This window comes from Tenacibaculum sp. M1.3A, assembly GCF_057732375.1.
This window is the reverse complement of record NZ_JBYJEF010000001.1, coordinates 1-57,671: the sequence shown is the minus strand read 5'-3', so window position 1 is coordinate 57,671 and position 57,671 is coordinate 1. Positions and strand designations below refer to the sequence as shown.

Below are 57,671 nucleotides of genomic sequence, written 5' to 3'. Positions count from 1 at the left end.
TAATAAGCGTTTTCAGCATTTAAGTAATCGTATACTTTTTGAGTTTGTTCATCTTTAACATCCGCATTTTTTTGCGCATCTGTTAAACGCATCCAAAAGTAATCATCTGTACGTATGTCTCCATGTTTTTCTAAAGTTGTTGCTTTCTTTTCAGCAACTGGAGCTATAATATCTTTCTTCATTTCTTGTTTTTTGCAGGAAGCAAAAATAAGACTAAAAGCTATAGCGGATAGCATTAATTTTTTCATTTTTATTTAGTTTAGTTAATTTCTTTGTGAAAATACTATTTTTGCTATAAATAAATTATAAAATAAAGAATAGATGTTTGGAGATATTTCGGGAATGATGGGTAAATTAAAAGATGCTCAAAAAAAAGTAGAAGAAACTAAAAAACGTTTAAACACGGTTTTAATTGATGAAGCCGCTGCCTACGAAAACTTAAAAATTACAGTAACTGCTAATAGCGAAATAAAATCAATTTCTATTAACGAATCTCTATTAGAAGATAAAGAAGAATTAGAAGACTATTTAATTTTAACATTAAACAAAGCTTTAAAAAGAGCGCGAGATATTAACGAACACGAACTAGCAATTGCGGCCAAAGACGGAATGCCAAATATTCCTGGAATGGATATGTTTAAATAAATAACATGTATTTACAGTTAGAAGAATATATGTTGCCTTGTTTAAACAAAAAACTCTTTGGAGTTGATTGTTTAGGTTGTGGTATACAACGTGCTTTAAGTTTATTAATTCATGGCGAATTTATTGCCGCTTTTAAAATGTATCCTGCTATTTATACATTGTTATTATTTGCTGGGTTTATTATTATAAATTTCTTTTACAAAGTAAAAAGTGCACAAAAAATAATTAGTATATTGGCTGTTATTAACGTGCTTATTATTGTGATAAGTTACTTTGTAAAAATGAATCAACTAATTTAAATTTTATTAAAAAAACTATGGAAAAACAAAAATTACCAAATTCAACTGGTGTTTTAGTATTAGGAATTCTTTCAATACTAACATGTTGTTGTTATGGTTTTATCGGATTAATTTTAGGTATCGTTGCTTTAGTTTTAGCTAAAAAAGCTACTTCTTTACACAACAACAATCCTGAAGATTATGACGGAATTAAAAATGTTAAAATGGGTAAGATTTTGGCTATCGTAGGTATTATTTTAAGCGCGATATATCTTATTCTGATAATAGGTATGGTTGCTTACTTTGGTTTAGAAACAATACAGAATCCGGAATTATTTAGAGAGTCATTAGAAAACATGCAATAATAGTTACTTTATTCATAAAAAAAGCGACCAAATTGGTCGCTTTTTTTATATCATTCCTTTTGCTTTAAACTCTAAATACTTGTTAATTACGTTTACCGATAATTGTTGTGGTTTGGTTAAAATAACATGTATGCTATTCCGTTCTAATTCTTTTACAATTAGTCTTTTTTCGTACGTATATTTCTCGGCTATTGTTTTATGATAAATGCTTTGCAAATCTTCTGAGTTTTCTGTTACCAAACTATCTAATTCTGTATTCTCAAAGAAAACCGTAACTAATAAATGTTTTTTAGCGATTGCTTTTAGATATGGTAACTGTCTTTTTAAGGCTGAAATATGCTCGAAATTTGTATATAAAACAAGTAAACTTCGTTGATTAATTTTTCTTTTAATCGTTGAATATAATAAAGCAAAATTAGCATCTGTAAAGTCGGTTGTAATATTATATAACTCCTCGTTAATGACCGATAAATTTGTTTTTTTATTACTCGCTGCTATAATTTTTTCTACATTTTTAGAAAACGTTAGCATTCCTGCTTTATCATTTTTTAATAATGCTATATTAGAAAAAGCCAACGCCGAATTTATAGCATAATCTAATAAACTTAATCCTTCAAAAGGCATTTTCATAACACGCCCTAAATCGATGATAGAATAAATAGGTTGCGATTTTTCATCTTGATATTGGTTTACCATCAAGGCGCCTCTTTTAGCAGTTGCTTTCCAATTTACATTTCGCACATCATCACCCGGAATATAATTTTTAATTTGCTCAAATTCCATTGTTTGCCCGATACGTCGGATTTTTTTCATTCCGAATTCCGTTAAGTTATTGTGCATCGCCAAAAACTCGTATTTCTTCATCTGAATATAAGACGGATACACTTTTACTTCCTTATCATCTGAAAAAGTATATCTTCTAGAAAATAGTTGCAAGGTTGATGCAACGAAAACATGTACATTTCCGAATTTATAAGCGCCTCTTTCTACTGGGCGAACACTATACGTAAAGGTTGATTTTTCTGCGGATTGCAACGTTGTTTTGTAATCGAAATCTCTTTTTTGAAACTGCGTTGGTAATTCATCAATCACATTAATAAAAACCTGAAACGGATAGTTATTTTCTAAGGTAATTGCGATTTCATTTTCATCAGAATTTGATAATTTATCTGAAACTACGCGCTTTGATGAAAATCCGTTTTTAAATCGATATAAAATAACTAAATCGATACTCATTGTTATTAAAAACAACCATACCAATATCCATGTTACATTGTAAATAACAGGAAACCAAAACGACAGTAAAAATAATGCCGAAAGTACGCTTATATAACTAAAAAAGCGACTGTGAATGTATATGGATTTAAAGAATTTAATCACTATCTCGGAACTTCTACAGATTGAACAATCATCTCAATAACCTTATCCGTTGTCATCCCTTCCATTTCACGTTCGGGAGTTAACATAACTCGATGACGCAATACCGGGTAAATACTCTTTTTTACATCTTCAGGAATCACAAAATCACGTCCGTTAATTGCTGCAAAAGCTTTCGAAGCCATTAAAACAGCAATACTTGCTCTTGGTGAACCTCCTAAATACAAGTGTGCGTTATTACGCGTATTTGAAATTAATTGCGCAATGTATTTTATAATTTTTTCTTCTACCAACACCTCAAAAACCTTGCTTCTGTATTCTAATAAATTAGCTTCTGTTAAAACAGCTTCAATTTTAGATTGTGGTAATGCTCCTTTTCTGTCGTTATGAGCCGTAATAATTTTAATTTCTTCTTCTAAATTCGGATATCCAACGTTAATTTTGAATAAAAAACGATCTAATTGTGCTTCTGGCAACGCGTATGTTCCCTCCTGCTCTATCGGATTTTGAGTTGCTAAAACCATAAATGGCGGGTTCATTTTATACTGAGTTCCATCCATCGTAATTTGCTTTTCTTCCATCACTTCAAACAAGGCTGCTTGCGTTTTTGCAGGTGCTCTGTTTATTTCATCAATTAAAACAATATTAGAGAAAATTGGACCTTTTTTAAATTCGAAATTTGATGTTTTCATATTTAAAATAGAAGTTCCTAAAACATCCGAAGGCATTAAATCGGGCGTAAACTGAATTCTACTAAAATCGGTCGCTATTGTTTTTGCTAACAATTTTGCAGTTACCGTTTTTGCTACTCCTGGTACACCTTCAATCAATACATGTCCGTCAGCTAATAGCGAAACCAATAACAATTCAATAAAATCTTCTTGCCCAACAATTACTTTTGCTAACTGCTCTTTTATTTTACTAACTGCTTCTTTTAGTTTTGATAAATCTATTCTGCTTGAAAATAGTTCGTTTTCTTCTGTTGGAGTATTTTGTGTATTCATGCTTTTATTTTTTTGAAGGAGAAAAGTATTTTGCCTTTACTCATTTTATTCTTTTATAATATTGTTATTTCATTAATTTAGATGTTTCTCAAGAAAATCAAGAGGATTATAAAAATACGTATCTAAATCTTCTTTTGTGTAAGAAACCAAAGTATAAGAAGAAAACAATCTTTCAGGTTTTAAGTTATTATGTTTTAGTCTAAAAGGCTGTATTTTTAAAATTTCTAAATGGAAATGATCAAATTGCCATCCATACTTATTGAGTTCGTTTCTATTCATAAACCTAGCTATTTTAGTCTCTGTATTTACAGAATCAAATAAATTCACATCTATACCTGCTATGTGTTCATAAACTGTCCAAAATTTATGATCTCCTTCATGTTCAATTATTAATTGTGCATATGGTCCATCTTGACGTTTACTAATTACAATTCCTTCAAATATTGGGTATATTGGTTCATTTTGATAATTATTTGTAGGTCTCTTTATATCTATTCCCGTGTGTAGATGAGCCGGTATCTCTGGTCTTCCTTTTCTTAGCAATCCGAATTTACCAATCGATGTTAATTTTAATGAACTAATAGAGTTTCTTTCTAAAGTATTAATAGGCAAACTATATCCTAATCCTAAATTAAAGGAAAGTATAAGTACTAAGAACACTGTTTTTATCATTTTTAATTCGTTTATTCTTTAGTTTTCTATAATAAAAGCATGTAAGATAAAATCTTCTCTTAACAGAACTTCTTATTAGTCTTTTTTAATTCCTACTCTAAATCAAACATCTTGCTTTTTCTGTTAAACAAACTAAAATAACCGCTATTAATTCTTTTTTATTTTACTTCTATTATCACCTATGCAAGAAAAGAGAAAATCTCACTAACAGTTGCTTTTCGAAGCTATCTTCAATAAAAAATTACATGACAGTAATATAACTTCCTGCAAATGTAATTTATTTATAAGTTTTATAATTACAATATTTCTTGTAAAACGGCATAATAATTGATAAAGTGTTGGGAAATAAAAATTTTATGAAAACTATATTTCTTAGCCTATTAATAACGCTACTATCATTAACATCATGTGTTACACCTTTAAAAATATCTCAACTAGCACCTAATTCAGGTAAAACAACGTGGAAATTTGGTAAAGAGACAGTTGATCAAACAAAAAACAACATTAAGACCTCTATAACTTTTATAAAAAGTGTTTCTAAAGACCTTGTATTTGATATCGAAATATTCAATAATTCTAATGATACTATATTATTAGCTCCAGAAGAGTTATACTATAAAATAATAAATAAAGATAGTATAGAAACTGAACATAAAATATATGCCATAAATCCAGAACAAATATTACTAAATTTAGATAAAAAATTATCTAAAGAAAATGCCAATATTGCTGATGAAATGATTCTTAACTTAGTAGAAAACACAACTGATCTAATTTACACTTTAGCTGATAAGAATTATAACCCTGAGAGAGATACCAGTAATCTAAACACCCACAACGTAAACGAATCTAGGCTACAATCACTAAACAATAAAAGAGATTTTTGGGAATTTCAAACCTTAAGAAAAACCTCCATTCCTCCTAAAAATTCAATTGGTGGAAGAATATTTTTTAAACGTAATACAAATGCTATTATTTATCAAATACATTTACCTGTTAATGGAAATGATTTTAAATTTGATTTTAGACAAAATTTAATTACCCCTTAATAATTCTTATTAAACATAATAAGAATACAACTATCAGAACTAGAAGTAATTTCCGTAAAGTTTGATCACTTTGCGGAAATTACTTCTAGTTCTAGTTCTGGTTCTGGTTCTGGTTCTGGTTCTGGTTCTGGTTCTGGTTCTGGTTCTGGTTCATATATCTAAGTTAATTTAAAATCATACTTATAACACAAGTATGATATTCCTACTATAATTAAAGATGTATTGTGGTTTATTTTTAATTTTTGATAATTCCTAAATTGATATTATTAGTTTTTTTATGCTTTAAACTCTTCAATAGCTTTATTTAAAGCAATCAATTCATCTTGTGTAATTTTTTCTTTTGATTCTATTGTCGCTATTTTTTTAAACAACTTATTTACTTCTTCTGTAGGATTACCACTTCTGCTTGCTAATTTTTCATAAAAAGAAGCATCAATTTTTAAAGTTGATAATCGGTGTGTAATTCTTATATATTCTAAAAAGTAATTTATTTTATGTATAGCTATATTTTTATGATCTGATTTTTCATAATACATATTCGCAATAGTCCGTGTAAATGCTAAAGTTTGATTTTTTAAAGGCGTAATTACAGGTATAAATCGCTGATTTCTTTTCCCTTTAAAAATAACAAAAAACAATACACCTATTAACGCTATGTAATAAGCCCATTTAAGATGCTTCGAGCTTAAAATGTAGTGCATTGGTGAACTTATACCACTTTTTCCTGTTTTATAATACGCATCCCAAAGAATTGTACTACCGCTACTAGAACCAGCATTTTGTCCTCTTGAAATATTATTGCTAATAACATTCAAATACGATAATACACTTGCTACATAGGTATAATTAGTATCTAAAAGCATGTTGTAATTAGTAAATGCCTGCGGAAATGTATGCAAGTAAAAAGTACCTTTTCCGAATTTGGTTTTAATAAAATTTGGTTTACGACTTACAACAGAATCTTTTTCATTTCTGATTAATAACTCGCCTAAAACAGTTGTTTTTAATGTATCTATTTTAGAAAAATACGCTTTCGAGAAATCTCGATCGAAATGATATTCTTTCTTATTTAAACTTTTATTTACGAGTTTTTGGTATGCTTTTTCTTCAAAAGCTGTAGTACTTAATTGTTTTGTTTTAACATTTAATGTATCAATATGAATACCGTTGGTCGCTATAAAAACATCGTTCCCTTTTTCTACAAAGTTTAGTAATTCATTAAACTCTTCTTTTCCAAAATTTAGCTTTCCATCAACAAAAAAATAAGTTCCTTTATTGGTGGAATCTTTTAAAAATAAATAGGGAGATTGATATACGTCTCTTACTTTTTTATCAGCAAATAATGCTGGCATTTGTTTATGCAACACATAGGTTCCGTACGGAATTTTATGTTTTGCGTCATAACTCGGAAACCAATTAATTTCTTTTGGTTTTATCGACTCGATATATACAATACCAAGCAATATAAATACCAATAAACCAATATATACTTTTAGTTTTTTATCCAACTTATTAAATTTTAGCAATCACTTTTTTAAAGTTCGTTTCTGCTTTTAAGAACTTTTCTTTATCAATTAAAAACTCGCCATACCAAACATAATCGTATAAATGAGTTAGTGTTTCAAACTCTTTATACAAGCTTTTATTTGTGGCTAATTCTTTTATATAATCTTCATTTGTTTTTTCTTGTTGCCAAGAAATCAACTCTTTTTCTGATAATTTTTTCAGCAACAATAAATAGTAGTAACGCGTCGCTAATTTAAAATTCCCATTGGTTATTGCTGTTTTAATTAACGCCGGTAAATCCTTTTCTTTTATTAACGATTCTTCATCTGATAAGTTTACAATAGATTGTGCTTTTTTACCATCAATAATATTGCGTGCATTTACCTTTAAGAAGAATTTAATGATTAAAAACAATACTAAACCTGCAATTACATAAGGTAAAACGCTTAAAATCCATTTTAAAAACCCCATAGCTGGCGAAATATCATCAAAAAGGTAAGACAATACTTTTTTGATTGTTCGCTTAAACCAACTCCATGCTTTTTCTAAAATAGTAGGTTCGCGTTTTTCTACTATATATATAAAAGCATCTTGCTTTTTATAAGCTTCAATTTTTTTATTGTCGAATTTTTTCAATTCGATAAATTCAGTGTCGAATTGAACTGTTTTCTCTTCAGATATTTGTGAAAACATCTGAAGAGAAAACAGTAAAAATAGTATGTTAAAGAGAAGTTGTTTCAAAATATTATTGACCTAAACTATCAATTGTTTCAATGGTTCCTGTTAAATTTTTCTGTTCGTTAATATCAAAATATAAAAACACGTTGGTTATTAAAGTGATAGAGTAAAACATTAATTGCCCTACGATAGAAATTAAATTTAGTAACAAATAAATAGGATCACTAAACAAGCCAAATATAGCTGCTGGATCTTCGTTACTCATTCCTATTCCCATCTGTATAATTTGATATATAGCTGCCGGTATTTGAAAAATATAACCTAAAACTCCTACTAAAAGTGCGACTACAAAAACAACTCCGAAAGTTTCCCAAAAATGTCCGCTTACAAAACTAAAACATTTACCGATTGTATCAGTTGCTGATTCATTCTGAAAAACTAAAATCGACGCTCCTAAAGATAAGACCGTCCAAGTATAAAACATCGGAAAAACACATAACATTACACTAATAAAAAGTATAATTCCTGATAAGAAACCAAACCCCATAAAAGACCAAAAACGTTCTTTGGTATTGCGTGAAATTTCTTCTTGATCTACAGCTCCGTTATTATCAATATATGATTTTATATAGTGCATACCTGCTAAATTGATAAATACAAATGCTACTAAATATGCAACCATCATTATTAAAATAGCAGCAAACATTCCTATAGCTCCACTTGCATCCTCAGACATTAATGACGACATAGACATCATATAATATATCATTGCTGCTACCGCTATTAAAATAGGAATTGCAGCTGTTTTTAATATCGTTAAAAAGAATTGTTTTCCTTCTAATCGTATAAACTTAAAAGCATCAGTAATAATGGCTCCTAAATCTCGTTCTTTTTTAAATTGTATGTATTCTTTATTCATAAGTTGGTTGATTGATAATTGATTTTTTATGTAGTTGAATTGGGTATATTACGTAATAAAATATAATACTTGCTAAGGATGCTAAAATAATAGTGATTGCTAACCAATCTGGCATTTCGGTATGGCGCGTTACAAAACCTTCTAAAAACCCAGCGATGATAAAAAACGGAATGGTACTTACCATAATTTTTAATCCGTCTTTCATACTTCGTTTAAAAGATTCTAATCGAGAATAGGTTTCGGGAAATAACAATCCGTTTCCTAAAACCAAGCCAGCACAACCAGCAATTACAATTACTGATATTTCTATGGTACCGTGAATCCAAATTGTACGAGACGATTCCCATAACAATCCTTTATCGTAAAAGAAATACAAAAACGAACCTAACATAATACCGTTTTGCATCATTATATATAAAGTTCCTACCGAAAACAGCATTCCTAAAACAAAAGCAAACATGGCTACTTTTATATTATTGATGGTAATACCAATAAACATATCTACTTCGTTGGCTTTTTTATACACCGCCATCGGATCGCCTTTTTCAATATTCTCTAACGTCATGTTTACATAACTGTCACCTAAAATAAGGCGAACAAAATCAACATCGTTAGCTGAAGAAAAAGCACCAACCAAACTAAAAAAAGCAAATACACCAAAAGCTATAAATAACTGTTTTTGATGTTTATAAAATGATAAGGGAAACTCTGTTTTAAAAAAACTGATGAACCTATTTTTACTTTCTTTTTTAGTTTTATAAATTTTTTGATGCGCTACAGATCCTATCGAATTTAAATACACCACTGTATTTCCGTTCGGGTAAAAGGTTTTGGCGTAACTTAAATCGTCAGTTAGCTCAACATATAAGTCAGATAATTTATCTGGAGAAAGACTTGTTTTCTTGTACAAAGCGTCTTCAAACAATTGCCACTTTTCTTTATTTTTTTTTACAAAGGCAGCTTCTCTCATTCAGAAAAAAAATTATAGCAAATTTTATGAGAAACGTCTCTAATCATAGAATATTTTTATCTTCGCTAAACTAAAAAAAGTTGAAAGAACAATCAATAAAAAATTGAAAAACTAATTCATGGATAATTTTCAAATAGAAACTGCTCAAAATATTTCAATAAATCAAAATGTAGCGCATATTACTACACGAATTGGTTCTTACTTAATAGACGCTTTATTTATTGCAGGTTATTACATTATCCTGTTTTTTATAATGGCAATGTTAAATATGGCGCCTAGTATGAAATACATGAGCATATATATGTTGTTAGGATTACCTGCTTTTTTTTACAGTTTACTTTTTGAAGTTTTAATGAACGGACAAACACCTGGTAAATATTTTAATAGCACCAGAGTTGTAAAGATAGACGGATCTAAACCAACATTTGGTAGTTATTTAATACGCTGGTTATTACGCATTGTAGATTTTACTTTAGCTGGTGGATCGGTTGCTGTCTTAACCATTCTTTTAAACGGAAAAGGGCAGCGTTTGGGTGATTTAGCAGCATCAACTACTGTTATTTCTGAAAAAAAAAGAATTACATTAAAAGATACCATCGCCAATGATATTGACGATAATTACACGCCTGTTTACTCTCAGGTTACTTTACTTACCGATAGCGATATTCACACCATTAAAAAAGTATATAACGACGCTAAAAAGAAAAGAAACCATCAAGTAATTATGAAATTACACATAAAGGTTAAAGAGTTAACGAGTATTACTACCGACCAAAATCCGATGGATTTTATAGACACCGTTATTAAAGATTATCATTATTTCGCGCAGCAGTAAATAGCGTTTTACTATTAGATAAAAGTATTCAACTTTACTTCTTTTACTGTTAAGTCGAGCGCAGTCGAGATTCTATTTATTAAGGACCTGAAAATTCTCGAATGCGCTCGAACAGATAATTCATTGGTTCTTCAGCCTTAAAAAACACTTTGTTATTTCACTATATACGAATCAGTTAAAAACATGTTGATTTTTTGGTTGATAAAAAGACAATGGCAAGTCATTTTTAAGTTGATTAATAAACTATTTTCGCCTTCTTTATCAATCTATAAATTCAGGATTTCTTCAGCGCATGAAAAACGAAAAAAACTGGTTACAATATTATAAAAATAGCTTATCTGATAGTGAAAACCTAGCTATTGATATTTCTAAAATCAAGAACTTATTTAACCAACAATCTTCAGATTTAAGCAATGCGCTCATCAATACGAAACAAGCAAATGAATTATTAGATGTAGAAGAACGACGTATTAATCGTTTAAAAGGAGTCACCAAAAAAGACAGTAACAAGTGGTATAAAGTTGAAGAAACTAAAATACTTATTTCTCCTTTTCATTTAGAATATCAAACGGATAGCACTACATATAAACAACGCCCAATACATCCATTTTGGATTGTTGCTGTTGTAAATCGTTCAGGACAATTATCGGCTCCTAAAGAATTGTTCCCTTTAATTGTTCGTAATTATTTAACGCCGGTTGCCGATGTTAAAAATGATTTTATTTTTTCTGAAATAGACACTATTTTAGATGCCAAAGATCTTGAAGCTCCCGAAACTGAATATGAAGAAGAAGTTGTTTCGTGGGGCGAATACTGGGATTATATAAGTGATATATTTTCGGCAATTACCAACAGTAATTTAAATAACTATCAAGCAGAAGGGTATACTACACAATATCAACTTACTTATTTTGCTATCAGTTCTAAAATCTCCACAGCAAAAAGTATTCTTTTCTTGTATGAAAACTTGTTAAAAAACGAAGAAGAATTACCAATTTTATCAAAAATAATAGACCCAACTGCAAAAAACAGAATAGAAGCTGTTACCGATACTGGTTTTTTAAATTACAACCATTTGCATTTAGGTCAAATGTCTAACGAGTTCCCGTTATCTGTAAGTCAACGTAAAACATTGCTCTCTTATTTAACCGCCGAAGAAAATGCAGTTACTGCGGTAAACGGACCTCCAGGAACCGGAAAAACAACACTTTTACAAAGTTTAGTAGCTACCGAATTTGTAAAAGCGGCAATTGCAGGGCAAGATGCTCCTGTAATTTTAGCTTGCTCTAACAACAACCAAGCTGTTACCAATATTATTGATAGTTTTGTTAATTCTGAAAGCTCGATGGAAGAATTAGCAGCACGTTGGATACCTGATTTTAATGGGTACGCAACCTATTTACCTTCTAACTCTAAAAGTGAAAAAGCCTTAAAAAATATCAATTTCTTAAAAGGAAATATGTTTGGTAATGAAGGTACTTTGTGTAATTTAGAAGATGAAAAATACTTAAACGAAGCTGAATATTACTTTTTAACAAACTATTGCAATTATTTTAATGTAGAAACAAATTCGTTAGAAGATGTTTGCGACGCATTACAAAACGAAATTATTACAATTGAAGATACATTAATTGACGGAGTTCAGTTTTCTGCCGATTATATAACTTCCATCAATTACATTAATAACATTCTTTTAAATGAAGCCGATTACATTCAAAAAGATGCTTTTAAAATAGGAAGTCTTAAAGAATGGCGGACTATACTTACCAATTTAAAGTCAGCCACAAAACAAGCTGATTTTATTGACCAAATAAAAAAATATTTTAAAACTGATATTGCTAAAAACAGTCAGGAACATATTTTTAAAATCACTGAAGATACCATTGCTAGTAACGACAAAACAATTGCTTTTATTAAAGAATGCATCGCTAATTTAAATTTAGCGCTACAAGCAAATTTAAAATTAAAAAATTGGAAAGCAGAAAACAAAATTAAAGGATTTCCTTTTGTTTCAGAAGAACAAATGTGGACCAATGAATATGAAAAAATAAGTTCTAAAGACAACTCTCAGCGTTTTTTTTATGATGAGATTGATATGGAATTACGTCATAAAGCTTTTTTATTAGCAGTTCATTATTGGGAAGCTCGTTGGTTATTAGCCACAAAAGATGCTTTTGAAAACAACACCGAAAAAGGAACAGGAGAAAACGCTATTAAGAACAAATGGAAGCGCAGAGCAATGTTAACACCTTGTTTTGTGGCTACTTTTTATATGGCGCCGAGTCATTTTTTATACAGTCAATTTCAAGGAGAAGATGAAAACGGCAAACCTATTTTCGAGTATCTTCCTTTATACAATTTTTTAGATCTTTTAATTATTGATGAAGCTGGTCAGGTAACTCCCGAAGTTAGTATTCCTGTATTTTCATTGGCTCAAAAAGCTTTTGTAATAGGTGATTTAAAACAAATTGAACCTATTTGGTCCATTCCCAAAAAAATTGATGTTGGTAATTTAACAAGTTTAAATATGCTCCAAAATGAAAATGATACAGATTATTTAACAAAAATGGGATTTTTAGCATCGAGCGGTAGTATTATGAAAATGGCGCAAAATGCTTGTGAGTTCGAAACACCTTTAGCTACTGAAAAAGAACAAGGATTAGTACTATTAGAACACCGAAGATGTAACGATGAAATTATTAGTTTTTGCAACGAACTTGCTTATAACGGTATTTTAAAACCCATGAAGGGAAAAGCGAAAGATACACAAGTTTTTCCATCAATGATGGCATATCATGTAGAAGGTTTTAGCGAACGTAAATTTAACAGCCGTTGCAATATAAACGAAGTAAAAGCCATTATAACCTGGCTGCAACAAAATAAAGAAAAGATACAAGAAGCCTATAATATTGAAACAATCGAAAGTGTTTTAGGTATCATTACGCCATTTGCGAGTCAAAAAGGTGAATTATCAAAAGCATTAACCAAAGCTGGGTTTAAGGTAAACAACATTAAACTAGGTACCGTACATGCTTTACAAGGCGCTGAACGGAACATTATATTATTCAGCTCGGTATATTCTAACGAAGATGAAGGCACCATGTTTTTCGAAAAAGATAACAAACCAAACATGCTAAATGTAGCCGTTTCTAGAGCTAAAGAAAGCTTTATTCTGTTTGGTGATACTCGAATTTTTGATGAGACAAAAAACACTCCATCAGGTATTCTAAAAAAGCATTTAAATATTTACGAAACGGTTAGTTAAAATAATCATTAGAAGCTATTTCCCGCTTTCCGTACTCGCTCTCTACGAGGAGCTCAAACAAATACTACAATCGGGGCTAAGCCTATTTATTAAGTTTTGCCTTTAGCTATAAAATCTATTTTATCCTTTAGAAAACAAGAACACAAAAAAAGAGGAACGATTAAAATCGTTCCTCTTTTATATTTTAAAATTTATGGATTTAATTTTTAAACCCAGAAATTGTTTTCTTAATAATATCGATACACTCCATTAATTGTGCTTCCGTCATTACTAAAGGTGGCGCAAAACGAATAATATTACCATGTGTAGGTTTTGCTAATAAACCGTTATCACGTAATTTCATACAAATATCCCAAGCAGTAGAGCTTTCTTCAGTATCGTTAATTAAAACAGCATTTAACAACCCTTTTCCTCTTACCGATTTTACTAAATCATTACCTTTTGCGAACTCAGACAATTCTGTTCTAAAAATTTCACCTAAAGTATATGCTTTTTCTGCTAAATTTTCTTCCTGAACAACTTCTAAAGCTGCAATTGCAACAGCTGCTGCAACTGGGTTACCTCCAAAAGTAGAACCATGGTTTCCTGGCTTAATAACATTCATAATGTTATCATTTGCTAATACAGCAGAAACTGGATAAGCTCCTCCTGAAAGTGCTTTTCCTAAAATTAAAATATCCGCTTTTATTTCTGGTTCACCAGAACAGTTTTTATCTGCACATGAACAATTACCACAAGTAGCCAATAAACGACCTGTTCTTGCAATTCCTGTTTGTACTTCGTCAGCAATAAAAAGCACATTATGCTTAACACATAATTCCTTTGCCGCTGCTAAATATCCTTCGGTTGGCACATATACACCAGCTTCACCTTGAATTGGCTCTACTAAGAAACCTGCAATATTTTTATCACTTTCTAAAACCTCTTCTAAAGCTTTTAAGTTATCATATTCTATTTTAATAAATCCATCTGTATAAGGTCCAAAGTTCTTACGTGCTACAGGATCATTAGAAAAAGAAATAATAGTTGTTGTACGCCCATGAAAGTTATTTTCACAAACTACTATTTGTGCATCATTTTCATTAATACCTTTTACTTCATATGCCCACTTTCTACATAATTTCAAAGCAGTTTCTACCGCTTCGGCACCTGTATTCATTGGCAATAATTTATCGAAACCAAAAAGTTCGGTAGCAAATTTTTCGTACTTACCTAACATGTCGTTATAAAATGCACGAGAAGTTAAGGTTAATGTTTTTGCTTGTTCTACCATTGCTCCAACAATTTTTGGATGACAATGCCCTTGATTTACTGCAGAATATGCAGATAAGAAGTCGTAATACTTTTTACCTTCAACATCCCACACATGCACACCTTCACCTTTACTAAGTACTACTGGTAACGGATGGTAGTTATGCGCTCCGTATTTACTCTCTAATTCAATCGCTTGTTGCGAAGTTAATTGGTCTAAAACAGCCATATTAAAATAATTTTTAATTCATAAAAAACTATTCCTGTTCTACCTTTATTCTTTCAATAGTATAATTTTATAACCTTATATTTATAAACTTTGAAAAAGCAGCGTGGGAAAGAAATCATCCCTAAAAAACAAAACTATTAAATTTTAGTGACTTTATATGAATCAAAGTGTCTTAAATGAGTTAAAGTTAATTTGAGATGAATCACTCAGAAAAATAAAATAACTTTAAATTTGTATCATATTTAAAACACAGAACATGAAAAAAATTTTAACAATTTTAGTAGTTGCAGTACTATTTATTAGCTGTAAATCTACCTCAGTCGTAAATACTAAGTTAGACGGAAAAACTGAGCGAATGCTTAAAGGAGATTGGATAATGACTTCAGTTAACTTTCCTGGTTCAGACTATTTAAAAGTAAATTCATTTAATATAGAAGATTCTAAATGTTTTATTGGTAGTAATTGGAGCTTTGTTTCTAATAACAATAAAGGTCAAATGAGTCTTAATAACCCAGCAACTTCTTGTACCGAATTTAATTCTCCAATAACGTGGTATATTAATAAAACTGGTGAATTTGTTTTAAAAATAATAAATGATAACAAGGCCAAAAAGGTTAACAGCGGTTTTGTATTAAGTATTAATAATGTAACAGAAACAAGTTTTGAGCTAGTTGATAAAGTTAACGTTGCTAGTGAAATTAAAAACATTACCTATTCATTTCAAAGAAAATAATTTAAAAAACATATTATGAAAAAAACAATTATATACAGTTTATTCGCATTAGTTATAACTAGTAGTGTAATTACGTCTTGTAACTCAGTTAAAAACGCCAACAACACACAAAAAGGTGCTGTTATTGGTACTACTGCAGGAGCTCTTTTAGGTGCTGTTCTTGGTAACAATGTAGGAAACGGAAAAAACTCTGAATTAGGTGCCGTATTAGGTGGAGTTATTGGTGGAGTTGCAGGTGGTGTTATCGGTAATAAAATGGATAAACAAGCCCGTGAAATTGAAGAAGCATTACCTGGTGCAGAAGTAGAAAGAGTTGGTGAAGGAATTATGTTAACTTTAGGTGAAAACGCTGTTAGATTTAACACCAATCAATCTACTTTAACAACATCAGCTAAAGCGAACCTAAATAAATTAGTTCCTGTTTTTAACAACTATAAAAATACAAACATTGTTATTTATGGTTATACAGATATTACTGGTAAAGCAGAATATAATCAAGCACTTTCTGCTAGAAGAGCTAGTTCTGTTAAAAATTATTTATCACAAATGGGAATAGATATAATTAGATTCGAAACCAAAGGTTTAGGTATTCAGGATCCTATTGCCTCTAACGAAACATCTGAAGGTAGAAGTAAAAACAGACGTGTGGAGTTTGCGATTTTAGCAAATGAAAAAATGGTTAAAGAAGCGAAAAAAGAAGCAGGAAATTAAACAATATATTTCTTTCATAAAAAAGACTACTCAAATGAGTAGTCTTTTTTGTATCAACAAACCATATCTTTTCATAATTTTGCAATCCATAAATTATAGTTTACAATGCCACGTAGAGAACGAAATAAGTTTGTTAAAAAAAATCAAGTTTTAGAATTAAAAATTGAAGATTATGCCTTCGGCGGAAAAGGAATTGCGAGAATTCATTCTGAAGAAGGAAGCTTTGTTGTTTTTGTTCCTAACACATTACCAGGGCAATTAGTCAAAGCTCAAATTGGTAAATCGAGTAAAAAATATGCCGAAGCAAAATTAATTGATGTTTTAGAACCTTCTGAAGATGAAGTTGAAGTTCCGTTTCAAGACATTCCTGGTGCTCCTTATATTCAATTACCAATCGATTTACAACATCAATATAAAAAACAAAGCACCTTGTCTTTATTTCAAAGAATAGGGAAAGTTGAAAATATAGAAGACTTGTTTGATGAATTTATTACTTCACCAAATGTATTTCATTATCGAAATAAAATGGAGTATGGATTTTCGGCTATTGGTTACGATAGAGTAAAAAAAACAGATGCTGACTTTTTTACCTTAGGATTTAAACGTCGCGGTGTTTGGTGGATGGGAGATAATTTAGATAAAGATTCTGGATTATTTGATACACAAGTTGAAGACAACTTAAAAGTAATTCGTGAATACTGTGAAAAAACTGGTTTAGCGCCTTGGCACGGGCCAAAAAAAGAAGGTTTCTTCAGGTATTTTGTAGTTCGTAAATCGTACAAAACAAACGAGTTATTATTTAATTTAGTAACCACATCTTACGACTTACCTAAGTTTGATATGCAAGCCTTTGTTGCATTGTTAAAAGATATTTTTGGAGATCGTTTAGCGGGTTTATTACATACTATAAATGATGAAGTTGGTGATAGAACAATCGCTACATCTGGAAGTATAAAATTGGTTACCGGAAAAGATAAAATTGTAGAAGAGTTATTAGGTTTAAATTTCGAAATCAGCATGAAAAGCTTTTTTCAAACAAACCCTAAATCTGCCGAAAAATTATATACAAAAGTTGTTGATTATGCTTTAGAGAACAAAGAAGCTATAGACAATACTGTGGTAATGGATCTATTTTGTGGTACAGGAACTATTGGTCAAATTTTAGCTTCAAGAAGCGAAAATGCAAAAATAGTTGGTGTAGATATTGTTGCATCAGCAATTGAAGATGCGAAGAAAAATGCAAAACGAAATAATATAGAAGGATTACAGTTTTATGCTGCCGATGTTGGTAAATTCTTAAAAGAACACCCACAATATCAAAATAAAATTAGAACAATTATCTTAGATCCTGCTCGTGCAGGTATTGCTCCAAAAACATTAATCAAAATTATCAACTTAAATGCAGATAGAATGGTTTATGTATCTTGTAACCCAGCAACACAAGCACGTGATACAGAACAATTAATGCAGGCTGGTTATTTTATTAAAAAAATTAGTTTAGTAGATCAGTTTCCGCATACAGCACATATAGAAACCGTTGTTTTATTTGAAAAATAAATCTTAAATGAAAAAATATATCTTTATTTTATTTATTTGCTTCATCGGAATATCATCTTGTGAAAAGGATGATTTCTGTGTTCAAAACCCTGTAACCCCAAATTTAGTTTTACGTTTTTATGACAAAGACGATGTATTTCAACTAAAACAAGTGGAACGCTTTTCTATAATAGCACAAGGAAAAACAGACAGTCTTTTTATAAGTAGAACTACAGATAGTATTGCTATTCCGTTAAACTCTCTATCTGAAGAAACTATTTACACACTTAAAATGAACAGTATTGATGGTAATAAAGCTACAAATCAACTAGCCACACTTACTATAAAATATGACTCTGAAGATGATTATATTTCTCGTTCTTGTGGATTTAGAGTAATATTTAAAGATGTTAATATAGAACACACAGGTTGGATTGATAATTTATCTACTTCAACAATTGCAAATATAAATAATCAAACAAAAGCGCATGTACAAGTATATTATTAGTCTCTGTTTGGTTGTTATTTATGCAAATGGGTATTCACAAAAAAAAGAAACACTCGAAGCTAAAAAAGATAGTGTAACTTATAAAACAGGTTACGGATTACGTATAGGTGTTGATATTAGCAGACCCGTATTAGCAATCGTTGATAAAAGTTATAGCGGATTAGAATTGGTTGCTGATTATCGTATTTCTAAAAAATGGTATGTAGCTACCGAGCTTGGTTATGAAGACGAAATAACCTTTGAAGACTTTACCAAATCAACATCAAAAGGAAGCTTCATAAGACTTGGTGCAAATTTTAATGCCTACCAAAATTGGTTAGACATGAATAACGAAATTTATGTAGGTATGCGTTATGGTTTTGCTCTTTTCGATCAGACCTTAAATAGTTATAAACCAAATGTAGGAAGTACTTATTTTCCTTCTAATACTATTGAAGCTCCAATTACAGAAACAGGATTAACCGCTCATTGGACTGAATTTCAACTAGGTATAAAAGTAGAAGTTTTAAAAAACTTATTTTTAAGCGGTGGATTCTCATATAAAGTAATGTTAAGTTTAGACGATCAGAAGAACTTTAAAACCTTGTATGCACCCGGTTTTAATCGCGTATTTGAAAGTAATACTGGTTTTGGTTTCAATTATACAATCTCGTATTTAATACCTTTTGTTAATAAGTAATTTTAGAGCTTACGGTTGATTTCATTAACTTTACACTTTGAATAATTAAACTTATTAACAATGAATAAAATTCCAAGCGTAAATTTAGCAGACTTTTTATCTGATGATAAAAGCAGAAAACAAAAATTCATCAATGAAATTGGTGACGCTTATGAGAATATAGGGTTTGTGGCTTTAAAAGGTCATTTCTTAGACGATGAATTAGTTGATAATTTATATACAGAAATAAAAAACTTTTTCGACTTACCTACAAACGTAAAAGAAAAGTATGAAATTCCGGGTATTGGCGGCCAAAGAGGTTACGTGTCTTTTGGTAAAGAAAGTGCTAAAGGAAAAAAAGAAGGAGATTTAAAAGAATTCTGGCATTTTGGACAATATGTAGATGCTGCTTCTAAATATGCAAACGAATACCCTGATAATGTAACCGTTGAGGAACTTGAAAAATTTAACGAAGTAGGTAAACAAACCTATCAAATGTTAGAAAAAACTGCAAAATACGTGTTGCGTTCTTTAGCATTACACTTAGATTTAGAAGAAACTTACTTTGATAATTATATAAAGAATGGGAATAGTATTTTACGCCCTATTCACTACCCTCCTATTCAATCAGAACCTAAAGGAGCTGAAAGAGCTGCTGCCCATGGAGACATTAATTTAATTACTTTATTAATGGGGGCTCAAGGAAAAGGGTTACAAGTTCAAAATCATAAAGGAGATTGGATTGATGCTGTTGCACAACCTGATGAATTAATGATAAATGTTGGCGATATGTTATCACGCCACAGTAATAATAAATTAAAATCGACTATTCACCGAGTTACCAATCCGCCAAAAGAATCTTGGGGAACTTCTCGTTACTCAATTCCATTTTTTATGCACCCTATTTCTGAAATGAAATTAGATGTTTTAGAAAATTGTATCGATGAAAACAATCCGAAGAAATTTGAAGATATTACTGCTGGTGAGTTTTTAGATGAGCGTTTACGTGAATTAGGATTGAAAAAATAGTACAATGGATTTACACGATCAATTAAAAAATTTATTTCCAGAACACAAAGAAACGGAAGTAAAAAAAGAAGAGAAATCAGAAATTTGGTTGCAAGAGGATCCAATACTTTGTAAATATGAAAAGCGCAAAGGAAAACCTATTACAATTTTAGATGGTTATAATGGCGCTACGCAAGATTTTAAAAAGTTAGCAAAAGAAATTAAAACAACCCTAAGTGTTGGTGGGAGTTTTAAAGACGATAAAATAATTATCCAAGGAGATTATCGTGATAAAATAATGCAAATTTTAAAAGATAAAGGCTTTAATGTAAAACGCGTTGGAGGTTAACAATAATAAAAAGTCAAGAATTTAAATTCTTGACTTTTTTGTTTTTATATTAGCTAAGTATTAAAAATCAAACAATTAACAATAACCTTGTCAGATGAGCGTTATTATATAGAAAATCAAACTCTCAACTAAAATTCCATTAAATATGATTTCCCCTAAATTACATATTACAAACGGAGACTTTACTACTAAAAGACTTGAAGAATTAAATTTTGAAGGCAAAGTTATTACATGGCGAGAAATGTTATGTGAAGGAAAAACTATTGCTGATGTTGGTAGTGAAAGTTTCTGGAAAACACGTTTCGATTTTTTAAAAACATCATACAAAATTTCAAAACAAAAGTTTATCGATAATACTTTAAAAGAATATCGCAGCCTTTGTAACGAAAAAGCTCAAGACGAAATTATACTTTGGTTCGAGCACGATTTATTTTGTCAAGTAAACATGCTAGCTGTAATTAGCTGGTTAAAACATTACCGAAAAGGACGACAAATATCATTAGTTTGTAGCGGAAAAATAAACTCTCAAAAAAAGTTAGTAAGCTTAGCGGAACTCACAAACAATCAACTGCAAGAACACTACAAAAACAAGATTACCTTAACACAAGATGATATTGAATATGCCGATTATATTTGGCAGTTATATTGCTCTGACAGTCCGTTACAGTTAGAAAATGTTTATAAACTCGACAAAAATAATACTTTTAACTACTTAGAAGAAGCCATAAAAAATCATTTACTTCGCTTTCCATCAATTGAAAACGGCTTAAATCATATTGAAAATAGTATTTTAAAAACGGCAAACAAAAATCAATTTGAAAGCAAAGCACAATTGGTTAACAAGCTATTAATCAACCAAGAAAACTACGGATTTGGTGATTCTCAATATTTTAATAAAATTGATCAATTAAAAAATATGTTTACCTCTTTCAACCCTATTAAACTAAGTAAAATAGGTAAAAAAGTATTGCACCAACAAACAAATTATTATGGTAAAATACGTTCTGATTTTTCGTATCTTGGCGGGGCTAAAAAATACAGCTACTTATATGTAAATACTACTAATAGGCTGCTAAAAATCACATCATAAATGAAAATTCAAAATTCTGAGCTTATCTTAAATCCTGATGGAAGCATATATCATCTAAATTTAAGACCAGAACATATAGCTAACGATATTATTTTCGTTGGCGATCAATATCGTGTAGATAAAGTTACACAACATTTTGACACCATTGAGTTTACAACTCAAAAACGTGAATTTAAAACAACTACCGGAACCTATAAAGGAAAACGCCTAACAGTGGTTTCTACCGGAATTGGACCTGATAATATTGATATTGTTTTAAATGAATTAGATGCTTTGGTTAACATCGATTTAAAAACACGTAAAATAAAAGAAACACATACGCAATTAAATATTACACGTATGGGAACTTCAGGTTCTTTACAAGCTGATATTCCTGTAAATAGTTTCTTATTAAGTTCTCATGCTATCGATTTAAACGGAATGTTATTATCATATCAAACAGCAGAAATAGCGCATCAAGAAATCGAGCAAGCTTTTATTTCGCATACTAATTGGAGTGCTAAAAAATCATATCCATTGGTTGTTTCAAACGGAAAAAGCTTAGAGAATATATTAATGTCTGATACTATTTTTAAAGGAATCACAGCTACCGCTGGAGGTTTTTACGGACCACAAGGACGTGTGTTACGTTTAGCTTTACAAGATGGAGATTTAAATAAAAAAATAGATAGCTTTAGTTATAACGAAAACAGAATTACCAATTTAGAAATGGAAACTTCTGCTATATATGGTTTATCAAAATTACTAGGTCATAATGCGGCCTCTATGAATGCCATAATTGCAAATAGAGCTAATGGTACTTTTAGTGAAGACCCAAATAAAGTGGTTACCGATTTAATTATATATACATTAGATAAATTAGTAGGATAATGCTAAACTTAAAAGTAGGTGGTGTACCAGAACACTTTAATTATCCTTGGTATATTACTTTAAAAAATAAAGAATTTACAAACCAAGGTATTAATTTACGCTGGCAAGATTTTCCTGGTGGTACTGGGCAAATGTGCAAAGCTCTACGCTCTGGCGAAGTAGATATTGCAATTGTATTAACCGAAGGAATTATTAAAGATATTATTAACGGTAACCCTTCTAAAATAACACAAACCTTTGTTAAGAGCCCTCTAATATGGGGAATTCATGTTGGTGATAAATCGAAATTTAAAAAAATTGCTGATTTAGAAAATGCCACTGTAGCAATTAGCCGTTTTGGCTCTGGTTCTCATTTAATGGCAATCGTAAATGCACACAATAACGGTTGGAATATTGACAAGCTAAAGTTTAAAGTTGTTGGCGACCTACAAGGAGGAATCGATGCTTTAACAAACGGAGATGCAGATTACTTTATGTGGGAGCATTTTACTACAAAACCTTTAGTTGACAACAATACTTTTAGACGCTTAGGAGATTGTCCTACACCTTGGCCATGTTTTGTAGTAGCTGTTAGAAACGAAGTTTTAGAAAATAATTTTGAAGAAGTTAAAAATGTTTTAAATATCATTAACAATTGTACTAATGATTTTAAAAGCATTGATAATATTGATGAAACTTTGGCGCACAGATACGAACAGAAGATAGAGGACATTCAAGAATGGTTATCTATAACCGAATGGAATGAAGGTAAACCTATCTCGGAAGATTTAGTTACCCAAATACAAAATAAAATGATAGGGTTTAACGTTATTGATTCGAAGAAAGATTCTAGGGAGTTAATCAGAAATATGTATATTTGATTTTTATAAAACAAGAAAAATGAAAAAAGTAGTATTTATTGCAATTTGTGTCGTTAGTTTAATAGGTTTTTCTTCTTGCGGAAGTACATCTCCTTGTGGGTTATCTAAAGTAGATCAAACAAAACAAAATCAACATCAATCAGAGATTATTGTTGCCGATGCAACAGAAATAGCTGAATAACTTGGTGTTTCTTTTTATTCAAATTCAATAAATCCGCTTTTCTTAGGCGGATTTTTTTAGTTTTTCTTTTCTAACATTGGCACAAATTTAAAATCACCCAATTCATATTTCTCAAATTCTTTTGGTGATTTTCTTATAAATAATGTCATTACCTGTTCTTTATCTCCAACAGGAATTAACAATTTACCTCCTACTTTTATTTGTCCTAATAATGCTTTGGGCACAAACGGTGCGCCCGCTGTTACTATAATTTGATCAAAAAGAGCCTCTTCAGGCAAACCTTTGTAACCATCACCAAAAATAAATCGTTTCGGCCTGTATCCTATTTTAGGTAAAAATCTTGAGGTTCTCTTAAATAATTCATGCTGACGCTCTATCGTAAAAACCTCTGCTTTTAACTCTAATAAAACAGCTGTTTGATATCCTGATCCTGTTCCTATTTCTAAAACTTTATCTCCTGGCTTAATTTTTAAAACCTGAGACTGAAATGCAACCGTATACGGATGAGAAATTGTTTGCTCAGCTGCAATAGGAAATGCTTTGTTTTGATATGCATGTGCCTCGAAGCTACTATCTATAAAAAGATGCCTTGGTATTTTACGTATAGCATTTAACACGTTTTCATCTTCAATACCTTTTGTTTGTAAAACAATAGCTAATTGATTTCTAAGTCCTTGATGTTTGGTAGTATCTATCACAAATGGTAAAAATTTCAACAATTCAAAAGTAGTAATAAATCTGTATAAAAGTGTATCTTTGTTTGCATTGCTTTTCTAGTTAAAAAAGAAAAGTTAAATAGGTTAAAAACAAGGGCATTTATAGATTAAATTGTTAAGTAATCTTCTGGTAAGAACTACTTCTTTTATAAAAAATGACCATACAAAATTAAACATACTATGTTAAAAGCTGGAGTTTTAGGTGCAGGTCATTTAGGTAAAATTCACTTGCGTTTGTTACAACAATCTGAAAAATATGAATTGGTAGGATTTTACGATCCTTTTACTGAGAACGCTAAAAAAGTAGCAAAAGAATTTGGATATAAATTATTTAATTCTATTGATGCTTTAATAGATGCTGTAGATATCGTAGATATTGTTACACCAACATTATCTCACTTCGATTGCGCAAAACAAGCAATAGAAAAAGGAAAACACATTTTTATTGAAAAACCAATTACAAACACCCTACAAGAAGCGCAAGCTATTAGAACTTTAGCTAGCCAAAACCACATTCGTGGTCAAGTGGGTCATGTAGAGCGTTTCAATCCTGCGTTTACAGCTGTAAAAGATATGATAGACACACCAATGTTTATCGAAACACATAGATTGGCAGAATTTAATCCTAGAGGAACTGATGTGCCTGTTGTTTTAGATTTAATGATTCATGATATTGATATTATTTTATCAGTCGTAAAATCTAAAGTAAAAAATGTACATGCAAGTGGAGTTTCAGTTATTTCTGACACACCAGATATTGCCAATGCTCGTATTGAGTTTGAAAACGGATGTGTTGCCAACTTAACATCTAGTAGAATTTCAATGAAAAACATGCGTAAAAGTCGCTTTTTTCAAAAGGATGCCTATATTTCTGTCGATTTCTTAGAGAAAAAATCAGAAGTGGTTAAAATGAAAGATGTTCCTGAAAACCCTGATGAATTTGCAATGATTCTTCAAAATGCTGAAGGTGTAAAAAAACAAATTTATTTCGATAATCCTGATATAGTTGAAAACAATGCTATTCTTGATGAACTAGAATCGTTTGCTGATGCTATAAATAATAACACAACACCAATCGTTTCATTAAGTCAAGGAACCGAAGCTTTACGTGTTGCTCATATGATAATTGATTGCTTTACAAAATAATAAAACATACAAAAAATGAAAAATATCGCTGTAATTGGAGCAGGAACTATGGGTAACGGAATTGCGCATACATTTGCTCAATTTGGATACAACGTTCAACTTATTGATATATCTCAAACTGCCTTAGACAAAGGTTTAGCAACTATCACTAAAAATTTAGATAGAATGGTTACTAAAGAAAAAATATCTGAAGCTGATAAAAATACAACTTTAGGTAACATTTCAACCTATACCTCAATTAAAGAAGGCGTTCAATACGCTAGTTTAGTTATTGAAGCTGCTACTGAAAATGTAGATTTAAAATTAAAAATATTTAAAAACTTAGATGAAGTTTGTCCTGAAGATACCATTTTGGCTACCAATACTTCTTCTATTTCTATCACACAAATTGCTGCGGTTACCAATAGACCTGAAAAAGTAATTGGAATGCATTTTATGAATCCGGTGCCAATCATGAAATTGGTTGAAATTATTAGGGGTTATAACACCACTGATGAAGTAATGGACTTTACGATTGATTTAACTAAAAAGATTGGTAAGATACCTGTTGAAGTAAATGATTACCCTGGCTTTGTCGCTAATCGTATTTTAATGCCAATGATTAACGAATCTATCGAAACATTATACAACGGTGTTGCTGGTGTTGCTGAAATTGATACCGTAATGAAGTTAGGAATGGCACATCCAATGGGGCCTTTACAATTAGCTGATTTTATTGGTTTAGATGTTTGTTTATCTATCTTAAATGTTATGTACGATGGATTTAAAAATCCTAAATATGCTCCATGTCCTTTATTAGTAAACATGGTAAATGCTGGTAAATTAGGAAGTAAATCAGGTGAAGGTTTTTACGATTATAGCGAAAGTAGAAAAGCTGAAAAAGTAGCGAAAATGTTTTCATAAAGTCATTTTTGCATAATAAAAAAGAGGCAATTTCAATTGAAATTGCCTCTTTTATTGTTTTTTTAGTAACTATATTAACAAGAAGTATCTGCAATAATTTTCCATTTACCTTTTATCTTTTTAAAGATAATCATAAACACGCCATTTGCATCTCCTACTTTTCTTGTTAAATGATATTCTCCCATCACAAAATAAGCATCGTTATTTATCTTTGAAATATCATTAATCTTAAACTTAAGTTCACCAGAATGGTCTTTTGTTGGATACCCTTTTTTATAATTCGCTAAGGTTTTGTCCCATCCAAAAGTAACTCCATTACTTCCATAAAACTTTAAAGAATCACTTTTCCAATACCCTTGCATGAAACCTTCTAAATCGTGATTAGACCACGCTTTTTCTTGAGTTTTCATTATAACTAAAATCTCTTTTTTCTCTGTTTCTTCTGATACATCAACTGTAAGAATTTCTTTTTTACAAGAAACTATTATAGCTAAAAACAACACACTAAATACGAGTAACTTCTTCATTAAAATAATGATTTAATAATTTCTTTAATTGTGATTCCTTCAGCTTCCGCCTTATAATTTTTAACGATTCTGTGTGATAATATCGGAATAGCAACTCCTTGGACATCTTCAATGTCAGGAGAAAATTTTCCGTTTATCGCAGCATGTGCTTTTGCTGCTAAAATTAAGTTTTGTGAGGCTCTTGGTCCTGCTCCCCAATCGATATATTTTTTAATTAGTTCTGTTGCCTTATCTGATTTCGGTCGTGTTTTACCTACCAAACCAACTGCATATTCTACTACATTATCAGCTACAGGTATTCTTCGAATCAACTTTTGCAATTCTATAATTTCTTGTGATGATAAAACTGAAGTTACCTTTTGGCTACTTGTTGACGTGGTACTTTTTACAACCTCAACCTCTTCTTCAAATGTTGGGTATTCTAAATGAATAGAAAACATAAAACGATCTAACTGCGCTTCTGGTAAAGGATACGTTCCTTCTTGCTCAATAGGGTTTTGTGTCGCTAATACAAAAAAAGGCAAATCTAACTTGTAATGGTTTCCAGAAATAGTAACCGACTTTTCTTGCATTGCTTCTAACAAAGCTGCTTGCGTTTTTGGTGGTGTACGGTTAATTTCATCCGCTAAAATAATATTAGAAAAAATAGGTCCTTTTATAAATTTAAACTGACGGTTTTCATCTAAAATTTCGCTTCCTAAAATATCCGAAGGCATTAAATCGGGTGTAAACTGAATACGGCTAAATTGCAAACCTAATACATCTGAAATGGTATTTACTAGCAAGGTTTTTGCCAAACCGGGAACTCCTATTAAAAGAGAATGACCTCCGCAAAGAACAGACAATAAGGTGTAATTTACAGCCTCTTGCTGCCCAATTATAACCTTACCTATTTCTTGTTGTAATTGACTAAATTTTTTTACTAAATTGTTTACAGCAGTAACGTCTGACATGAATTAAATTTTAAATGTTCTTTTTCAAAAAAATCTTAATTTACAAACTATTATAAAATAAGATTCCCGCTAAACGCGGGAATCACAATATACTAAAATTATTAGTTCTTATTTGTTTTCTTTTTTCCAATCTTTCTTAAAAGTACAATCTTTATAATCACTACCTAATTTTATATAGGTTTCTTGTATTTTTTCTTTAGACCACTTTATAATGGTTTCTTCTTTTTTCTTTGCTAACGCAAATTGTTGCATTCTTACATAATCTTCTACAAGGTCGGCTGTATGTGTTTCCGTTTTATTTTTTAATAAAATTACTTTATACATTTTTTCACCTTCACGAGTTTCATCATAAAAAATATCAGACAAATCACCTTTATTAAGCTCACTAATTCTACCAAATAAATCTGGTGCCATTCTTGTTAATTCAAAAGTAGTTTCTTGTGTATATGGGTTTATTAACAATCCTCCATTATTTTTTGTTTCCTCTTCTTCTGAATACTTTTTTACAGCGTCTTCAAAAGTTATTGTACCATCTTTTACATCTTTTACAATCTTTTCGATAGCTTCTTTTGTTTCATTTAATTTAGCATCAGAAATTTCTGGTTGCATTAATATGTGAGAAACATCACGACCATTACCTCTTATTTTATTTAATAAAACAATATGGTATCCGAAAGGAGATTTAAATGGCTCTGAAATTTGACCTTCTTCTAATGAAAAAGCTACTTCTTTAAATTCTTTTACAAAACCAGTTTCTTTTGTAATTACTCCCATATTACCGCTATTTTGAGCGGCACTAGGATCGTCTGAATTTATAATTGCTTTTAATTTAAAACTCGCACCTCCTTCAACTTGCTTTTTAATTTCATTAAGCTTATTAATAATACGATCAATTTCTTCTTTAGTTGGTTCTGCTTTTAAAACTAACTGAGCTATTTCTACCTCTGCTGGTATTTCTGGTAATTCTTCTTTATCTGATAACCCTTTAAAATAAACTCTAATTTCTTCTGGAGTAACATCAATATCTTGCGTTATTTTTTGCTGTTCTTTTTCGATAAGAAGATTCTCTTTTTGAACTCTTTCTAACTCTTTCTTTAAATCTTCAATATCATTAAAACCATATGCTTTAACAACTTTTTCTTCACTACCATATTCATTAGTAAAGTAAGCTATACTTCTTGTTACTTTTTCATCAATATCTGATTGAGAAACAACAACACTATCAATAACTGCATGATGGGCTAATAACTTTTGTTGCATTAACTCTTCTAACATTTCACAATTAGAAATTGTTATCTTCCCTTCACTTCTTTGTTCTACTTCTTGCTTAAATTTATCTATGTCAGAATCTAAAACAATATTTTTACCAATAACTACTGCTACTCCATCTATTTTAGTTTCTTGTGCATTTATAGCACCTAAACTAGCTAAGAAAAAGGTAAATAAAATACTAGTATTCTTTAAAGTTTTTGTTTTGAATTGCATCATTTATCAACGTTTTTTCTATCTCTCTAATTAATTCTAATTTTCGCTTGTGTAAAATTATTTGTTTTATCCTCGGATTTACAAATAACAAAGGTGCTGTTGCGTTTTTTGGCAACATATTTTTTACAGCGACCAAATATACTCCTAAACTATCTTCTTTTTGTATGTATTTAGATATTTTTAACAGTTTTTGATCAGTTTTCGACTCAAGAGCCGGTACTTTTTTCTGTAAATAAGAAAAAGGCACCCAAGTTGAATCTTGTAGTCTGTAAGATTTAAAGTTTAATAAATACCTTTCTAAATCTTCACGCTCTTCTTCCTCTGAAGATTTAAAGTTTTTTATTATTTCTTCTTTATCCAAAAAGTCTTTTCCGAAATGAATATATTCAAACTGTAAGAGCTCTTCGTTTAATTTAAAATTTTCTTTATTTTTTTGATAATACAACTCTATTTCTTCTTCATTTACAATTGTATCTAATTGCTGCTTTATTAAACGTTCTTTGTAACCATTTATATACAGGCTTTTTTTATAATTATTTACTAAACTTTCTATTTTACTACTGTTTACTCCAGATATATTTTCTTCTGCTTTTACTAATAATAATTCTTTTTTAGCCCAGGAATTTATAAGCCCTTTTACGATTACCATACTATCTTTTTTGGTAATACCTTTAGGAATTAATTCAGCTATATCTTTCTTGTAAAGGTTTTTATTATAAACGGTAGCAATAGGCCTATGCTGCTCGACTCTTTTAGTTTTTAAGCTAATAAAATCACAAGAAGAAACAACAAATATTACTAGTAATAAAAGGATTATTTTTTTCACTTTTTTATTGATTGTATATTTTTTTTAACTTTTTTAATTCTTTTACTTTTATTTCAATTTCACTTTTTTCTCTTAGCTCATTTACCCAATCTGTTTCTAGCTGTTTTTGATAATCAGTAATTACATATCCTCTTACTTCTGTAAATGGTTTGTTTTTATATTTTGATTTATTCAATTTATAAAACGCTTTTAATTCAACAGTATCATTTAAAGATTTATTCCATATTTTTTTTTGCAATAATTCAAACAAAAGCAATCCTTCTTTATACTCTAAAAAAGCCTGCTTAAACTGAGGTTTTGTATGTAATAAATCATTTTTAAAATATGTTAAAACTTCATAATTTATAAAATCTTCATAAACTGTTTTTATTGGTATACTTTTATTCTTTTTACGATAATTATAAAACGATTTTTGAAATATTTTTTTTTTATTAATCGTGAATAAAACACTATTCAGATTCTCTTGATTAATTTCATCATTTTCTGACACTAAAAAAACGGCTAATGCTTTTTCTGACTCCTTAATTTTGTACTCTTTTTTCAACCTACTTAAAACCACTTTTTTTGATAAAGTTGCTCTACTAGAATTTCTAACTTTTTTAGTTAACTCTTCTTTTACATCATCAAAAGAACCTATAGGGTAATTTTTTAAGAGTTTAACAATATGCCATCCAAATTTGGTTTTAAAAGGCTCTGTGTAATCCCCTACATTTTTAATTTCTAAAACCTTATTTTCAAAAACTGACACCATATCACCTGTGCCAAATTTTGGTAAATCCCCTCCTAAAAAAGCAGTTACCTTGTCTTCTGAGTATTTTTTAGCAAGCTCATTAAAAGAACTACCTAATTTAAGTTTTTGATAAATTGAATCTATCTTTTCTTTACTATTAGTTGCATTTTTTATCAAAATATGAGCAACATCAAACGATCCTTTAGAAAGTCTTTTTCCTGTAACTTTTAAAATATGGTAGCCATATTTTGTTTTAAAAGGCTTAGAAACTTGATTTAAAGGAGTTGTATAAGCCTCTTCCTCAAACGGATACACCATTGAAAATGCAGAAAAATAACCTAAATCACCTCCATTAATATTTGCAGAAGGATCTTCTGAAACTTCTTTTGCTACTTTCTTAAAAGATTCCCCGTTTAAAATCCTATTTCTAATTTTTTCAATTCTTTTAAAAAGTACTAACGTATCAAATTTAATACCTTTTTCAGGAAACTTTATTAATATATGGCTTGCTTTAACTTCATTTTTTTTGCGATAATAAGCGTCTTTTATTAGTTTTGATAAAAATGCTTCATCTTGTAAATAAGGAGCTATTAACTGGTTTTTATAACCTTCTAATTCTCTTTTGTAACTTTTTAAAGTATCTAATTTTAAATTATAAGCTTCCTTAATTTTTAGTTTGTAATTAATATATAGCTTTAAATAGTTATCTATACTTTTAGATTCTTCGTCAACTATAATTCCTAAGTTTTTCTCATATACCTGTTTAAATTCTGAAACCATTACTGGCGAGTTATTTATCCGAAACAATTCTTTGTCTTTTTGAGCAAAAGAATTGTTTATTATAACAAAAATGAGAAAAAATGAAAAAAACTTATACATCTATAATGAAATTATACCCTTTATAACATCTGCTTTTTTATAATACGCAATTACTTCTTCGGCGTTTTTTACATTTAAAAAAATAGAAAGACTGTTGTATTTACCTGTTTTAGATTTTTTGGTTTCTATAACTGCGCCTCCATTATTAAATAAATTCTTTACCTCTTCTACCTGATTACCATCTGTTGGCACAATAAATTTATATAAATATTTACTAGGAAATGTTGTTGTATCTTCTAACTGACCTTTTAACTTGATATAAAATGCTTCTCTATCTGACATAATGCTTTATTAAACTTTTTCTAATAATAATTATCCTGGATATAAGATAATCATAAAAATGAATGACAAAATTACACTATTTATTACATTTATAATTTGAAACTTATATTTTTGCATCATGCAACAAAAAATAGTTTTAATAGGAGGACCCGGAACCGGTAAATCTTCAATTTTAAGAGAGTTTATAAAACGTGGGTATAATTGTATGCCAGAAATTTCGAGAGAAGTTACCTTAAAAGCTCAAAAAGAAGGAATAGATCAGTTGTTTTTAGAGCAGCCTTTACTTTTTAGTCAAATGCTATTAGAAGGTAGAGAACAGCAATATTTAGAAGCTGAAAAATGCCCGAATGACATTGTGTTTTTCGACAGAGGAATTCCTGATGTACATGCGTATATGAATTATTTAGCAAGTGAGTATCCGCCTATCTATAAAGAAAAAAGCAATAAATACTTATATACAAAAGTGTTTATGTGTGCTCCTTGGGAAAAAATTTATAAATCAGATAACGAGCGCTACGAAACCTACGAGCAGGCTGTAGAGATTGACACCTATTTAAAAGAAGCATATCAAGAAATAGGATATGAAATTATAGATGTTCCTTTTGATACCATAAAAAAACGCTGCGATTTTATTTTACAATCGTTATAAAACGATGTATGAAGAATCTACAAACATATTAAAACATTACTGGGGACACAGTTCTTTTAGAGCTCCTCAGCAAGAAATTATAGCAGCTGTATTAGAAAAAAAAGATACCATCGCTTTATTACCAACAGGTGGTGGTAAATCTATTTGTTTTCAAATTCCTGCTTTAATAAATGATGGTGTTTGTATTGTTATTTCGCCATTAATCGCATTAATGCAAGACCAAGTAGAAAGTCTTGTTGCGAAAGGCATAAAAGCTACCGTAATTCCTTCGGGAAGCTCGCAAGATGATATTATTACACTTTTTGATAATATCCGTTTCGGAAAAATAAAATTTTTATATGTTTCTCCCGAGCGCTTACAATCTCGTTTTATTCAAGAAAAAATAAAGCAATTAGATGTAAATTTAATTGCAATTGATGAAGCGCATTGTATTTCTGAATGGGGACACGATTTTCGTCCTTCTTATCAGCATATTGCCATTTTAAAAGAACTACATCCAACAACAAATATTATTGCTTTAACCGCAACAGCTACAAAAAAAGTTATTGATGATATTATAGTTTCTTTAGATTTAGAAAATCCTACGGTTTTTAAAAAATCTTTTTACAGAGAAAACCTAGCATATCAAATTTTTAAGACGGATGATAAACTCCGTAAATTACATCAAATTTTTACTAAAACGAAAGCACCAGCAATTGTTTATGTAAACTCTAGAGTTAAAACTAAAGAAATCTGTGCTTATTTAAATGCTAACGGTTTTAAAAGTACTTTTTACCACGGCGGATTAACAAGTTTAGAAAAACAACTTTCTTTTGATAGTTGGATGACCGAAAAAACACCAATTATTGTTGCTACAAACGCTTTTGGTATGGGAATAGACAAACCCAATGTTCGGGTTGTTATTCATTTAAACCTTCCTGTATCTATAGAGAATTATATTCAAGAAGCTGGTCGTGGTGGACGAAATGGTGACAAAGCTTTTTCGGTTGTTTTAACAAATGATAACGATATTAAACTTAGTAAAGAGTTATTAGAAAAATCACTACCTGTTATTGAAGATATAAAATTGGTACATCGAAAGTTATATCAACATTTTCAAATTGCCAAAGGAGAACTTGTCGAAACTACTTTCGATTTTAACTTTTTAGAATTTTGTAGTAAATACAAGTTAATTGCTAATAAAACCTATAACGCTTTACAAATATTAAATAGTAACGGAATCATAGAATTGAATTCTAATTTTCACCAAAAATCTACCATTCAATTTTCTGTTTCAAGCAAACGAGTGTTACTATATTCTCAGCAAAATCCGTCTTCAAAAAACTTTGTACAAACATTATTACGTTTGTATGGTGGTGTTTTTGAAAACCTGGTAAAAATTGATGAGTTTTATATCGCTAAAAAAGTTGGTATTACTTCTTGGCATGTTATTGAGGAATTAGAACGAATGGCTGAAAAAGAAATGCTTGAATACAACCAAGCAACCAATAATTCAGAATTATTTTTTCTGCATCCTAGAGAAGATGATACAACCGTAAACCGTGTTTCTAAAAACATCCGTTTATATTTAGCTCAGAAAAAGCAAAAAAATGATGATTTACTAGGGTTCATTAAAAACAATGAAGTTTGCAGAAGTGTACAGTTATTACATTATTTTAATGAAACTAGCAGTAAAGAATGCGGTATTTGTGATGTTTGCTTACAAAAAAAACAACCTTTTACTATAAAACCACTTGCAATTCTTAATTTATTAAAAAACCATAAAGCCTTAACAGTTTACCAAATCAGTACACATCTAAACGAAAAAGAAGCAAACATTTTAATACTTTTGCGTACGCTATTATCCGAAGAAAAAATAAACGTTACTAACAATAAATACTTTTTATAAATGAGAGATTTACGCATTGTTTTTATGGGAACACCCGATTTTGCGGTGACCATTTTGCAACACCTTATCGAAAATAATTATAATGTAGTTGGGGTAATTACTGCTGCAGATAAGCCTGCTGGTAGAGGTCGTAAGCTAAATCAATCTGCTGTAAAAAAATATGCCCTGTCTCAAAACCTCCCTATTCTTCAACCTACCAATTTAAAAAATGAAGAATTTCAGGCTGCTTTAAAAGATTGGAATGTCAATTTACAAATAGTGGTTGCTTTTAGAATGTTACCGAAATCAGTTTGGGCAATGCCAGCATATGGTACTTTTAATTTGCATGCTTCTTTATTGCCAGAATATCGTGGAGCTGCGCCAATTAACTGGGCACTTATAAATGGTGAAACCAAAACAGGTGTTACTACCTTTTTTATTGATGATAAAATTGATACTGGTGAAATTATATTACAAAAAGATATCACTATTAAAGACGATGAAATTGTTGGTCAATTACACGATCGATTAATGTATTTAGGTGCCAATTTGGTTGCCGAAACATTAGATTTAATTGCTACGGGAGATGTAAACACTACAAAACAGCCCGAATTAGAAGAAAAACCTGCTCATAAACTGTATCCTGATAATTGTAAAATAGATTGGTCTAAATCTTTAAATAATATCTACAATCATATTCGTGGTTTAAACCCTTACCCTGCTGCTTGGACAACTATTAAAAATGGTGAAGATGAAATTTCAGCTAAAATATATGGTGTAACAAAAGAGTTTTCTGACCATGAATTTACAAACGGAACAGTTATTACCTCTAAAAAGGAATTAAAAATTGCCGTAAAAGACGGTTTTCTTATTGTTGATGAAATTAAGATTTCTGGTAAAAAATTAATGGATGCTAAAAGTTTATTAAACGGTTTTCAATTCGATAAAGAAGCAAAAGCGCTGTAACCCTTTACTTATAAGGTTTTACTGTTTTGTAGTAAAAAGTAATCATGGTTATTAACAATTACAGCCTACTTATTAACAAATAAGCCTTTTTTTAGGGTCAAAACTTGCACGGTACCGCATTCCTACTATATTTGTTGAGCTATTTAGCGAAAAACAAAAATTAATTTTTAAAACTTATTAAGATTATGAACAAATCAGATTTAATCGATGCAATGGCTGCTGACGCAGGAATTTCTAAAGCTAATGCTAAAGCTGCATTAGACTCTTTAACTTCTAACGTTACTAAGTCTTTAAAGTCAGGTAACAAAGTTGCATTAGTTGGATGGGGAACTTGGTCTGTTTCTGAAAGAGCTGCTAGAACTGGTAGAAACCCTCAGACAGGAAAAGAAATTCAAATTGCTGCTAAAAACGTAGTAAAGTTTAAAGCGGGTGCTGGCTTAAGTGATTCAGTAAACAACTAAGACTTTTCTTAAAACATATTTAAAACAGCATTTAGGTAACTAAATGCTGTTTTTCTTTGCAATAGTGTCACAAACAAAACAATAGTTTGTCTATTAAGTATAACACAAAAACAAAAAAATGAAAAATACAATTACATTCATTGCCTTTTTACTATGCTTATCTACCTATGCGCAAAAAACAGTAAATGCTTCGGATATTATTAGAGATGTAAAAAATGGTAAATCAGTAACTATTTCTAACGCTACTATAAAAGGAGTTTTAGACTTTACTTTTATGGATGAGGCTTTGCCTAAATTACCAAAAAGAAAAAGCTGGTGGAACAACGGAGGCTCTAATACCATAGAAAAACAAATTACTAATAAGGTATCTTTTGTTAACTGTACTTTTAATGATGATGTTTTAGCATACATTCCACATGAAAAAAGTGGTTATACTTTTATCGCTAATTTTGAAGACGAAGTAATATTTAAAGACTGTACTTTTAAACAAAAAGCCATGTTTAAATATTCTGATTTTGAAAGAAATACCGATTTTTCAAACACAAAATTCAATAATGACTCTACTTTTAAATATGCCAAATTCGAGAGAGATATTTCCTTTGAAAACACTTTCTTTGATGAACCTGCAACCTTTAAATATGCCGACTTTAAACAACATGTAAGTTTTGCGAATGCTGTTTTTAATGAAAGTGCTATTTTTAAATATACCGAATTTAATAACGGAGTTTCTTTTAAAAACGTAAAGTTTGAAGAAGATTTAAACATAAAATATGCGCAAGTATCTGGTGATTTTAATATTACGAATATGAATGTAGCCTATGATATCGATTCTAAATACACTAAAATAAACGGAAAAAGTTTTAGTAAATATTTGTTGATGAATAAGTAATCTTTTTTCTTAACCTTATTTATCAAATCAATAAAAACTCACAATGTACATTGTGAGTTTTTATTGATTAAGTTTGATTATTATCTTAATTTCTAATAGGTTTGTTAACAATTGATTTAATTTATAAAAAAGAACTCTTATAATTAAAGTTATCTTCTATTAAAAATGAACGAACTGAGTATAATATTAAAAGAATTAATTGAATTAACAGAAAGTGAATGGGGTGAATTTTCTAAACAATTAAAAAGGAAAGAATATAAAGCGAAAGCCATACTAATTGAAGAAGGAAATACGGCAGAGTCTTTATACTTTATTCAATCGGGATTATTTAGGACATATAAAAATTTAGATATAAAAGATATTACTACTTATTTCGCTTGTGACAATCAATTTATAACGGTTTTTAATAGTTTTATAAATCAAACAACTTCATCAGAAATTTTAGAAGTTCTTGAAGATAGCATAATTTATGAAATATCATTTGATAGCTTGACTCAGTTATATAAAAAATCTTCAAAATTTGAAAAATTCGGTAGGATTTTAGCGGAAAAAAATCATCTTTGTGCCTTAGAAAGAACTTTAACAATGCAGACTAAATCTGCAAAAAAAAGATATTTAGATTTTTTAAAAAATTACAACAAAAAAATTACAAGTAGAGTTCCTCAATACCAAATTGCGAGTTTCCTTGGCATAGCGCCTGAATCCTTAAGTAGAATTAGAAAAGAAATTTCTATTTCATAACAAATGTCAAGATATAAATATTAAAACCTGTTGTTTCTTTGTGTTTTATAAATTAAAAATAACCACAATGAAATCATCTAAAAAAGTAAAAATATCAATTATTATAATACTTATTATCTTCTCTTTATTTATTACTAATGTATTATATAATTCCTGGTCACTTAATCCTTTAGCATGGTCACCACCAACAATCTTAAAACTAGATGGATTACTGGCAGAAAATGAATTATTAAGTACAACAAAACGGATTGAATTAAATGGCTGGTTTGGACCAGAAGACATTGCAATAGATAATCAAGGAAATTTGTATTGCGGAGTACATATTTCTAAAACAGATTTCACAGATGGTCGCATTTTAAAAATCGATACGTCTGGAAAAGTTACCGTATTTGCGAATTCAGAATCTTGGGTTACAGGTATGCATTTTGATAGTAATCAAAATCTAATCGCTGGCGACTTAGAAAGAGGTTTAATAAGTATAGACCAAAATGGCAATATTAAAACTTTGGCTAGTGAAGATGAAAACGGCAACAAATTCTTAATACCAAATGACGTTGATATTGCTAGTGATGGAATTATTTACTTTACAAATACATCTTCAAAATTAAACTTTAGTAACAAACATATTTGGAAATTATTAATGGAAGTTAGACCAGATGGAGGCCTTTATAGTTATGACCCAAAAACAAAACGTGTAAAAACGTTAATTGATGGGACATATTTTGGAAACGGAGTTGCTGTTTCTCAAAATGATGAGTTTGTATTAATGGTTGATTTGGCAAAATATAGAATACGTAGATACTGGCTTAAAGGAGAAAAAAAAGGGACTACTGATATATTTATAGATAATTTAAACGGCTTTCCTAATGGAATTTCTAGAAGTAAAGATGGTAGTTTTTGGCTTGGTTTTTCAACTAAAAGAGATGAATCACTAGATAAAATACATTCGAAACCATTAATTAAAAAAATCGTTTATGGGCTTCCATCTTTTATGCAGCCTAAGACAATACCTTATGGAATGTTAATGCACTTAAATAGTAATGGAGAAATAATAAAAACATATTACGATACAACTGGGAAATTTGTAGCGGAAGCAACTTCTGTAGAAGAACACAATGGTTATCTTTACCTTGGTGGAGATGTATCTGGTCATATTGGAAAATATAAACTAGAAAAATAACTGTATACTAAAAAGATATAAAACTAGATACTTTAGCATATTTCTATAAATTACTATGGATGCCCTGTTTTATTTAGCACTTACTAAATTAATAATCATGGTAAAAACGTTAACGATACTTAAAACTCACTTTCAAAAAAAATCCACTGAAAACTTTCAGCGGATTTTTATATTATTCTTCAATATCAGATTCAAAATCATTCTTAATTCTTTTACTTCCTTCATAAAGTTCATACTTTACAAAACGACAATCTAAATCGGCATTTTTAAGCGGTATTCTCTTTGAAGTACGCAATCCTACATGCTTTAGGGCTAACATATCCGAAGTAATCAACCAAGCAGTTGAATCGTGGTAATTATGTTTTAATGTATCACCTATTTTTGTATAAAATTCTTCTACATCAATATTTAAACGTTCACCATAAGGCGGGTTAAACAAAATAGTAGTTTTACCAAATACTTCTTTCTTAGAGTTAAAAAAGTTTACGTGGTGTATTCCTATAAACTCTTCTAAATTGGCGTTTATAATGTTCTGTTTTGCTTTTGTAACTGCAGACGGAGCTTTATCAAATCCCATTATTTTAAAATGAGAACTTGTAATTTTCTTTAACAACGCATCCTGAATTACAAAAAATAAATCCTCGTCGTAATCTTTCCAGTTTTCAAAAGCAAAATGCTTACGATTAATGTTTGCAGGTATATTATTAGCAACCATAGCTGCCTCAATTAAAATCGTACCTGAACCACACATTGGGTCGATAAAATTCTCTTCTCCTTTATAACCAGATAACAAAACCAAACCTGCCGCCAACACTTCATTAATTGGCGCAATATTGGTAGCACTTCTGTATCCTCTTTTGTGTAGTGAATCTCCTGATGAATCTAAAGAAATTGTTAACCATTCATTATGAATATGAATGTGAATCTTTACATCCGGATGCTTTAAATCTACATTCGGACGCTTTTTGTACTTGCTCATAAAATAATCAGCAATTGCATCCTTCGATTTTAAACTAATATAGTGTGAGTTTGTTGTAAAATTCTTCGAATTTACTACTGCTCCGATAGCAAAAGTTCCGTCAACATCAATATATTTATCCCATTTTACACGCTGAATTGCCTCGTATAAATCTTCTTCATCAAAAATTTTACTCTTTTTAATCGGTTTTAAAATACGAATAGCCGTACGCAAAGCAATATTTGCTTTATACATAAAACCTGTATCCCCTTTAAAAGTAACATTACGTATTCCTTCCTTAACATCCTGACCACCAAGCTTTCTTAGTTCATCTGCTAAAACACCTTCTAAACCTGCCATTGTAACAGCAGTCATTTTAAAATCTTTCTCCATGTAATTGTAAAATTTCACTGCAAAAGTACAGCTTATTTTGGGTTGATGTGAATCTTTTCTTGTTTCAATCTAAAAAACGTAAGATTTGTGTACTTTTGCAGACCTTATAATTATGAAAACAACAGACTGGTTTACTTCTTGGTTCGATACTTCTTACTATCACACATTATATAAACATAGAAATGATGCCGATGCGCAATTTTTTATGCGAAACATTACATCTTTTTTAAAACTACCTAAAACAAGCCATATTGCTGACTTACCTTGTGGTAAAGGGAGACATTCTGTATACTTAAACTCTCTAGGCTACAAAGTAACTGGTGGCGATTTAAGTGGTAATAGTATTGCCTATGCTAAGAAATTTGAAAATGAATCGCTTAATTTTGAAGTTTGGGACATGCGTGATCCCATAGAACTTAAATACGATGCTATTTTTAACTTATTTACAAGTTTTGGTTATTTTGAGGATGACAATGAAGATATTGCTATTTTAAAAAGTATCAAAAACGGCTTAAAAGAAAATGGTCTGTTTGTTTTAGATTTTTTAAACGTCGAAAAAGTTAAAAACTCATTAGTTGCAGAAGAAGTAAAAACAATTGATGGTATTGAGTTTCATATTAAAAGAGAAATTAAAGATGGTTTTATCTTAAAGTATATTTCTTTTATTGCTGATGACCAACAACATTCATATACAGAGCAGGTAAAATTTTTAACCTTAGAAAAAATGCAACCTTACTTTAAGAAGGCAAACCTAAAAATAAAACACGTTTTTGGCGACTATAGTTTAAATAGTTTTGATAAAAATACTTCTGATAGATTAATATTAATTGCAGAATGAGTTACATATTATTAATAATTGCTGTTTTAGTAGGCTCTTTGCTTGTTTTATTTTTAAAACCAAACAACAATCTAGTTCGTTTACTTTTAGCCTTTAGCGGCGCTTATTTATTGTCAGTTACCATATTACATTTGCTACCTGAGGTTTATATGCATACAAGTGATGCTAAGAAAATCGGAATCTTAATTTTAATCGGAATTATTATACAATCGGTTTTAGAATCGTTTTCTAAAGGTGCCGAACACGGTCATATTCATGTGCATTCTGATTCATCTAAGTTTCCTTGGTTACTTTTTGTGAGTTTATGTATTCATGCTTTTTCTGAAGGATTACCAATACACCATGCTGGCGACAATTTACTTTGGGCAATTATTGTACATAAAATTCCTATTGCCATTGTTTTAACAACTTTCTTTTTACAGACAAATTATAGTAAAAAAACAATTATTTTATTTTTAAGTCTTTTCGCTTTAATGAGTCCGTTAGGCGTATTAGTTTCAGATAAAGTGCCTTTTTTCATTGAATACCATACAGAAATAACCGCTTTAATTATTGGTGTTTTTCTACATATTTCTACAATCATACTTTTTGAAAGTTCAGAAAATCACAAATTCAATTTTAAAAAATTTACCGCAATCCTTTTAGGAATTGTGTTAACAATACTTACGCTTTAATATTTTTCAAATAACGTATATAAAAAAACATCAAATTGAAACAAATTCAATTTGATGTTTTTTCGATTTATAAAGTACTGTTATTATCAAATAAATTCAACGTAACAAATCTCCTTAAAATTATTCTATTCCTCTTCTCTATGCACCAAATCAATTGAAAAAGCAGGCATACAAACAGCTAAATACTCACAAGGTTCGCTAAACGGATTTGAGTATTGAACTCGTACTCCTTTTTCTATTTTAATCGACTCTCCTTTTTCTAACACAATTATTTCATCGCTAATTATAAATTGCTTTTTTCCTTTTATAATATAGGTATACTCCTCAAATTCTGGTGTTTGAAAAGGCTCACTCCAACCAACCGGCGCAACCATATGAGCAATACTTACATTAGGGTTTTTATCTGTAGCATTGCCAAAATGCTCTTCTATTAATTTACCATCAGTAGTTGGTACTACAAATGGTTTTCTTTGAATTGTATATTTTTTACTCATTATATAAAAATTAAAAAGCCGAAACAATTGTTTCGACTTTCTGTTTGTTTTTTTAATTAAACCAAATGGTTAGTGATTTTATTTTAGCTAAATCAGGTATTTGATCTATCGTTACTTTTTGTGTACTAAAATCTTTTAAACCTAAATCTTCTTTATCTAATGCAATTGTTGCATTTAAATCGTCTATAAATAAGGTAGCTGATAAAAATGATGATTCAACTTTACTTATCGTATTATTAGCGTTAATTTCTTGAAATGAAGAACTAATATTTAAACCCGATTTAGTCTTAAAACGATTATCATAAATTTCGATACTTTTTATAGTTGATAAAGAGTCTAATTGTTCATTTGGTACAATCGTTAATAAATGCTTTCCTCCTTTTTCGAAAATTTCATATTTATCATCTTCTTGATAAAAATTATTTCCCTTAGCTCCTTCGCTTAATATTTTTACTACAGAATCGTTTTTAAAAATTCCGTCTAATTCTTGCATTGTTGTTTTTGTGGTTAATTTACCTACTTTACCTTTAGAAACATCGTATTTACTGTTACCGCATTGCATAAATACCACTGAAATTAATGCGATTATTAGGGGTTTAATTAAATTTTTCATTCATTCATTTATTTATTTGGTTTGTTATTATTAGAAACGGTTTTATATACTATTTGTTTTATTTTAATACTTTTTTTAATATTCCGAAAACACTGCGAATAAATGTAGCACTGGTTAGTACTTTTATAATCGGGTTTTGTCGTGTGCTTCTACTTCTTGTTGCTGAAGATCTTCTGCTTGTTTTTGCTCTTTCTTCTTTAAGAGCACCTGCTGTTTTCTCTTTATTTATTTTTTCAATCTTCTCATTTAACAACTCGTAAGCACTTTCTCTATCAACAGTATCGTTATACTTAGGTATCAATCTCGAATTATCTAATACCTGCTTTATTTCCTTTTCTGTAAGCACATCCATTCTGCTCATCGGTGCACGCAACATAGTTCGTGCTAACGGAGTCGGAATTCCTTTTTCGTTTAGTACTGAAACCAAGGCTTCTCCTATTCCTAATTGTGTTAATACTTCTTTTGTATCATAATAATAAGAATCCTGATAATTTTCTGCGGCTAACTTAATAGCTTTTCTATCTTTTGCCGTAAAAGCTCTTAAAGCATGCTGAATTTTCATTCCCAATTGCGCTAAAACATCTTCTGGCACATCTTTAGGATTTTGCGTTACAAAGTACAAACCTATTCCTTTCGATCTAATTAATTTTACAATACTTTCTATTTGATTTAACAATGCTTTTGATGCTTCTTCAAAAACCAAATGCGCTTCATCAATAAAAATAATTAATTCAGGTCTGTCACTATCTCCTTGTTCTGGGAATGATTCATACACCTCTGCTAATAGTTGCATCATAAAAGTTGAAAACAATTTTGGTTTATCTTGAATATCTGTTAGTCTTAAAACAGATATTAAACCACGTCCGTTTTCATCAATACGTGTTAGGTCATCTACTTCAAATGATTTTTCTCCAAAAAACAAATCACCGCCTTGTTGTTCTATTTCAACAATTTTTCTAAGAATTGCGCCGGTACTTGCAGTAGAAATTCGGCCATACTCAACCTGAATTTCTTCTTTTCCTTCATTCGTTACAAATTGAAGAATTTTCTTGAAATCTTTTAAATCTAATAATGGTAATTTATGGTCATCGCAATATTTAAATATAATTGCTACAATTCCCGATTGCGTATCTGTTAAATCTAAAATACGCGATAATAAAACCGGGCCAAATTCAGATACCGTTGCTCGTAAACGCACTCCGTTTTGTTCAGATATTGATAAAATCTCTATGGGAAACTTTGTAGCGTTAAAAGGAATACCAATTTTTTGATGACGCTCGTCTATTTTCGCATGCCCAGGACTTGGTTGTGCCAATCCACTTAAATCACCTTTTATATCCATTAACAATACCGGAATTCCTTTGTCAGACATATTTTCTGCCAATACCTGTAACGTTTTAGTTTTACCTGTACCCGTCGCTCCCGCTATTAAACCGTGACGATTTAAAGTTTTTAACGGAATATTTATCAATGCATTCGTTATGGTCTCTTCACCCAACATACCTGCGCCTAAAGTGATAAAATCTCCTTTGCTTTTATAGCCCTCAGTTATATATTTAAAAAACGCTTCGGATTTACTCATGATTGCTTTGGTTCTTTTTTATTGATAAAACGCGTAAAAGTAACAAAAAAGATTCTTTAATTTAATTAAGATTATACGGAATCTTAATTATTTCATGAAGTAACTCCCCTTCTTCACTAAAACCATTAATAATTAAATTAACTCCTTTTTCGCCTGATTTTTTTATCTTTAATATATTAGGTTTATTTGGATTAATATTAAAATTAGGAAACCAATCTATAACTTTAGTAGTTATCTTTTCACTCTCTAGACTCTCGTTTATATAGGTATTTGAAGCTTTAGCATATCCAAAACTTGTTGTATATTTTTTAAATCTTTCTTTTTGAACATTATTTTTAAACTTCTCTTTATGATTATATAATGGTAATTTTTTATTTTGCTTGTTGCTTGTTGCTTTTTTAGTATTTATAACTAAAACCCCTTTACTTCCTCTAACACCATAACCCGCTCCTGATTTACTCACTCTAATTTTACCGTCTAATTCAGAAGCCCTAATTTCTTTTAATAGACCATGGTTTGTAAGAACAGATCCGTTAAAAATTACTAAAGCACTTAGATCCCCTAAAAATGTATTCACACCTCTTCCAGTAAAAACTATCTTATGTGCTGAATTAATAAAATTAACTCCTTGAATACCGTGAACTACATCTGCAATTGTATTTGTAGACATTAATCTTGACTTTAATATTTTTTCTGTTTTAAAGTTAGCACTGTTTAGGTCCGAAAACTGAGGAAATACAATCTTTTTTTCTTTTTCTTTTCTTTTTATGGATGATAAAACAATCTCATCTAATATTTCATCTTCAGCTTCTTCTTTATATGTTACAATATTATTGTTTATTATAATTTTATCTTCAGCTTCTTCTTTATATGTTATAATATTATTGTTTATTATAATTTTATCTTCTTTTTTTAATTTTAAAAAAACATTTTCCTTTTTATTAATATCATTGTTATCAAAAACATGAAAACTACAAGGTCTCATATTACCTTTATCATCTAATAAGTATAATTGGTATTCAGATGGATGATCCATTTTAAAATGATCGAATTTAAAAATATTATCTGAATTTAATTTTGTAGTTAAAAATATGCCGTTATCTTTAGAAGATAATACTACTTCAAAATCTGTTTTATTTTCATTACTCTTAAAGATTAAATTACTAACTTTCCCTTCTAAACTAATTCCTTGCTCAAAAGCATACCCTCCATTAAATCCTCCCAGAGACTTATTTAAGTCAGTATTAGATATAGTATTAATTGCTAATTCATCTTCTTTTTTTAAATACTTAAAATTATCTTTATACAAGTTTATATATGGCGAAGTCAAAAAACTTGCTTTTATATTATTTTCATTAATAATCTTTGATTTGTAAGGTAAAACAGAAACACTAGTATTTAACTTTTTATAATAGTTTAATGACTCTAGATTTATGTATAAAGAGTCTTTAGTTTCTTGTTTTAACGTAGCATTCAATTTAACTTTTAATCCTTTTGATATAAAAACATTTTTTCTGGCTAAAATATTTTTATTATTATCAAATAAATAAAGGCTATTAATCCCTTCAAAAAAAGTCTCTTTATGAAAATTTATAATATAATTTTCATATTTCTTATTTAAAATAATTGGATTAATTGATTTTGCAAAACCTTTTCTTTCAAGTACTAGAAATAAAGTATCCTTATTATTCTTCTCAATAGTTTCTTGATTTGTTTTTATTCTAAAAAAAATAGATTTAGTATCTTCTTTTACTTTATTTAAAATAAATCCTTTTTTACTAGCTTTAGGTAAGGGAAATTTATATTGATTGCCTTTAAAGTTTAAAACAATAATTTTTCGTTGTTTCTCCCTAATATAGACATCAAAAACTCCTCTTCCGGATGAATCTGATTTGATATTCCCCATTTTTTCTTTTGTCAAATCATCCACTATTTCACCTACAATTTCAATAGGATTTTCTCCTTTATTAATTTTAAAAAATACTTTATTATATCTTTTTTTTAAAAGTACTCCTGATTCAGGAAAAAATTCAATATTTAATTCCTCTTTCTTATTGGGCTCATTACTTGTAATAAGTTCGTTATCTTTATTAATAACATCAACTTGATACTGATAATTTTGCTTAGTAAAATTCCTATTCCAAACAGTTTCTATTTCAATAAAATATTTCCCTGATTTTAAACTTTTTGGTAGTTTAATTTCACCAAAAGAGGTTCCTTTTTCACAAAAAAACATTTTTTTTTCAATTAATTCTCCTTCTGGAGATTTCAAATTAACATATAAATTAGTTGTAGTATTATATGGCTTATTATCTACATCTTTAACAACATATGCTTTAAACCAAACCTTTTCTCCAGAATAATATACTTGTTTATCTGTATCCAAAAAGAATTTCTCTTTCAATTGGTTATGAAAATTGGTATTATCAATTAAGAAATTTTGGATTACTACATCTTCTTTTTTTTGTTCTTGACTTAAAATTGTCGAATAAAGAAAGAGAGTAAAAAGTAAAATAAGTGGGTTTTTCATAATTTTTTTCGTCTAATATACTTGAATAATATATACATTTGCAAACTTATGTTGAAAAAAGAAGTAAAAGAGTTAATAGATAAAGGTGAAATGCTTCCTTTAATGGAAGAATTTTATACAATACAAGGTGAAGGGTCTCATACAGGTACTGCTGCTTATTTTATTAGAATAGGTGGTTGTGATGTTGGTTGCCATTGGTGTGACGTGAAAGAAAGTTGGGATGCTAATTTGCACCCACCAACAAAAACAGATCTGATTGTTACCAATGCCCAAAAATGGGCTAAAACGGTCGTAATTACTGGAGGAGAACCGTTAATGTGGAGTTTAGATTATATTACCAAAGAACTTCAGGATAAAGGAATGAAAACACATATTGAAACTTCTGGTGCCTATGCTTTTTCTGGAGTTTGGGACTGGTTTTGCTTATCTCCTAAAAAAACAAAATTACCTACAAAAGAGTGCTATAAAGAAGCTGATGAATTGAAAATGATCATTCATAATAAAAATGATTTTCAATTTGCTGAAGAACAAGCTGAAAAAGTTGGCAAAAAATGTCAGCTCTTTTTACAACCAGAATGGAGTAAAAAAGAGCAAATGACTCCTTTAATTGTAGATTATGTAATGAAAAATCCGAATTGGCGTGTTTCTTTACAAACCCATAAATATTTAAATATACCATAACAAAAAAGCAACCGAAATCGGTTGCTTTTTTTGTGTGTAGAAATACTATATTATTAGTCCCATCTATTATAAACTACATTAATATGATCTACCATATCTCTCATGATATAGAAAAAACCTGGTTGCTCTGTTTCTACATAACACACTTTGGTTCTCCAATTATCTTCATCAATAGCTTTACAAGCATACTTTGTAAAAACAACTTCTTCACCCTCATAATTAAGCTCTTTTAAAGCTTTTTTTACAATTGTCTGCGCGTAATCTTCACTCCAACCATTATAACAGTTTGGATGACTTTCAAAAAGATCTTCTAAAAATGTTATTGTTTGTGTATCTCCCATTATAGTATTTAGTTTTAGCCGAAGTTAATAAATTTTTCATAAAAAAACCTCGTCTTAAAGACGAGGTTTTTTTATGAAAAATGTAATATGATTACTCTTTATAAACCCCCATATTAGCGTACTTATCCATACGCTGAGCTACTAAATCTGTATCATTTAAGTCTTTTAATTCGTCAAAAGCAGTTATAATTTGTTCTTTTACTGCTGAAAAGGCTGCTTCTCTATTAGCGTGTGCGCCACCTAATGGTTCTTCAATAATTCCGTCAATTAATTTTAATCGCTTCATGTCCTCACCTGTTAGCTTTAAAGCTTCAGCTGCAATTTCTTTATACTCCCAGCTACGCCATAAAATAGATGAACATGATTCTGGTGAAATTACAGTATACCAAGTATTTTCCATCATGTATACTTTATCTCCTACTCCAATACCAATAGCTCCTCCTGAAGCACCTTCACCAATAACAATGGTTATAATAGGTGTTTTAAGACGTGTCATTTCAAGAATGTTACGTGCAATTGCTTCTCCTTGTCCGCGTTCTTCAGCTTCTAAACCTGGGTATGCTCCTGGAGTATCTAATAAAGTAACTACAGGAATACCAAACTTTTCTGCCATTTTCATTAAACGCAAAGCTTTACGGTATCCTTCTGGGTTTGCCATACCAAAATTACGGTACTGACGTGTTTTTGTATTGTATCCTTTTTGCTGTCCGATAAACATAAACGATTGATCGCCTATTTTTCCTAAGCCACCAATCATGGCTTTATCATCTTTTACATTACGATCACCATGCAACTCCATAAAAGTATTACCACAAATAGCATTGATATAATCTAATGTATATGGACGATTTGGGTGACGTGATAGTTGTACACGCTGCCAAGGTGTTAAATTTTTGTATATGTCTTTTTTAGCTTTTTCTAATTTTTTTTCTATTTTTTTACAGGTTGCTGTAACATCAACATCACTTTCTTTTCCTATATCAAAACATTTTGCCAATTGATCTTCTAACTCTTTTATTGGCAATTCAAAATCTAAATATTCCATTATATATAGTTTGATTTTATATTAGTCGTTTGTAAAGGCAAACATACTAAAAAATTGTAAATTTTAGCTTTTTCCCTTTTTTAATAATACTATTTTTTACTGAACTTGCTTTTTATGAAACTTGTATTTTTTAAAACACCATTTAATAAAACTACAAAAAGCACGATAAAAGCACCATAATAAAACTCAGTACTCATTTCTTCTTTTTCTCCGAAAATAATCAGCGCCAAAATAATTGCATAAACAGGCTCTAAATTTATCGTTAACATTACGGTATATGGCGTTAAGTATTTCATTACTTGTACCGATGCTATAAAAGCATATGCAGTACAAAAACTACTTAATATTACTAAATATAACCAATCATTTGCTGATATTTGAAAGAATTCTATTGAAAATTTCTGCGTAAATAATAAGTATAAAGTAATGCCTAAAGCACCAAACATTAACTGATAAAAAGAGATAATATTAGCATCGTATTTTTTAATAAATAATCCGTTTAAAACAGCAAATAAGGCTGATAAAAAAGCAGATATTAATGCATAAATAATTCCTAATGTATATTGACTTTGAAAATTAAAGATGATATAAAGCCCAGCAATTACCAATATACCTAATATAATTTCGATTGCTTTTATTTTTCTTTTAAAAAATATTGGTTCTATAAGTGAGGCAAAAAAAGCTCCTGTACTCATCGTTACTAAAGCAACCGATACATTTGATACTTTTATTGCTTTAAAGAAAGTAACCCAATGTACTGCTATAATTACACCTGATATTGCAAATTTTAACAATCCTATTTTATCTACTTTAAATGATTTTCTGCGGATAAAAAAATAAAGTGCTATAAATACTACAGCTAGTGACATTCTGTACCAAACTAACGGAATAGCATCTATAGATATTAATGCACCTAATATTGCTGTAAACCCCCAAATAAAAACGATAAAATGAAGGTGTAAGTAATTTTTTAATTTATTTCCTTCCATTAATGTATAAATAAATTGAGTAGGCTCCAAATACCATATTTGGCACCCAAACATTCAACAAGGCATTAGCTCCTGCTACCCCACCTAATACTTCTGCCACTTTTAAGAAAAACACATACACAAACATTACTGAGATTCCTAAGGCTAAATTTAAGCCAATTCCTCCTCGTCTTTTCTTATACGCAAGGGCAACTGCTATTAAAGTTAAAATATAACAAGCTACTGGTAAACTGGTTCGTTTATACAATTCTACCAAATAAACATTTAAGTTTTTTGCGCCTCTACTTTTAGAAATCTCAATAAATTTAATCAATTCTGGAGATCTCATTTCTTGTGCTAAAATATTTTTATAATTAAAATCTTTAGGTGTAAATGCAAAGGTAGTATCTAAAGATGTACCTGAAAATATACTGTCTCTATCTTTAAAAACTTTTCTTATTTTCCAATTATAAAGCTTAAATACACTGTCTTTTTCTTTCCAGTTAATATTATCTGCTGTTAGCTGCTGTTTTAATTGAATTCCGTCATAAATTTCTGTAGAAAAATTATTCCCTGAGTTTCTTTTTAAATCATAACGCTGAAGATACACATAAGTACTATCGTTTAATTGTAAGCTAAATTCTCGTACTGTGTTATCTGAATATTTTTTTTTACTTAAATATTTTTTTTCAAACGCTTTTCTTGTTTTACTACTTGTTGGCACAAAAAAGTGATTCATAGATAAAGCTACTAAACAAACAATGGTAGCTCCTAGGAAATAAGGGTATAAAAAACGAGTAAAGGATACTTGAGAACCATTTATAGCTACAATTTCTGTGTTATTTGCTAATCGAGATGTAAATAAAATTACGCCTATAAATAATGCCAAAGGCATAAATGTATTCGCATAATAAATAATAAAATTCACATAATAGTCTACTGCTACCTCATAAAAAGTTAAATTTTCATCACGTAAAAATTTATCTATTTTTTCTGCAATATCAATAGCTACCGCAATGGGTATTAATATTAATAAAGTAAACAAAAATGTTACTAAATAACGCTTTAATATGTACCAATCAAGTATTTTCAAAAAACTAGTTTTTTATAAACGATTGTCCATTTGTTTTACCATTTTATCTTTCCACTCTGTAAAGTCTCCTGCTAAAATGTGTTTTCTTGCTTCTCTTGTTAACCACAAATAGAATCCTAAATTATGAATAGACGCTATTTGCTTACCTAACATTTCTTTTGCTGCAAAAAGGTGACGTAAGTACGCTTTCGAGTACATGGTATCTACCCAAGTAATTCCCATTTCATCGATAGGAGAAAAATCTTGCCCCCACTTTTTGTTCTTAATATTTATAGATCCGTGTGCTGTAAATAACATACCGTTACGTGCATTACGTGTTGGCATTACACAATCGAACATATCAATACCTAAGGCTATGTTTTCTAGAATATTAATAGGTGTTCCTACGCCCATTAAATAACGAGGCTTATCTTCAGGTAAAATAGCCGTAACTATTTCTGTCATTGCGTATAACTCTTCTGCTGGTTCCCCTACAGAAAGTCCGCCAATGGCATTTCCTTGCGCACCTACAGATGCTATATATTCTGCAGATTGTTGTCTTAAATCTTTATAAGTGCTTCCTTGTACAATAGGAAAAAACGTTTGTTCGTGCCCGTACTTAAAAGGTAATTTTTCTAAATGATTTACACATCTTTTCAACCATCTATGCGTCATATGCATAGAGCGTTTTGCGTAATTATAATCACAAGGATACGGTGTACACTCATCAAATGCCATAATAATATCAGCACCAATGGTACGTTGTGTTTCCATCACATTTTCTGGTGTAAAGAAATGTGTAGATCCGTCAATATGACTTTTAAACTTCACACCTTCTTCGTTAATTTTTCTTCTTCCAGAAAGCGAATACACTTGATATCCACCACTATCTGTTAAAATATTACGATCCCAATTCATAAACTTATGTAAACCTCCTGCGGCTTCTAAAGTTTCTAATTTTGGGCGTAAGTATAAGTGATAGGTATTTCCTAAAATTATATCTGGATTGATCTCGTTTTTTAACTCTGATTGATGCACACCTTTTACAGTACCTACTGTACCTACAGGCATGAATATTGGAGTTTCTATTGTTCCGTGATCGGTTGTAATAACACCAGCTCGTGCTTTACTTTTTGGGTCGGTTATTTTTAAGTCGAATTGCATAAGTGGCAAAGATACGCTTATTTAAGAATTGGAAAAGTAAATAAAATCATAATAATTAGTAAGTAGTTGGCTGTTGCTTTAATTTTACATTTCACACCTACAACTACCTTTTTTATAAAGACTTTTTATTTACGTTTACGTCCAAATTTTTGGTTAGAATTTCTTTTTGTTTTTGGTGAGTTTTTTCTGAAAGTTGCGCTTTTTTTATTAAAATCGTCTTGCTTTAGCACTTCCTTTTTTCTTGGTTGTTTTGGCTTCTTTTTCTCAACAACTGTAGATGCTTCTTCTGTTTTTGAAGAACTAGCGATCATTTCATTGATTTCCTTCATTTCATCAGCTGTTAATTCTCGCCAATCGCCAGGTTTTAGTTTATCTAAAGAAACATTCATAATACGTTCACGTTTTAATTTCGTTACTTCGTATTCTAGATATTCACACATTCGTCGTATTTGACGATTTAAACCTTGAGTTAAAATAATTTGAAATGTGAAGTCATTTATTTTTTTAACCTTACACTTTTGAGTTACCGTTCCTAAAATAGGAATTCCGTTACCCATTCTTGCGATAAAATCATCTGTTATTTGTTTATCAACCGTAACAATGTATTCTTTTTCGTGGTTGTTTCCTGCGCGTAAAATTTTATTAACAATATCGCCGTCATTGGTTAAAAATATTAAGCCTTCAGAAGGTTTATCTAAACGTCCAATAGGAAATAACCTTTCTGGATGGCCTACAAATTTTACAATGTTCTTTTTTTCTTTACTATCGGTGGTACAAACAATACCAACTGGTTTGTTTAATGCGATGTATAGTGTTGTTGGTTTTGCTTCTAATAAACGCCCATCTACATGCACTTTATCTCCCTCAAAAACTCTATTACCTAATTGAGCAACATTTTTATTGATGCTTACCCTACCTGCTGCTATAAATTTTTCAGCGTCCCTACGAGAACAAAAACCTGTACTGCTGATAAATTTATTAAGATTTGTTGAAATTTTATTCTTGTTTTCCATTATTGCAAAGAAAAAGAAAATCCCCAAGTTTTAGCTTGAGGATCTTATAATATTATTTTGTTTTTTTAAAAAATCATCATTTTCTGCGTACAACGTGCTAAACTAGGTCTTCTATCATAGTCAAAACCAAGCGTAATCATGTGTGTACCGTAATTAAAATCTTGCGTCTTATTAATGTTTACACTAAAACCATAAGACATATATAGGTTGTTCTTATTTAAACCTATTAATGGTGCTATTGCATTAGGTACAAAAAATTGATCATTTAAGAAGGTATAACTTAAACCTGCCCAAACATAACCATCGTTAACACCTTTTCTTACTTTTACATTCAAATCGGTTCTCGATCTTTTATCAGCTTCATAGTATTCAACAAAAATAGAAGGTTCTATTTCTACCATATTACTAATTCTTGCCAATACATAAGAGGTGTATAATGTAAATCTTCGTAAAGATTCTGGTTCGTTGGTTGCAAAATCATCTATTTTTTTATTTAACAGATTGTTTGCATTTACACTCATACTAAATCGTTCGTAACGGTATAACATACCTACATCGAAATTAGAGCTTGTTTGTGATCTGTTTGGCACCGATTCTCCTGAATTATTTTCTGAAGTATCTATACCAAATTGCACAAAATTATAGCTTAAACCAAATGATAAAAAACTATCATGAAAATTACTTAATGTTAAATGACTTGCCAATGATAATTTTACTCCTTTTTGCGAGGTAAATCCGTTTTTATCATTAAAAACAGTAATACCTCCTCCAAAACGATCTGCTAAACGAGCTTCAACCACTAACGATTGTGTATCAGGAGCCCCATCAACACCAACCCATTGGCTTACACCGTTTAATCGTACCTGTAACCCACTTCCAATACCTGCATAACTTGGCGATATTAAAAAAGGATTATCTGCCATATGACTTATATATTGAGGTAAGTTTACCTCTTGAGCTACTAATTTGACACTACAAATTAGGATACTTATTGTTATTAATATCTTTCTCATTTTTATCTATATAATGTAAAGTGTCCCATTAACTTTTTCTCTTCTCCTGATAGCTCATTAAAGTAAATAGTGTACCAGTAATCTCCTGCTGGTAATGGTTTACCGTCATAAGTACCGTCCCATCCTTGCACAACACCTTGATAATTAACGATTTTACGAGCATATCTATCATAAATAAATACCCTTAAGTTATGATAAGGTTCTACTTCTAATGGATACCAGAAATCGTTTGTACCATCACCATCTGGTGTAAATAAATTTAACACCGTAATAGTTACATAAACACCTCTTATCGTTATTGTTACTTGACAACCTCTTGCATCGGTTACTGTTATCGTGTAATCTTTAGTTTGTAGGATTGTAAATTCATTTTCCTCTCCGTAATCCACTCCATCAACAGTAAAGTTATAAGGAGGTAAACCAAAGTCTACATTTGCTATTAACTTATTTTTTTGTGAATCGTCAATAAACATCGTTAATGCTTGAATATCTTCAATGTCTATCGGATCACTTGAACTTTGAGCACAATTAGATATTGTGTTTGTTGCCGTAACCGTATAACCGTTACCAGCAGCAACATCAACAAATTCTCCTGTTGTATTTGTTGCAACAGCAATGCCTGCTCCATCATATAACGTATAAGACATGTTATTCTTATATTGATCGGCAACAATTGCTACAATAATATTACCTACCGGACAAGTGTACTCCCAATCTACTGTTAAAGCTAAGTCTATAGTTTCATCAGTGTTAATCGCTGGTAAAGCTACTGAAGGACATCCGCCACCACTATCTCTTACACTAATCACATATACCGTATCATCTTCTATACCTTCTGCAGCACCTAAACTAATGGTACCTGTATTATATGGCGTTGCTATTTCAACATTATTAATACTAATAAAGTAAGGTAATGTTCCTCCTTGTACATCAACGGTAATTGTTGGTGCTGGATCATCTAAACATGTTTGCTGCGTTACACTATTTAAACTTATCTGTAATGCATCTGGCTCGGTAATTACAACTTCAATAGGTGGTACAATTGTACATCCTATAACATCTTTTATGGTTACATAATAGGTTGCTGCTGGTAAATTCTCGAACACACCGTTTGTTACAAACTTATCTGCTGGATATAATGGATTCGCTGGTACCGAGATTAAATTATATTCATAACCTCCGTTTCCATCAATACCTTGTGCTGTAATAATACCTGTACTACCTCCAAAACATGATACATTTTGTGTAGCAACAGCTGTACCTGTTAATGCTATTGGCTCTGCTATGGTATACTCACCTGTTACAGTGCTACAAACTTCACCTGCTGCATTGGTACTTCTCACATTAATTTTATACGTACCAACACCTAAACCTGCAAATGAATTATCACTTTGCCATGTTCTTATTTCAACGTCATTTTCGTCTACTAATTGGTATTCATAGTTTCCAAATCCGTCTTGAGCATCTGCTATTAATACGCCGTTTGCATCACCATTACAGGTAATAAATGCCGATGAAACATCTAATGTTGCTGTTACATCTGTATACGGATTAATTCTTACCGTTATTGCATCTGAAATACATGCTTCGTTATCTCTTACATATACTTGGTGTTCTCCTGCAGGAAGATCAAATCTATGATTTGGTACTGCATTAGCGGCTACAAAATTAATACCATCTGTACTAAATTCGTAAGGCCCTGTTCCTCCTGAACCCGAAACTTCAACAATTGCTAGTCCTGAACTATTACAAGTAATAACTGCTATAATATCTGCTGATGCTACGACTTCTGTAGGATCTACAATATCAATAGGTCCAACTCTACCATCACAAGAATAACCATCTGCCACTAATACATAATACCCAATACCTGCTGGTAAATTAGTGAACGTATTTGATGACTGACTTGCTGTTCTTGTTCCGTCAGGATATTCTAATATATACGTGTATGTTAATAACGGGGTTCCTGCTTGTAACTGACCTTCTACTGCATCAACCGAAATGGTTGCCGTGCTTTCATCAATACAAACATTTGGTGTTACTGTAAATGTACCTGTTATTGGTATACCATCCTCTAAAGTAAAAGTGATTGATTCTATACAGTTATTCGCATCTCTTACTGTTGCTATATAATCTCCTGCTGTTAAGCCTGTAATTACTGCATTAGTATCGAAAGCCTGAATCGTATTTCCTGTTGTATTGTTTACTAACTCATATTCGTAAACTCCCCAACCACCTACAGCTGTTAAACTAACTTCTCCAGAATCTGTTGGTGTACATTTTATATACGTTAATTCTTCTGACAGTGCTAAATCAACCGTTGGTTGTACAATTTCGAAAGGATTCGATTCTGGTGAACAGAATGGTGTATCAATCATCGAAATTGTTACATAGTAATTACCTGCAGCTAAACCTGTAATAGTCGTTGCTGTAGTTCCTACTCCTGCTCCTGTAATACCTGTAGTTACACCACCAACATTAAACACTTCATATGTATAATCGCCACCATAGGTTGATGTTGGACTAAAGCTTACATCTACACTTGCTGTACCATTAAAACATGCTCGCTGAATATTATCAATAATTAAATCGAATACTGGCGCATCGTTTACGGTATAAAATTCTGTAAACACACAATTTGTGTCGGTATTTTCAACTTCTATTCTGTAAACTCCTGTTGGTAATAAGGTAACAAAATCACCATCAGCTGTTCTTGTTTCTAATAATGCATTTGATGTATTATTATATAACCTGTACTCAACATTTGCTATAGGCAATGTACTTGTATAGGTTGCTAAAATATCTTCACCTTCATTACAATCAATCGCTCTGTCTGGAGTAATTGTCACTGCAGTTATTCTTGCGAAAGGCGCAATTGTTCTTGTTGCTGAATCAGAACAGTTGTTGCTATCGAAAACTGTTACGGTTACTTCACCACCTGCTTCGTTTGTTATTGTAAAATTAAATACACCACTATCTTGTGTTATATCATCTGATGTATCTGCTGGCGTACCATTGTCATATACAAATATTGCTCTTACAAAATCGCCTGTACCACCTGCTCCTGTTGTATCAACAGATATAGTTGCATTGTTTGTAGTATTTGTTCCTACAGCACAATCAAAATCTGTTACGGTAACTGCTCCTGAAATATCAATAATTGGATTTTCATTTATAGTTTCTGTTACATCAAAAGTACAACCATTAGTACCTGTTGCGGTTATAATGTATGTATCTGCTGGTAAACCTTCAAACGTATTTGTTGCTGTATCAAAAGTACCAACGCTAGGTGAAATTGTATAGGTTAATGGCGAAATACCATTATCTAAAGCCGTTACTCGTATTGCCCCGTTTGATGCACCGTTACAAATATTATCTGTAATTACTGATGCTGTAAAACTTGGTATTGTAGCCGCTGCAATATCAATTGTTCTTGTTACCGAACAGGTTGGGTTTGATGCGGTATCTGTTATTATTACCGTATACGTTCCTACCACTGTTGGATTAAAAGTTAACGGACTTGTAAAAGCAGTTCCTGATGCAAC

The 57,671-nt window shown here is 30.3% G+C and carries 58 protein-coding genes (1 of these 58 running past the window's edge); 29 read left to right on the top strand and 29 right to left on the bottom strand.

Annotation, left to right across the window (positions count from 1 at the left end; translation table 11 throughout):
- Nucleotides 1-248, bottom strand: partial view of a S9 family peptidase gene (locus AC28QF_RS00290; RefSeq protein ID WP_488200349.1) — the start only. It extends 1,915 nt beyond the left edge of the window; the window shows 248 of its 2,163 coding nt (coding positions 1-248); it begins with the start codon at nt 246-248; its stop codon lies off the left edge, out of view.
- 73 nt (nt 249-321) lie between these two features.
- Between AC28QF_RS00290 and AC28QF_RS00285 the strand changes: the two genes are divergently transcribed.
- The 3 genes from AC28QF_RS00285 to AC28QF_RS00275 are packed head-to-tail and all read left to right on the top strand — an operon-like array spanning nt 322 to nt 1,288.
- The gene (locus tag AC28QF_RS00285; protein ID WP_488200350.1) at nt 322-645 is read left to right on the top strand and encodes a YbaB/EbfC family nucleoid-associated protein; all 324 of its coding nucleotides are present in this window, start codon (nt 322-324) and stop codon (nt 643-645) included.
- Between the two features lie 5 nt (nt 646-650).
- On the top strand, nt 651-944 hold the full coding sequence (locus tag AC28QF_RS00280; protein ID WP_488200351.1) for a DUF2752 domain-containing protein: 294 nt from the start codon (nt 651-653) through the stop codon (nt 942-944).
- 17 nt (nt 945-961) lie between these two features.
- Entirely contained in the window at nt 962-1,288 is a 327-nt protein-coding gene (locus AC28QF_RS00275) for a CCC motif membrane protein (protein WP_488200352.1), read from the top strand.
- 45 nt (nt 1,289-1,333) lie between these two features.
- Here the strand turns inward: AC28QF_RS00275 and AC28QF_RS00270 are convergent, their stop codons facing one another.
- From AC28QF_RS00270 to AC28QF_RS00260, 3 genes are all read right to left on the bottom strand, one after another.
- The gene (locus AC28QF_RS00270) at nt 1,334-2,665 is read right to left on the bottom strand and encodes a DUF58 domain-containing protein (protein ID WP_488200408.1); all 1,332 of its coding nucleotides are present in this window, start codon (nt 2,663-2,665) and stop codon (nt 1,334-1,336) included.
- 2 nt (nt 2,666-2,667) lie between these two features.
- Nucleotides 2,668-3,669, bottom strand: a complete 1,002-nt coding sequence (locus AC28QF_RS00265) for an AAA family ATPase (RefSeq protein ID WP_488200353.1) — start codon at nt 3,667-3,669, stop codon at nt 2,668-2,670.
- Between the two features lie 72 nt (nt 3,670-3,741).
- Nucleotides 3,742-4,341, bottom strand: coding sequence for a M23 family metallopeptidase (locus AC28QF_RS00260; RefSeq protein ID WP_488200354.1), 600 nt, complete (start codon nt 4,339-4,341; stop codon nt 3,742-3,744).
- A 356-nt stretch (nt 4,342-4,697) separates the two neighbouring features.
- Here AC28QF_RS00260 and AC28QF_RS00255 point away from each other — a divergent pair, with 356 nt between their 5' ends.
- A complete protein-coding gene (locus tag AC28QF_RS00255) occupies nt 4,698-5,390 on the top strand; it encodes a hypothetical protein (protein WP_488200355.1) in 693 nt (230 codons plus the stop codon).
- 275 nt (nt 5,391-5,665) lie between these two features.
- On the opposite strand, the gene AC28QF_RS00250 is transcribed toward AC28QF_RS00255, so the two are convergent.
- Genes AC28QF_RS00250 through AC28QF_RS00235 form a run of 4 tightly spaced genes read right to left on the bottom strand, consistent with a single transcriptional unit; the run spans nt 5,666 to nt 9,463 of the window.
- Nucleotides 5,666-6,898 (bottom strand): DUF4350 domain-containing protein, encoded by a 1,233-nt coding sequence (locus tag AC28QF_RS00250; protein ID WP_488200356.1) that lies wholly within the window; start codon nt 6,896-6,898, stop codon nt 5,666-5,668.
- 4 nt (nt 6,899-6,902) lie between these two features.
- Nucleotides 6,903-7,589 (bottom strand): DUF4129 domain-containing protein, encoded by a 687-nt coding sequence (locus AC28QF_RS00245; RefSeq protein WP_488200357.1) that lies wholly within the window; start codon nt 7,587-7,589, stop codon nt 6,903-6,905.
- Nucleotides 7,590-7,641: 52 nt separating this feature from the next.
- A complete protein-coding gene (locus AC28QF_RS00240; RefSeq protein WP_488200358.1) occupies nt 7,642-8,493 on the bottom strand; it encodes a hypothetical protein in 852 nt (283 codons plus the stop codon).
- Nucleotides 8,486-9,463: a stage II sporulation protein M gene (locus AC28QF_RS00235; RefSeq protein ID WP_260585751.1), complete on the bottom strand. Its 978-nt coding sequence runs from the start codon at nt 9,461-9,463 to the stop codon at nt 8,486-8,488. Before AC28QF_RS00235 ends, AC28QF_RS00240 begins: the two co-directional genes overlap by 8 nt.
- Nucleotides 9,464-9,581: 118 nt before the next feature.
- On the opposite strand from AC28QF_RS00235, the gene AC28QF_RS00230 reads away from it, so the two are divergent.
- Nucleotides 9,582-10,298 (top strand): RDD family protein, encoded by a 717-nt coding sequence (locus AC28QF_RS00230; protein WP_488200359.1) that lies wholly within the window; start codon nt 9,582-9,584, stop codon nt 10,296-10,298.
- A gap of 292 nt (nt 10,299-10,590) precedes the next feature.
- Nucleotides 10,591-13,563 carry a DEAD/DEAH box helicase gene (locus AC28QF_RS00225; protein ID WP_488200360.1) on the top strand — a complete coding sequence of 991 codons (2,973 nt, stop codon included), beginning with the start codon at nt 10,591-10,593 and terminating at the stop codon, nt 13,561-13,563.
- 199 nt (nt 13,564-13,762) lie between these two features.
- Here the strand turns inward: AC28QF_RS00225 and rocD are convergent, their stop codons facing one another.
- Nucleotides 13,763-15,043, bottom strand: a complete 1,281-nt coding sequence (rocD, locus tag AC28QF_RS00220; protein ID WP_488200361.1) for an ornithine--oxo-acid transaminase — start codon at nt 15,041-15,043, stop codon at nt 13,763-13,765.
- 256 nt (nt 15,044-15,299) lie between these two features.
- Here rocD and AC28QF_RS00215 point away from each other — a divergent pair, with 256 nt between their 5' ends.
- The 11 genes from AC28QF_RS00215 to AC28QF_RS00165 all read left to right on the top strand — a co-directional run bounded on the left by AC28QF_RS00215 (nt 15,300) and on the right by AC28QF_RS00165 (nt 23,547).
- The gene (locus AC28QF_RS00215) at nt 15,300-15,776 is read left to right on the top strand and encodes a hypothetical protein (RefSeq protein ID WP_488200362.1); all 477 of its coding nucleotides are present in this window, start codon (nt 15,300-15,302) and stop codon (nt 15,774-15,776) included.
- A gap of 15 nt (nt 15,777-15,791) precedes the next feature.
- Nucleotides 15,792-16,487: a YiaD family glycine zipper/OmpA-like lipoprotein gene (locus AC28QF_RS00210; RefSeq protein ID WP_488200363.1), complete on the top strand. Its 696-nt coding sequence runs from the start codon at nt 15,792-15,794 to the stop codon at nt 16,485-16,487.
- Between the two features lie 105 nt (nt 16,488-16,592).
- Complete coding sequence (gene rlmD, locus AC28QF_RS00205) at nt 16,593-18,044, top strand: 23S rRNA (uracil(1939)-C(5))-methyltransferase RlmD (RefSeq protein ID WP_488200364.1); 1,452 nt, start codon at nt 16,593-16,595, stop codon at nt 18,042-18,044.
- 7 nt (nt 18,045-18,051) lie between these two features.
- Nucleotides 18,052-18,531: a DUF6452 family protein gene (locus AC28QF_RS00200; RefSeq protein WP_488200365.1), complete on the top strand. Its 480-nt coding sequence runs from the start codon at nt 18,052-18,054 to the stop codon at nt 18,529-18,531.
- Complete coding sequence (locus AC28QF_RS00195; protein WP_488200366.1) at nt 18,512-19,210, top strand: DUF6048 family protein; 699 nt, start codon at nt 18,512-18,514, stop codon at nt 19,208-19,210. Before AC28QF_RS00200 ends, AC28QF_RS00195 begins: the two co-directional genes overlap by 20 nt.
- A 60-nt stretch (nt 19,211-19,270) precedes the next feature.
- A complete protein-coding gene (locus AC28QF_RS00190) occupies nt 19,271-20,218 on the top strand; it encodes an isopenicillin N synthase family dioxygenase (RefSeq protein WP_488200367.1) in 948 nt (315 codons plus the stop codon).
- A gap of 4 nt (nt 20,219-20,222) precedes the next feature.
- Nucleotides 20,223-20,546 carry a translation initiation factor gene (locus AC28QF_RS00185; protein ID WP_488200368.1) on the top strand — a complete coding sequence of 108 codons (324 nt, stop codon included), beginning with the start codon at nt 20,223-20,225 and terminating at the stop codon, nt 20,544-20,546.
- A gap of 145 nt (nt 20,547-20,691) precedes the next feature.
- Nucleotides 20,692-21,636 (top strand): DUF1835 domain-containing protein, encoded by a 945-nt coding sequence (locus AC28QF_RS00180; protein WP_488200369.1) that lies wholly within the window; start codon nt 20,692-20,694, stop codon nt 21,634-21,636.
- Nucleotides 21,637-22,506 (top strand): nucleoside phosphorylase, encoded by an 870-nt coding sequence (locus tag AC28QF_RS00175; protein ID WP_488200370.1) that lies wholly within the window; start codon nt 21,637-21,639, stop codon nt 22,504-22,506. It abuts the gene before it with no gap.
- A complete protein-coding gene (locus tag AC28QF_RS00170) occupies nt 22,506-23,366 on the top strand; it encodes a substrate-binding domain-containing protein (protein WP_488200371.1) in 861 nt (286 codons plus the stop codon). Before AC28QF_RS00175 ends, AC28QF_RS00170 begins: the two co-directional genes overlap by 1 nt.
- A gap of 19 nt (nt 23,367-23,385) precedes the next feature.
- Nucleotides 23,386-23,547 carry a hypothetical protein gene (locus AC28QF_RS00165; RefSeq protein ID WP_488200372.1) on the top strand — a complete coding sequence of 54 codons (162 nt, stop codon included), beginning with the start codon at nt 23,386-23,388 and terminating at the stop codon, nt 23,545-23,547.
- A 56-nt stretch (nt 23,548-23,603) separates the two neighbouring features.
- Here AC28QF_RS00165 and AC28QF_RS00160 read toward each other — a convergent pair whose 3' ends face one another.
- Nucleotides 23,604-24,245 (bottom strand): protein-L-isoaspartate(D-aspartate) O-methyltransferase, encoded by a 642-nt coding sequence (locus AC28QF_RS00160; RefSeq protein ID WP_488200409.1) that lies wholly within the window; start codon nt 24,243-24,245, stop codon nt 23,604-23,606.
- A gap of 198 nt (nt 24,246-24,443) precedes the next feature.
- Here AC28QF_RS00160 and AC28QF_RS00155 point away from each other — a divergent pair, with 198 nt between their 5' ends.
- Together AC28QF_RS00155 and AC28QF_RS00150 are read left to right on the top strand one after the other, a co-directional pair.
- Entirely contained in the window at nt 24,444-25,409 is a 966-nt protein-coding gene (locus AC28QF_RS00155) for a Gfo/Idh/MocA family protein (RefSeq protein WP_488200373.1), read from the top strand.
- 15 nt (nt 25,410-25,424) lie between these two features.
- Nucleotides 25,425-26,312, top strand: coding sequence for a 3-hydroxybutyryl-CoA dehydrogenase (locus AC28QF_RS00150; protein ID WP_488200374.1), 888 nt, complete (start codon nt 25,425-25,427; stop codon nt 26,310-26,312).
- Nucleotides 26,313-26,386: 74 nt separating this feature from the next.
- Here the strand turns inward: AC28QF_RS00150 and AC28QF_RS00145 are convergent, their stop codons facing one another.
- The 6 genes from AC28QF_RS00145 to AC28QF_RS00120 all read right to left on the bottom strand — a co-directional run bounded on the left by AC28QF_RS00145 (nt 26,387) and on the right by AC28QF_RS00120 (nt 31,994).
- Nucleotides 26,387-26,839: a DUF4440 domain-containing protein gene (locus AC28QF_RS00145; protein WP_488200375.1), complete on the bottom strand. Its 453-nt coding sequence runs from the start codon at nt 26,837-26,839 to the stop codon at nt 26,387-26,389.
- On the bottom strand, nt 26,839-27,792 hold the full coding sequence (locus AC28QF_RS00140; RefSeq protein WP_488200376.1) for an AAA family ATPase: 954 nt from the start codon (nt 27,790-27,792) through the stop codon (nt 26,839-26,841). Before AC28QF_RS00140 ends, AC28QF_RS00145 begins: the two co-directional genes overlap by 1 nt.
- A gap of 108 nt (nt 27,793-27,900) precedes the next feature.
- Nucleotides 27,901-29,280: a peptidylprolyl isomerase gene (locus AC28QF_RS00135; RefSeq protein WP_488200377.1), complete on the bottom strand. Its 1,380-nt coding sequence runs from the start codon at nt 29,278-29,280 to the stop codon at nt 27,901-27,903.
- Complete coding sequence (locus tag AC28QF_RS00130) at nt 29,243-30,103, bottom strand: hypothetical protein (protein ID WP_488200378.1); 861 nt, start codon at nt 30,101-30,103, stop codon at nt 29,243-29,245. Before AC28QF_RS00130 ends, AC28QF_RS00135 begins: the two co-directional genes overlap by 38 nt.
- Before the next feature lie 4 nt (nt 30,104-30,107).
- The gene (locus tag AC28QF_RS00125) at nt 30,108-31,640 is read right to left on the bottom strand and encodes a peptidylprolyl isomerase (RefSeq protein WP_488200379.1); all 1,533 of its coding nucleotides are present in this window, start codon (nt 31,638-31,640) and stop codon (nt 30,108-30,110) included.
- 72 nt (nt 31,641-31,712) lie between these two features.
- The gene (locus AC28QF_RS00120) at nt 31,713-31,994 is read right to left on the bottom strand and encodes a DUF493 family protein (protein WP_488200380.1); all 282 of its coding nucleotides are present in this window, start codon (nt 31,992-31,994) and stop codon (nt 31,713-31,715) included.
- A gap of 118 nt (nt 31,995-32,112) precedes the next feature.
- Between AC28QF_RS00120 and AC28QF_RS00115 the strand changes: the two genes are divergently transcribed.
- From AC28QF_RS00115 to AC28QF_RS00085, 7 genes are all read left to right on the top strand, one after another.
- Complete coding sequence (locus AC28QF_RS00115; RefSeq protein ID WP_488200381.1) at nt 32,113-32,643, top strand: AAA family ATPase; 531 nt, start codon at nt 32,113-32,115, stop codon at nt 32,641-32,643.
- Nucleotides 32,644-32,647: 4 nt separating this feature from the next.
- Nucleotides 32,648-34,531 (top strand): RecQ family ATP-dependent DNA helicase, encoded by a 1,884-nt coding sequence (locus AC28QF_RS00110; RefSeq protein WP_488200382.1) that lies wholly within the window; start codon nt 32,648-32,650, stop codon nt 34,529-34,531.
- On the top strand, nt 34,532-35,476 hold the full coding sequence (gene fmt, locus AC28QF_RS00105) for a methionyl-tRNA formyltransferase (protein WP_488200383.1): 945 nt from the start codon (nt 34,532-34,534) through the stop codon (nt 35,474-35,476). It abuts the gene before it with no gap.
- A 185-nt stretch (nt 35,477-35,661) separates the two neighbouring features.
- Nucleotides 35,662-35,937 carry an HU family DNA-binding protein gene (locus AC28QF_RS00100; RefSeq protein ID WP_218772720.1) on the top strand — a complete coding sequence of 92 codons (276 nt, stop codon included), beginning with the start codon at nt 35,662-35,664 and terminating at the stop codon, nt 35,935-35,937.
- A 118-nt stretch (nt 35,938-36,055) separates the two neighbouring features.
- On the top strand, nt 36,056-36,826 hold the full coding sequence (locus AC28QF_RS00095) for a pentapeptide repeat-containing protein (protein WP_488200384.1): 771 nt from the start codon (nt 36,056-36,058) through the stop codon (nt 36,824-36,826).
- Between the two features lie 165 nt (nt 36,827-36,991).
- The gene (locus tag AC28QF_RS00090) at nt 36,992-37,567 is read left to right on the top strand and encodes a Crp/Fnr family transcriptional regulator (protein WP_488200385.1); all 576 of its coding nucleotides are present in this window, start codon (nt 36,992-36,994) and stop codon (nt 37,565-37,567) included.
- Between the two features lie 67 nt (nt 37,568-37,634).
- Nucleotides 37,635-38,747, top strand: coding sequence for an SMP-30/gluconolactonase/LRE family protein (locus tag AC28QF_RS00085; RefSeq protein WP_488200386.1), 1,113 nt, complete (start codon nt 37,635-37,637; stop codon nt 38,745-38,747).
- A gap of 172 nt (nt 38,748-38,919) precedes the next feature.
- On the opposite strand, the gene AC28QF_RS00080 is transcribed toward AC28QF_RS00085, so the two are convergent.
- Nucleotides 38,920-40,098 (bottom strand): THUMP domain-containing class I SAM-dependent RNA methyltransferase, encoded by a 1,179-nt coding sequence (locus tag AC28QF_RS00080; protein WP_488200387.1) that lies wholly within the window; start codon nt 40,096-40,098, stop codon nt 38,920-38,922.
- Nucleotides 40,099-40,210: 112 nt separating this feature from the next.
- Here AC28QF_RS00080 and AC28QF_RS00075 point away from each other — a divergent pair, with 112 nt between their 5' ends.
- Both AC28QF_RS00075 and AC28QF_RS00070 read left to right on the top strand, forming a co-directional pair.
- A complete protein-coding gene (locus tag AC28QF_RS00075) occupies nt 40,211-40,936 on the top strand; it encodes a class I SAM-dependent methyltransferase (protein WP_488200388.1) in 726 nt (241 codons plus the stop codon).
- The gene (locus tag AC28QF_RS00070; protein ID WP_488200389.1) at nt 40,933-41,610 is read left to right on the top strand and encodes a ZIP family metal transporter; all 678 of its coding nucleotides are present in this window, start codon (nt 40,933-40,935) and stop codon (nt 41,608-41,610) included. Before AC28QF_RS00075 ends, AC28QF_RS00070 begins: the two co-directional genes overlap by 4 nt.
- A gap of 125 nt (nt 41,611-41,735) precedes the next feature.
- Here the strand turns inward: AC28QF_RS00070 and AC28QF_RS00065 are convergent, their stop codons facing one another.
- The 4 genes from AC28QF_RS00065 to AC28QF_RS00050 all read right to left on the bottom strand — a co-directional run bounded on the left by AC28QF_RS00065 (nt 41,736) and on the right by AC28QF_RS00050 (nt 46,829).
- Nucleotides 41,736-42,104, bottom strand: a complete 369-nt coding sequence (locus AC28QF_RS00065; RefSeq protein ID WP_488200390.1) for a cupin domain-containing protein — start codon at nt 42,102-42,104, stop codon at nt 41,736-41,738.
- Between the two features lie 52 nt (nt 42,105-42,156).
- Nucleotides 42,157-42,717 (bottom strand): hypothetical protein, encoded by a 561-nt coding sequence (locus AC28QF_RS00060; protein ID WP_488200391.1) that lies wholly within the window; start codon nt 42,715-42,717, stop codon nt 42,157-42,159.
- Between the two features lie 58 nt (nt 42,718-42,775).
- Nucleotides 42,776-44,299: a helicase HerA-like domain-containing protein gene (locus AC28QF_RS00055; protein WP_488200392.1), complete on the bottom strand. Its 1,524-nt coding sequence runs from the start codon at nt 44,297-44,299 to the stop codon at nt 42,776-42,778.
- Between the two features lie 61 nt (nt 44,300-44,360).
- Nucleotides 44,361-46,829 (bottom strand): hypothetical protein, encoded by a 2,469-nt coding sequence (locus tag AC28QF_RS00050; RefSeq protein WP_488200393.1) that lies wholly within the window; start codon nt 46,827-46,829, stop codon nt 44,361-44,363.
- Nucleotides 46,830-46,877: 48 nt separating this feature from the next.
- On the opposite strand from AC28QF_RS00050, the gene AC28QF_RS00045 reads away from it, so the two are divergent.
- Nucleotides 46,878-47,510: a 7-carboxy-7-deazaguanine synthase QueE gene (locus AC28QF_RS00045; protein WP_488200394.1), complete on the top strand. Its 633-nt coding sequence runs from the start codon at nt 46,878-46,880 to the stop codon at nt 47,508-47,510.
- A 53-nt stretch (nt 47,511-47,563) separates the two neighbouring features.
- On the opposite strand, the gene AC28QF_RS00040 is transcribed toward AC28QF_RS00045, so the two are convergent.
- From AC28QF_RS00040 to AC28QF_RS00005, 8 genes are all read right to left on the bottom strand, one after another.
- Entirely contained in the window at nt 47,564-47,851 is a 288-nt protein-coding gene (locus AC28QF_RS00040) for a hypothetical protein (RefSeq protein ID WP_488200395.1), read from the bottom strand.
- A 91-nt stretch (nt 47,852-47,942) separates the two neighbouring features.
- Complete coding sequence (locus AC28QF_RS00035) at nt 47,943-48,896, bottom strand: acetyl-CoA carboxylase carboxyltransferase subunit alpha (protein ID WP_488200396.1); 954 nt, start codon at nt 48,894-48,896, stop codon at nt 47,943-47,945.
- An 89-nt stretch (nt 48,897-48,985) separates the two neighbouring features.
- Nucleotides 48,986-49,885, bottom strand: a complete 900-nt coding sequence (locus AC28QF_RS00030; protein WP_488200397.1) for a DMT family transporter — start codon at nt 49,883-49,885, stop codon at nt 48,986-48,988.
- Nucleotides 49,872-50,957, bottom strand: coding sequence for an LptF/LptG family permease (locus tag AC28QF_RS00025; protein ID WP_488200398.1), 1,086 nt, complete (start codon nt 50,955-50,957; stop codon nt 49,872-49,874). Before AC28QF_RS00025 ends, AC28QF_RS00030 begins: the two co-directional genes overlap by 14 nt.
- Nucleotides 50,958-50,969: 12 nt before the next feature.
- A complete protein-coding gene (tgt, locus tag AC28QF_RS00020; protein WP_488200399.1) occupies nt 50,970-52,100 on the bottom strand; it encodes a tRNA guanosine(34) transglycosylase Tgt in 1,131 nt (376 codons plus the stop codon).
- A gap of 125 nt (nt 52,101-52,225) precedes the next feature.
- A complete protein-coding gene (gene rluF, locus AC28QF_RS00015) occupies nt 52,226-53,113 on the bottom strand; it encodes a 23S rRNA pseudouridine(2604) synthase RluF (RefSeq protein ID WP_488200400.1) in 888 nt (295 codons plus the stop codon).
- Nucleotides 53,114-53,178: 65 nt separating this feature from the next.
- Complete coding sequence (locus AC28QF_RS00010) at nt 53,179-54,126, bottom strand: PorP/SprF family type IX secretion system membrane protein (protein WP_488200401.1); 948 nt, start codon at nt 54,124-54,126, stop codon at nt 53,179-53,181.
- Nucleotides 54,127-54,128: 2 nt separating this feature from the next.
- The coding region (locus tag AC28QF_RS00005; RefSeq protein WP_488200402.1) for a T9SS type B sorting domain-containing protein at nt 54,129-57,671 on the bottom strand (3,543 nt) is incomplete at its 5' end.

Coding starts and splice junctions, on each gene's coding strand:
- AC28QF_RS00055 (WP_488200392.1), bottom strand. CDS start 44,299: ATGAGTAAATCCGAAGCGTTTTTTAAATATATAACTGAGGGCTATAAA.
- AC28QF_RS00085 (WP_488200386.1), top strand. CDS start 37,635: ATGAAATCATCTAAAAAAGTAAAAATATCAATTATTATAATACTTATT.
- AC28QF_RS00235 (WP_260585751.1), bottom strand. CDS start 9,463: ATGAGAGAAGCTGCCTTTGTAAAAAAAAATAAAGAAAAGTGGCAATTG.
- AC28QF_RS00080 (WP_488200387.1), bottom strand. CDS start 40,098: ATGGAGAAAGATTTTAAAATGACTGCTGTTACAATGGCAGGTTTAGAA.
- AC28QF_RS00115 (WP_488200381.1), top strand. CDS start 32,113: ATGCAACAAAAAATAGTTTTAATAGGAGGACCCGGAACCGGTAAATCT.
- AC28QF_RS00260 (WP_488200354.1), bottom strand. CDS start 4,341: ATGATAAAAACAGTGTTCTTAGTACTTATACTTTCCTTTAATTTAGGA.
- AC28QF_RS00230 (WP_488200359.1), top strand. CDS start 9,582: ATGGATAATTTTCAAATAGAAACTGCTCAAAATATTTCAATAAATCAA.
- AC28QF_RS00275 (WP_488200352.1), top strand. CDS start 962: ATGGAAAAACAAAAATTACCAAATTCAACTGGTGTTTTAGTATTAGGA.
- AC28QF_RS00075 (WP_488200388.1), top strand. CDS start 40,211: ATGAAAACAACAGACTGGTTTACTTCTTGGTTCGATACTTCTTACTAT.
- tgt (WP_488200399.1), bottom strand. CDS start 52,100: ATGCAATTCGACTTAAAAATAACCGACCCAAAAAGTAAAGCACGAGCT.
- AC28QF_RS00100 (WP_218772720.1), top strand. CDS start 35,662: ATGAACAAATCAGATTTAATCGATGCAATGGCTGCTGACGCAGGAATT.
- AC28QF_RS00280 (WP_488200351.1), top strand. CDS start 651: ATGTATTTACAGTTAGAAGAATATATGTTGCCTTGTTTAAACAAAAAA.
- AC28QF_RS00010 (WP_488200401.1), bottom strand. CDS start 54,126: ATGAGAAAGATATTAATAACAATAAGTATCCTAATTTGTAGTGTCAAA.
- AC28QF_RS00285 (WP_488200350.1), top strand. CDS start 322: ATGTTTGGAGATATTTCGGGAATGATGGGTAAATTAAAAGATGCTCAA.
- AC28QF_RS00185 (WP_488200368.1), top strand. CDS start 20,223: ATGGATTTACACGATCAATTAAAAAATTTATTTCCAGAACACAAAGAA.
- AC28QF_RS00120 (WP_488200380.1), bottom strand. CDS start 31,994: ATGTCAGATAGAGAAGCATTTTATATCAAGTTAAAAGGTCAGTTAGAA.
- AC28QF_RS00255 (WP_488200355.1), top strand. CDS start 4,698: ATGAAAACTATATTTCTTAGCCTATTAATAACGCTACTATCATTAACA.
- AC28QF_RS00065 (WP_488200390.1), bottom strand. CDS start 42,104: ATGAGTAAAAAATATACAATTCAAAGAAAACCATTTGTAGTACCAACT.
- AC28QF_RS00225 (WP_488200360.1), top strand. CDS start 10,591: ATGAAAAACGAAAAAAACTGGTTACAATATTATAAAAATAGCTTATCT.
- AC28QF_RS00050 (WP_488200393.1), bottom strand. CDS start 46,829: ATGAAAAACCCACTTATTTTACTTTTTACTCTCTTTCTTTATTCGACA.
- AC28QF_RS00140 (WP_488200376.1), bottom strand. CDS start 27,792: ATGTCAGACGTTACTGCTGTAAACAATTTAGTAAAAAAATTTAGTCAA.
- AC28QF_RS00175 (WP_488200370.1), top strand. CDS start 21,637: ATGAAAATTCAAAATTCTGAGCTTATCTTAAATCCTGATGGAAGCATA.
- AC28QF_RS00030 (WP_488200397.1), bottom strand. CDS start 49,885: ATGGAAGGAAATAAATTAAAAAATTACTTACACCTTCATTTTATCGTT.
- AC28QF_RS00145 (WP_488200375.1), bottom strand. CDS start 26,839: ATGAAGAAGTTACTCGTATTTAGTGTGTTGTTTTTAGCTATAATAGTT.
- AC28QF_RS00110 (WP_488200382.1), top strand. CDS start 32,648: ATGTATGAAGAATCTACAAACATATTAAAACATTACTGGGGACACAGT.
- rluF (WP_488200400.1), bottom strand. CDS start 53,113: ATGGAAAACAAGAATAAAATTTCAACAAATCTTAATAAATTTATCAGC.
- AC28QF_RS00195 (WP_488200366.1), top strand. CDS start 18,512: ATGTACAAGTATATTATTAGTCTCTGTTTGGTTGTTATTTATGCAAAT.
- rocD (WP_488200361.1), bottom strand. CDS start 15,043: ATGGCTGTTTTAGACCAATTAACTTCGCAACAAGCGATTGAATTAGAG.
- AC28QF_RS00060 (WP_488200391.1), bottom strand. CDS start 42,717: ATGAAAAATTTAATTAAACCCCTAATAATCGCATTAATTTCAGTGGTA.
- AC28QF_RS00135 (WP_488200377.1), bottom strand. CDS start 29,280: ATGATGCAATTCAAAACAAAAACTTTAAAGAATACTAGTATTTTATTT.
- AC28QF_RS00035 (WP_488200396.1), bottom strand. CDS start 48,896: ATGGAATATTTAGATTTTGAATTGCCAATAAAAGAGTTAGAAGATCAA.
- AC28QF_RS00180 (WP_488200369.1), top strand. CDS start 20,692: ATGATTTCCCCTAAATTACATATTACAAACGGAGACTTTACTACTAAA.
- AC28QF_RS00190 (WP_488200367.1), top strand. CDS start 19,271: ATGAATAAAATTCCAAGCGTAAATTTAGCAGACTTTTTATCTGATGAT.
- AC28QF_RS00095 (WP_488200384.1), top strand. CDS start 36,056: ATGAAAAATACAATTACATTCATTGCCTTTTTACTATGCTTATCTACC.
- rlmD (WP_488200364.1), top strand. CDS start 16,593: ATGCCACGTAGAGAACGAAATAAGTTTGTTAAAAAAAATCAAGTTTTA.
- AC28QF_RS00200 (WP_488200365.1), top strand. CDS start 18,052: ATGAAAAAATATATCTTTATTTTATTTATTTGCTTCATCGGAATATCA.
- AC28QF_RS00210 (WP_488200363.1), top strand. CDS start 15,792: ATGAAAAAAACAATTATATACAGTTTATTCGCATTAGTTATAACTAGT.
- AC28QF_RS00165 (WP_488200372.1), top strand. CDS start 23,386: ATGAAAAAAGTAGTATTTATTGCAATTTGTGTCGTTAGTTTAATAGGT.
- AC28QF_RS00040 (WP_488200395.1), bottom strand. CDS start 47,851: ATGGGAGATACACAAACAATAACATTTTTAGAAGATCTTTTTGAAAGT.
- AC28QF_RS00155 (WP_488200373.1), top strand. CDS start 24,444: ATGTTAAAAGCTGGAGTTTTAGGTGCAGGTCATTTAGGTAAAATTCAC.
- AC28QF_RS00150 (WP_488200374.1), top strand. CDS start 25,425: ATGAAAAATATCGCTGTAATTGGAGCAGGAACTATGGGTAACGGAATT.
- AC28QF_RS00215 (WP_488200362.1), top strand. CDS start 15,300: ATGAAAAAAATTTTAACAATTTTAGTAGTTGCAGTACTATTTATTAGC.
- AC28QF_RS00265 (WP_488200353.1), bottom strand. CDS start 3,669: ATGAATACACAAAATACTCCAACAGAAGAAAACGAACTATTTTCAAGC.
- AC28QF_RS00070 (WP_488200389.1), top strand. CDS start 40,933: ATGAGTTACATATTATTAATAATTGCTGTTTTAGTAGGCTCTTTGCTT.
- AC28QF_RS00245 (WP_488200357.1), bottom strand. CDS start 7,589: ATGTTTTCACAAATATCTGAAGAGAAAACAGTTCAATTCGACACTGAA.
- AC28QF_RS00090 (WP_488200385.1), top strand. CDS start 36,992: ATGAACGAACTGAGTATAATATTAAAAGAATTAATTGAATTAACAGAA.
- AC28QF_RS00045 (WP_488200394.1), top strand. CDS start 46,878: ATGTTGAAAAAAGAAGTAAAAGAGTTAATAGATAAAGGTGAAATGCTT.
- AC28QF_RS00240 (WP_488200358.1), bottom strand. CDS start 8,493: ATGAATAAAGAATACATACAATTTAAAAAAGAACGAGATTTAGGAGCC.
- AC28QF_RS00170 (WP_488200371.1), top strand. CDS start 22,506: ATGCTAAACTTAAAAGTAGGTGGTGTACCAGAACACTTTAATTATCCT.
- fmt (WP_488200383.1), top strand. CDS start 34,532: ATGAGAGATTTACGCATTGTTTTTATGGGAACACCCGATTTTGCGGTG.